Source organism: Arsenicicoccus sp. UBA2120, from assembly GCF_002330965.1.
Lineage (GTDB): Bacteria > Actinomycetota > Actinomycetes > Actinomycetales > Dermatophilaceae > Arsenicicoccus > Arsenicicoccus bolidensis.
The window spans coordinates 1-43,289 of sequence record NZ_DCYC01000103.1; the positions used below are offsets into that span (position 1 = coordinate 1).

General features: G+C 73.0%; 46 protein-coding genes and 3 pseudogenes. 20 read left to right on the forward strand and 29 right to left on the reverse strand.

The genetic code is table 11. The annotated features are described in order from the left end of the window. Positions 1–110: 110 nt before the first annotated feature. The 3 genes from B2P18_RS17540 to B2P18_RS17550 all read right to left on the reverse strand — a co-directional run bounded on the left by B2P18_RS17540 (position 111) and on the right by B2P18_RS17550 (position 2,471). Positions 111–1,355 (reverse strand): MFS transporter, encoded by a 1,245-nt coding sequence (locus tag B2P18_RS17540; RefSeq protein ID WP_286961760.1) that lies wholly within the window; start codon positions 1,353–1,355, stop codon positions 111–113. Continuing rightward, positions 1,355–1,570, reverse strand: coding sequence for a CopG family transcriptional regulator (locus B2P18_RS17545; RefSeq protein WP_019287396.1), 216 nt, complete (start codon positions 1,568–1,570; stop codon positions 1,355–1,357). The genes B2P18_RS17540 and B2P18_RS17545 overlap by 1 nt, the downstream gene beginning before the upstream one ends. Before the next feature lie 157 nt (positions 1,571–1,727). Continuing rightward, complete coding sequence (locus tag B2P18_RS17550) at positions 1,728–2,471, reverse strand: TetR/AcrR family transcriptional regulator (RefSeq protein ID WP_019287395.1); 744 nt, start codon at positions 2,469–2,471, stop codon at positions 1,728–1,730. 77 nt (positions 2,472–2,548) lie between these two features. Here B2P18_RS17550 and B2P18_RS17555 point away from each other — a divergent pair, with 77 nt between their 5' ends. Genes B2P18_RS17555 through B2P18_RS17565 form a run of 3 tightly spaced genes read left to right on the forward strand, consistent with a single transcriptional unit; the run spans position 2,549 to position 5,033 of the window. Further along, positions 2,549–3,307, forward strand: a complete 759-nt coding sequence (locus tag B2P18_RS17555) for an ABC transporter ATP-binding protein (protein WP_286961761.1) — start codon at positions 2,549–2,551, stop codon at positions 3,305–3,307. Further along, positions 3,304–4,080 carry an ABC transporter permease gene (locus tag B2P18_RS17560; RefSeq protein WP_029210241.1) on the forward strand — a complete coding sequence of 259 codons (777 nt, stop codon included), beginning with the start codon at positions 3,304–3,306 and terminating at the stop codon, positions 4,078–4,080. The genes B2P18_RS17555 and B2P18_RS17560 overlap by 4 nt, the downstream gene beginning before the upstream one ends. A gap of 41 nt (positions 4,081–4,121) precedes the next feature. After that, positions 4,122–5,033, forward strand: coding sequence for an alpha/beta hydrolase fold domain-containing protein (locus tag B2P18_RS17565; RefSeq protein ID WP_286960747.1), 912 nt, complete (start codon positions 4,122–4,124; stop codon positions 5,031–5,033). Positions 5,034–5,061: 28 nt separating this feature from the next. Here the strand turns inward: B2P18_RS17565 and B2P18_RS17570 are convergent, their stop codons facing one another. From B2P18_RS17570 to B2P18_RS17605, 9 genes and pseudogenes are all read right to left on the reverse strand, one after another. Next, positions 5,062–6,066: a cyclase family protein gene (locus B2P18_RS17570; RefSeq protein ID WP_286960746.1), complete on the reverse strand. Its 1,005-nt coding sequence runs from the start codon at positions 6,064–6,066 to the stop codon at positions 5,062–5,064. Further along, a complete protein-coding gene (locus B2P18_RS17575) occupies positions 6,063–7,235 on the reverse strand; it encodes an alpha/beta hydrolase family protein (RefSeq protein WP_019287391.1) in 1,173 nt (390 codons plus the stop codon). The genes B2P18_RS17570 and B2P18_RS17575 overlap by 4 nt, the downstream gene beginning before the upstream one ends. A gap of 58 nt (positions 7,236–7,293) precedes the next feature. After that, positions 7,294–8,295: a fumarylacetoacetate hydrolase family protein gene (locus B2P18_RS17580; RefSeq protein WP_286961762.1), complete on the reverse strand. Its 1,002-nt coding sequence runs from the start codon at positions 8,293–8,295 to the stop codon at positions 7,294–7,296. Positions 8,296–8,299: 4 nt separating this feature from the next. After that, entirely contained in the window at positions 8,300–9,238 is a 939-nt protein-coding gene (locus tag B2P18_RS17585) for a VOC family protein (protein WP_286960743.1), read from the reverse strand. A 46-nt stretch (positions 9,239–9,284) separates the two neighbouring features. Continuing rightward, on the reverse strand, positions 9,285–10,100 hold the full coding sequence (locus tag B2P18_RS17590) for an FAD-dependent monooxygenase (RefSeq protein WP_313536232.1): 816 nt from the start codon (positions 10,098–10,100) through the stop codon (positions 9,285–9,287). A gap of 124 nt (positions 10,101–10,224) precedes the next feature. Further along, positions 10,225–10,413, reverse strand: a pseudogene (locus B2P18_RS18805) (FAD-dependent oxidoreductase); the annotation flags it as partial. A gap of 151 nt (positions 10,414–10,564) precedes the next feature. Next, a complete protein-coding gene (locus B2P18_RS17595; protein WP_286960741.1) occupies positions 10,565–11,440 on the reverse strand; it encodes a helix-turn-helix transcriptional regulator in 876 nt (291 codons plus the stop codon). Between the two features lie 332 nt (positions 11,441–11,772). Continuing rightward, positions 11,773–12,639, reverse strand: a complete 867-nt coding sequence (locus B2P18_RS17600) for a serine hydrolase (protein WP_286961763.1) — start codon at positions 12,637–12,639, stop codon at positions 11,773–11,775. Then, positions 12,639–13,613 carry a LysR family transcriptional regulator gene (locus tag B2P18_RS17605; RefSeq protein ID WP_286961764.1) on the reverse strand — a complete coding sequence of 325 codons (975 nt, stop codon included), beginning with the start codon at positions 13,611–13,613 and terminating at the stop codon, positions 12,639–12,641. The genes B2P18_RS17600 and B2P18_RS17605 overlap by 1 nt, the downstream gene beginning before the upstream one ends. Before the next feature lie 127 nt (positions 13,614–13,740). On the opposite strand from B2P18_RS17605, the gene B2P18_RS17610 reads away from it, so the two are divergent. From B2P18_RS17610 to B2P18_RS17620, 3 genes are read left to right on the forward strand one after another with little or no spacing between them, the layout of a single operon-like run. Continuing rightward, positions 13,741–14,799, forward strand: a complete 1,059-nt coding sequence (locus B2P18_RS17610; RefSeq protein ID WP_286961765.1) for a penicillin-binding transpeptidase domain-containing protein — start codon at positions 13,741–13,743, stop codon at positions 14,797–14,799. Positions 14,800–14,813: 14 nt separating this feature from the next. Next, positions 14,814–15,458, forward strand: coding sequence for a transglycosylase domain-containing protein (locus B2P18_RS17615; RefSeq protein WP_286961766.1), 645 nt, complete (start codon positions 14,814–14,816; stop codon positions 15,456–15,458). Next, on the forward strand, positions 15,455–16,051 hold the full coding sequence (locus B2P18_RS17620) for a ClpP family protease (protein ID WP_286960732.1): 597 nt from the start codon (positions 15,455–15,457) through the stop codon (positions 16,049–16,051). The genes B2P18_RS17615 and B2P18_RS17620 overlap by 4 nt, the downstream gene beginning before the upstream one ends. Here the strand turns inward: B2P18_RS17620 and B2P18_RS17625 are convergent, their stop codons facing one another. The 6 genes from B2P18_RS17625 to B2P18_RS17650 all read right to left on the reverse strand — a co-directional run bounded on the left by B2P18_RS17625 (position 16,052) and on the right by B2P18_RS17650 (position 21,249). After that, a complete protein-coding gene (locus B2P18_RS17625) occupies positions 16,052–16,357 on the reverse strand; it encodes a helix-turn-helix domain-containing protein (RefSeq protein WP_286960731.1) in 306 nt (101 codons plus the stop codon). Further along, positions 16,354–18,225, reverse strand: coding sequence for an FtsX-like permease family protein (locus B2P18_RS17630; protein ID WP_286961767.1), 1,872 nt, complete (start codon positions 18,223–18,225; stop codon positions 16,354–16,356). Before B2P18_RS17630 ends, B2P18_RS17625 begins: the two co-directional genes overlap by 4 nt. After that, positions 18,222–19,001 (reverse strand): ABC transporter ATP-binding protein, encoded by a 780-nt coding sequence (locus B2P18_RS17635; protein WP_286961769.1) that lies wholly within the window; start codon positions 18,999–19,001, stop codon positions 18,222–18,224. Before B2P18_RS17635 ends, B2P18_RS17630 begins: the two co-directional genes overlap by 4 nt. 129 nt (positions 19,002–19,130) lie before the next feature. Next, positions 19,131–19,796 (reverse strand): response regulator, encoded by a 666-nt coding sequence (locus B2P18_RS17640; protein WP_286960728.1) that lies wholly within the window; start codon positions 19,794–19,796, stop codon positions 19,131–19,133. Beyond that, positions 19,793–21,058 carry a sensor histidine kinase gene (locus B2P18_RS17645; protein WP_286961770.1) on the reverse strand — a complete coding sequence of 422 codons (1,266 nt, stop codon included), beginning with the start codon at positions 21,056–21,058 and terminating at the stop codon, positions 19,793–19,795. Before B2P18_RS17645 ends, B2P18_RS17640 begins: the two co-directional genes overlap by 4 nt. Positions 21,059–21,087: 29 nt before the next feature. Further along, positions 21,088–21,249, reverse strand: coding sequence for a PGPGW domain-containing protein (locus B2P18_RS17650; protein WP_286960726.1), 162 nt, complete (start codon positions 21,247–21,249; stop codon positions 21,088–21,090). Positions 21,250–21,457: 208 nt separating this feature from the next. On the opposite strand from B2P18_RS17650, the gene B2P18_RS17655 reads away from it, so the two are divergent. Continuing rightward, positions 21,458–22,330, forward strand: a complete 873-nt coding sequence (locus B2P18_RS17655; protein ID WP_286961773.1) for an alpha/beta hydrolase — start codon at positions 21,458–21,460, stop codon at positions 22,328–22,330. Positions 22,331–22,538: 208 nt separating this feature from the next. Here the strand turns inward: B2P18_RS17655 and B2P18_RS17660 are convergent, their stop codons facing one another. Then, entirely contained in the window at positions 22,539–22,931 is a 393-nt protein-coding gene (locus B2P18_RS17660) for a hypothetical protein (protein WP_286961775.1), read from the reverse strand. Between the two features lie 251 nt (positions 22,932–23,182). On the opposite strand from B2P18_RS17660, the gene B2P18_RS17665 reads away from it, so the two are divergent. After that, positions 23,183–23,908 (forward strand): SDR family NAD(P)-dependent oxidoreductase, encoded by a 726-nt coding sequence (locus B2P18_RS17665; RefSeq protein ID WP_286961776.1) that lies wholly within the window; start codon positions 23,183–23,185, stop codon positions 23,906–23,908. Positions 23,909–24,039: 131 nt separating this feature from the next. On the opposite strand, the gene B2P18_RS17670 is transcribed toward B2P18_RS17665, so the two are convergent. Both B2P18_RS17670 and B2P18_RS17675 read right to left on the reverse strand, forming a co-directional pair. Next, a complete protein-coding gene (locus B2P18_RS17670) occupies positions 24,040–24,603 on the reverse strand; it encodes a nitroreductase family protein (RefSeq protein WP_286961777.1) in 564 nt (187 codons plus the stop codon). A gap of 20 nt (positions 24,604–24,623) precedes the next feature. Continuing rightward, complete coding sequence (locus B2P18_RS17675; RefSeq protein ID WP_286961778.1) at positions 24,624–25,406, reverse strand: carboxymuconolactone decarboxylase family protein; 783 nt, start codon at positions 25,404–25,406, stop codon at positions 24,624–24,626. 261 nt (positions 25,407–25,667) lie between these two features. Between B2P18_RS17675 and B2P18_RS17680 the strand changes: the two genes are divergently transcribed. Beyond that, on the forward strand, positions 25,668–27,227 hold the full coding sequence (locus B2P18_RS17680) for a hypothetical protein (protein ID WP_286961779.1): 1,560 nt from the start codon (positions 25,668–25,670) through the stop codon (positions 27,225–27,227). Between the two features lie 298 nt (positions 27,228–27,525). Here the strand turns inward: B2P18_RS17680 and B2P18_RS17685 are convergent, their stop codons facing one another. After that, positions 27,526–29,151, reverse strand: a complete 1,626-nt coding sequence (locus B2P18_RS17685; RefSeq protein WP_286961781.1) for an HNH endonuclease signature motif containing protein — start codon at positions 29,149–29,151, stop codon at positions 27,526–27,528. A 472-nt stretch (positions 29,152–29,623) separates the two neighbouring features. On the opposite strand from B2P18_RS17685, the gene B2P18_RS17690 reads away from it, so the two are divergent. From B2P18_RS17690 to B2P18_RS17700, 3 genes are all read left to right on the forward strand, one after another. Then, the gene (locus tag B2P18_RS17690; protein ID WP_286961783.1) at positions 29,624–30,850 is read left to right on the forward strand and encodes a multidrug effflux MFS transporter; all 1,227 of its coding nucleotides are present in this window, start codon (positions 29,624–29,626) and stop codon (positions 30,848–30,850) included. Between the two features lie 74 nt (positions 30,851–30,924). After that, complete coding sequence (locus tag B2P18_RS17695; protein WP_286961784.1) at positions 30,925–31,536, forward strand: maleylpyruvate isomerase family mycothiol-dependent enzyme; 612 nt, start codon at positions 30,925–30,927, stop codon at positions 31,534–31,536. 147 nt (positions 31,537–31,683) lie between these two features. After that, the gene (locus B2P18_RS17700) at positions 31,684–32,025 is read left to right on the forward strand and encodes a DUF2200 domain-containing protein (protein WP_029212921.1); all 342 of its coding nucleotides are present in this window, start codon (positions 31,684–31,686) and stop codon (positions 32,023–32,025) included. Positions 32,026–32,229: 204 nt separating this feature from the next. Here the strand turns inward: B2P18_RS17700 and B2P18_RS17705 are convergent, their stop codons facing one another. Together B2P18_RS17705 and B2P18_RS17710 are read right to left on the reverse strand one after the other, a co-directional pair. Continuing rightward, positions 32,230–32,490 carry a hypothetical protein gene (locus tag B2P18_RS17705; protein WP_286958882.1) on the reverse strand — a complete coding sequence of 87 codons (261 nt, stop codon included), beginning with the start codon at positions 32,488–32,490 and terminating at the stop codon, positions 32,230–32,232. A gap of 32 nt (positions 32,491–32,522) precedes the next feature. Further along, positions 32,523–33,134, reverse strand: a complete 612-nt coding sequence (locus B2P18_RS17710) for a nitroreductase/quinone reductase family protein (RefSeq protein ID WP_286961785.1) — start codon at positions 33,132–33,134, stop codon at positions 32,523–32,525. A gap of 38 nt (positions 33,135–33,172) precedes the next feature. On the opposite strand from B2P18_RS17710, the gene B2P18_RS17715 reads away from it, so the two are divergent. From B2P18_RS17715 to B2P18_RS17730, 4 genes are read left to right on the forward strand one after another with little or no spacing between them, the layout of a single operon-like run. Further along, complete coding sequence (locus tag B2P18_RS17715) at positions 33,173–33,826, forward strand: TetR/AcrR family transcriptional regulator (protein ID WP_019287362.1); 654 nt, start codon at positions 33,173–33,175, stop codon at positions 33,824–33,826. A gap of 4 nt (positions 33,827–33,830) precedes the next feature. After that, positions 33,831–34,652, forward strand: a complete 822-nt coding sequence (locus B2P18_RS17720) for a PhzF family phenazine biosynthesis protein (RefSeq protein WP_286961786.1) — start codon at positions 33,831–33,833, stop codon at positions 34,650–34,652. Further along, a complete protein-coding gene (locus tag B2P18_RS17725) occupies positions 34,649–35,215 on the forward strand; it encodes a putative immunity protein (protein WP_286958887.1) in 567 nt (188 codons plus the stop codon). Before B2P18_RS17720 ends, B2P18_RS17725 begins: the two co-directional genes overlap by 4 nt. A gap of 26 nt (positions 35,216–35,241) precedes the next feature. Continuing rightward, on the forward strand, positions 35,242–35,721 hold the full coding sequence (locus tag B2P18_RS17730) for a putative immunity protein (RefSeq protein ID WP_286958888.1): 480 nt from the start codon (positions 35,242–35,244) through the stop codon (positions 35,719–35,721). A 71-nt stretch (positions 35,722–35,792) separates the two neighbouring features. Here B2P18_RS17730 and B2P18_RS17735 read toward each other — a convergent pair. Further along, positions 35,793–37,199: pseudogene (locus tag B2P18_RS17735) on the reverse strand (MFS transporter); the annotation flags it as partial. Between B2P18_RS17735 and B2P18_RS17740 the strand changes: the two are divergent. Beyond that, the gene (locus tag B2P18_RS17740) at positions 37,198–38,151 is read left to right on the forward strand and encodes a LysR family transcriptional regulator (RefSeq protein ID WP_286961787.1); all 954 of its coding nucleotides are present in this window, start codon (positions 37,198–37,200) and stop codon (positions 38,149–38,151) included. The pseudogene B2P18_RS17735 and the gene B2P18_RS17740 overlap by 2 nt on opposite strands. A gap of 349 nt (positions 38,152–38,500) precedes the next feature. Beyond that, positions 38,501–38,950, forward strand: a complete 450-nt coding sequence (locus tag B2P18_RS17745; protein WP_286961788.1) for an NUDIX hydrolase — start codon at positions 38,501–38,503, stop codon at positions 38,948–38,950. Between the two features lie 514 nt (positions 38,951–39,464). On the opposite strand, the gene B2P18_RS17750 is transcribed toward B2P18_RS17745, so the two are convergent. Then, complete coding sequence (locus tag B2P18_RS17750; protein ID WP_286961789.1) at positions 39,465–40,331, reverse strand: LysR substrate-binding domain-containing protein; 867 nt, start codon at positions 40,329–40,331, stop codon at positions 39,465–39,467. Between the two features lie 79 nt (positions 40,332–40,410). On the opposite strand from B2P18_RS17750, the gene B2P18_RS17755 reads away from it, so the two are divergent. Beyond that, positions 40,411–41,325, forward strand: a complete 915-nt coding sequence (locus B2P18_RS17755) for an EamA family transporter (RefSeq protein ID WP_019287352.1) — start codon at positions 40,411–40,413, stop codon at positions 41,323–41,325. Beyond that, complete coding sequence (locus B2P18_RS17760) at positions 41,322–41,957, forward strand: NAD(P)-dependent oxidoreductase (protein WP_286961790.1); 636 nt, start codon at positions 41,322–41,324, stop codon at positions 41,955–41,957. The genes B2P18_RS17755 and B2P18_RS17760 overlap by 4 nt, the downstream gene beginning before the upstream one ends. 14 nt (positions 41,958–41,971) lie before the next feature. Here the strand turns inward: B2P18_RS17760 and B2P18_RS17765 are convergent, their stop codons facing one another. The 3 genes and pseudogenes from B2P18_RS17765 to B2P18_RS17775 form a co-directional block, all read right to left on the reverse strand. Continuing rightward, positions 41,972–42,484: a DinB family protein gene (locus tag B2P18_RS17765; RefSeq protein ID WP_286961792.1), complete on the reverse strand. Its 513-nt coding sequence runs from the start codon at positions 42,482–42,484 to the stop codon at positions 41,972–41,974. A 42-nt stretch (positions 42,485–42,526) separates the two neighbouring features. Beyond that, the gene (locus B2P18_RS17770; protein WP_029212932.1) at positions 42,527–43,075 is read right to left on the reverse strand and encodes a YciI family protein; all 549 of its coding nucleotides are present in this window, start codon (positions 43,073–43,075) and stop codon (positions 42,527–42,529) included. A 22-nt stretch (positions 43,076–43,097) separates the two neighbouring features. Then, positions 43,098–43,289, reverse strand: a pseudogene (locus tag B2P18_RS17775) (hypothetical protein); the annotation flags it as partial.

Here is a 43,289-nt window from a genome sequence, read left to right on the forward strand (position 1 = left end):
ACGGATCAGTCAGGAGAGCCACTTTTGTGAGCTCCCAGCGCACGGATGCCAGGCGCCTGGGCCCGCACGCGACGAACGAGCCGAGCAGACCGGCCCGGCCGGTGTCGTGCCTAGGCCGGCGTCGCGCTGCTCGCCGGCTCGGCCCGCCGCAGTGCCGGCACCCACGTGAGGGCGGCGCCGCAGGCGTGCAGGCTCGCCGCGAGGAGGATCGCGGTCCGCACGCCCCAGTGCTGGGCGACCGGGCCGGCCACGAGGGCGCCAACCGACGCCGCCGCTCCCCAGCCGATCAGCCGTGCCGCGCTCGAGACGCGGGACAGGAGCTCGTCGGGGATCACCTGCTGCCGCCAGGTCACGACCGAGGTGTACTGCAGCGTGTGGATCCCCACGTAGGACAGCAGGATCGGCACCGCGAGCGCGAACCGGTCGACCGACGCGAGCACGAGGGCCAGCAGCGTCACCACGGGGAGCAGGCGCCGCGTCAGCCGGATGGCGCCGAGCGCGCCCATGGCCCGGGCCAGCACCAAGGACGACAGGAGCGCGCCGAGCCCCCATGCGGCATACAGGAGTCCGAACCTCCACCCCGACGTCCCGATGCCGAGCACCCGGTCGCACCACACCACCGTCACGGCGAGGATGCTTGCGGCACCGGCGGATCCGAAGACCGCGACGATCGTCATGGGCCGCAGCAGAGGATGGCGGGCCAGGTAGGCCAGCCCTTCCCCCACGTCGCGGCCGAGCTGCCGCACTCCCACCCGGCCACCGGGCCGTGACGGTGACAGCGCGCGCGAGATGCCCCGGATCAGCAGGGCGCTCGCGGCAAAGCTGGCGGCGTCGACGATGAGCAGGGTGCCGGGCTCGACCACGGCGAGCAGCAGACCGACGACCGCTGGACCGGCCGCGTCGAAGACCGACACGGTGCCGTAGACCTTGGCGTTCGCCTCCGGCAGCCGCGCCCGCCCCACCAGCGTCGGCAGGGCACCCCAGTTGGCGCCGTCGAAGATCGTTGCGGCAGAAGCGGACAGGAAGGCCGCCACGAGCAGGTGCGCGATCGACAGGTGCCCGAGCAGGTGGGCGACGACGATCGAGCCGATGGCGAGCGCCGCCACGACGTCGGCGCCGACCATGAGCGCGCGCCGGTCGAGCCGGTCCCCGAGGGCCCCTCCGAGCAGCCCGAAGAACACGAAGGGCAGCGTGTCCATCGCGGTCACCACGCCCGTCCAGGTCGCCGACCCGGTGAGGCGATAGACGAGCACCGGCAGGGCGACGTAGGTGATCGCCGAGCCCAGCATGGACACCGCGCGGGACGCCCAGTAGCGGACGAAGTCCGGGTCCCGCCAGAGGCTCTCGGAGGTCATCAGGCGTACGCCGGGCGTCCGGCCCCGGGGCCGGAGCCCCCCGCGGAGGAGCCCGAGTCGGACCCGGTGTGCCAGGACAGGTGCTCGCGCAGCGCGGCCTCCACGAGCCGGCTCAGGCTGACGCCGTCGTCGATCGCGTGGTGCTTGACCTCACGCACCAGCTCGGGGGGCAGGTAGACGTTGAACTGGCTCTTCGTCGTACGGCTCGCTGTCATGCTAGCAACCTACCAGCGCCCTCGATCGCGTCGCGCCGCCCCCGGCTCCACCGTCACCGGCTCCGTGCAGGCGACGACCCTGCACCGGCAGATCGGGGCCACTCCTCGTGGTCATGACCACCAGAAGCAGCCCCGATCTCGGGTCGCCCCAGACCGGTCAACGCGGGAGCTGCTGGGCCACCCCGTCGAGCAGCGCCTCGAGCGCGAACGTGAGCGAGCCCGTGGGGTCGCCGGCATTGGCCGCCGCCGAGCCCACCCGGTCGGCCACCGGGACCCGCAGGTCACCCATGGCCTCCGCGAGCGCGGGGCCCATGCGCTCCCACCACTGCTCGTCGGTCAGGCCGCTGGCCGCGCGCGTGCGCTGCATGCCGATCTGCCAGCGGGCAGCACCCGCGGCGAGATTCGTGATCGAGGAGAGCAGCCGATCCATGGCGACGTCGCTCAGCCCGATCCCGTCCAGGGCCGCCAGCTCCTGGTCGTACTTCACGAGGACCCCGGGCCCCAGCACGGGACGCGCGGGCGTGACGTCGACCGACCACGGGTGGGCCAGCGCGTGCTCGTAGGTGCGACGAGCGATGTGTCGCGCCGCCTCGCGCCAGTCGCCGACGTCGGCGGGCGCGCGCTGCCCGGCATACGTCCGCGCCGCCAGGCGGTCGACCATCAGCTCCACGAGCTCGGCCCGTCCGGGCACGTAGCCGTAGAGCGTCATCGCCCCCACGCCCAGCCGGTCGGCGACGCTGCGCATCGTGACGGCGTCGAGGCCGCTCTCGTCCGCGATCGCCAGGGCCGCGTCGGTGATCGCCGGCACCGAGGTCGCGCCCCGCCCCGGGGGCTGGTCGGACGCCCACAGGAGCGCGAGCAGGGCTGTGGGGTCTCCGGGGCGGGTGGCCTTCCTGGGCATGGGGAACATCCTGGCAGCCCATGGTGTTCGTACGTTGTACGATAAACGTACAACGTACGAAGGAGTGGTCGGCAGCCATGGATCCCACCATCTGCACGCAGGACCTGACCAGGACGTATGACGGAACCGCCGTGGTCGACGGCGTGACCCTCACGGTCCGGCGAGGGCGCGTGTGCGCCCTCCTCGGCCACAACGGCGCCGGCAAGACGACGCTGGTGCGCATGCTCAGCACCCTCACCAGGCCGACGTCGGGCATCGCCAGCATCGCCGGGCACGACGTGGTGACCCAGCCGGACGCCGTCCGCCGGCACACGGCCCTGGTCGGACAGGCCGCCTCGGTCGACGAAAGACTCAGCGGCAGGGACAACCTCGTGCTCTTCGCCCGGCTCCGCGGCCGGGACAAGGCGTCGGCGACCGCCCGCGCCGGCGAGCTGCTCGAGCGGTTCGGCCTGAGCGACGCGGCGGGCCGGCCGGTGCGGACCTACTCCGGCGGGATGCGTCGCAAGCTCGACCTCGCGGCGGCCCTGGTGGACGACCCCACCGTGCTCTTCGTCGACGAGCCCAGCACCGGCCTCGACCCGCGGGCCCGGCGCGACCTGTGGCACGACCTGCGCGCCCTCGCCGACGCGGGCACGACGATCCTGCTCACGACGCAGCACCTCGAGGAGGCCGACGCCCTCGCCGACGACGTCGTCATCCTGCGCCAGGGGCGGGTCGTCGCGGCCGGCACCATCGGCGAGATCCGGCGCCTGGCGGGCGAACCCAGGATGGAGCTGCGCGAACCGAGCCTCGAGGACGTCTATCTCACCCTCACCGCGACGGAGGTGACGGCATGACCAGCCTCGTCCACGAGTCCACCCTGCTGGCCGGGCGCACCGCCCGCCACTGGCGCGCCCAGCCCGGGGCCTTCCTCCTGACCGCCGCCTTCCCGCTGCTGGTCCTGCTGCTCATGACCGGGCTGCTCGGGGGCGCCATCGCCGGCGGAACCCGCTCCTACCTGCAGCTCGCGGTGCCCGGGATCCTTGCGGTCACGATGCTCTTCGGCCTGGAGACGACCATGATCGCGGTGGCCGGCGACGCGGCGACGTCCGTCACGGATCGGTTGCGCTCCTTGCCGATCCGCGCCCTGTCGGTGCTCGGCGGACGCGGCCTGGCGGACGTGGCGGCCTCGGTGATCGGTCTCGCGCTCGTGGTCCTCGGCGGGCTCGCGCTGGGCTGGCGCCCCGGATCCTTCGCCGGCCTGGCCGTCGCGGCGGTCCTGCTGCTGTGGCTGCGCATCGGCCTGCTCTGGGTCGGGATCTACGGTGGGCTCACGGCCCGTGGCCCCGAGTCGGTCGCCGCCGTGCAGATCCTCGTGTGGCCGATCAGCATGCTGTCGACCGCGTACGTCGACCCGACCACCATGCCGACCTGGCTGGGGCTGGTCGCCGAGCTCAACCCCCTGTCGGCCACCGTCACGGCGGTGCGCGAGCTGTGCGGCGCCTCCACGATCGTCGGCTCGACCTGGGCCACGGAGCACGCCATGGTGCTCGCGGTGGTGTGGCCGGCGCTGCTCACGGCGGCCTTCCTGCCCCTGTACGTCCGCACCTATCGCCGCCTGGGGGACTGAGATCGCGTCGCGGCGCAGGAGGTTCGGCATACGGTGAGGACATGCCGTCGCTGATGTCCCGGACCGTCGTGCCGCTCCTCCTGCGCGCGATGCGCGCCAACCGGCCGTTCCTCACCGAGCAGGGCGCCCGGCGGCGCCTGGCGGAGGTGACCACCCGGCCTCAGGCCTATGGCCCACCGCGCCTGCTGCGCAAGGACGTTCGCATCGACGTGGAGCGGGTCGACGGCTGGCCGGTCTACACGATCCGTCCGCGGTCCGGCGAGCCGGTGGGCGGCGTCGTCTACGCCCACGGCGGCGGGTGGTACGGCGAGATCGCCCGCCAGCACTGGGAGCTCACCGCGCAGGTGGCCGCCGAGGCGCAGGTGGCGGTGACCGTGCCGATCTATCCGCTCGTGCCCTACGGGACCGCGGCGCAGGTGGTGCCGGGCTTCGCCGACCTGGTCCTGCGCAGCCAGGAGCGCTGGGGCACCACCGCGCTCGCGGGCGACTCCGCCGGTGGCCAGATCGCGCTGTCGGCGGCGATACTGCTGCGGGACGGGGATGCTCGGATCCTGCCGCGGACGCTCCTGATCGCCCCCGCCCTGGACCTGTCGCTGACGAACCCCGAGATCGACGCGGTGCTCCCCCGCGACCCCTGGCTCGGTCGCGAGGGCACGCGCGTCCACATCGACCTATGGCGCGACGGGCTGCCCCTCGACGACCCGCTGGTCAGCCCGATCGCGGCGGACCTCGCGGGGCTGGGCCCGATCAGCCTGTATGTCGGCACCCGGGACATCCTGTGGCCCGACGCACGGGTGCTGGTCGCCCGGGCGCGCGAGGCGGGCGTCGAGGTCGACCTCCACGAGCGGGAGGGGCTCGTGCACGTCTATCCCCTCACCCCGAGCCCGGAGGGCCGGGCTGCGCGCACGTCGATCGTGTCCACGCTGGCCCGGGCGGTGGCGACCGGAGCGTGACCCCGAGCGCCACCCGGCGACCCCTCCGTCAGCGCAGCGCGATGGGGTTGACCGGGGCGCCGACGGCCCCCGTCACCGGCAACGGCGCTGCCACCAGCAGGAACTCGTAGACGCCGTCTGCCGCGCACGCCTGCGCCAGCGCGTCGAGGTCCCACATCTCGCCGACGAACAGCCCCAGGTTGGGGATCACCACCTGGTGCAGCGGCTGGAAGGACGGCACGTCGAACTCGTTGGGACGCACCTCGAAGCCCCACGTGTCGGTGGCGACGGCCGCGACCTCGCGCCGGCGGATCCACGGCGCGGTGCCGAAGGACAGCCCGGGCGCAGCGCCCCCGGCGTAGTCGCCCCAGCCCTCGCGGCGGGCGCGGGACAGCTGGCCCGTCCGCACCAGCACGAGGTCGCCGCGCCCCACCTGGGAGGTCTCGCCCTGCGCGGCGATCGTCGCCTCCAGGTGGTCCGCCGTGATCGCGAACCCGTCGGGCAGCTCGCCCTGCTCGCCCTCGTCGCCCTCGTCGCCCGGCTCGAGGGCGCGACCCACGTCGAGCAGCACGCCCCGCCCGACGATGCGGTCGGCCGCCGTCTCGATCCCGGTGACCTGGTCGCCGAGCGAGGTCACGACCTCACCGGCCCGGCGGCCGTTCCAGGCGCGACCGTGGTCGAAGATGTGCCCGAGCCCGTCCCACTGCGTCGAGCACTGCAGCGGCATGGCCACCACGTCGTCGGCCCCGCCGATGCCGTGGGGGAAGCCCTGCACCCCCGCCTCGGCGTCGGTCCCGGTGTCGAGCATTGTGTGGACCGGGTTGGTGCGGCGGCGCCAGCCCTTCTGCGGTCCGTCCATGTCGAAGCGCTGCGCGAGGGAGTAGGTCGCGCCCGTGCGGACGAGTCCCGCAGCCCGGCGGCGGGCGTCGTCGTCGATGTGGTTGAGCGTGCCGTGCACGTCGTCCTCGCCCCACCGGCCCCAGTTGGAGCAGGCGGCGACGGCGGCCGCGACGGCGCCCTCGGGGTCGGACCGGTCCCACGTCACGGCGCTCATGCGGAGACCTGCCGGCGGTAGCGGCCCTCGCCGATCTCGTCGAAGGTCTCCTCGATCCAGTCGGCCGTGAAGTCGACGACAAGGGGGAAGTTGTCGAGCCCGATGTGCTCGGCGCCGCCCTCGGCGCGGCTGAAGATGCGCAGCTCGCGCTTGGGGGACGTCGTGGCCTGCTCGTAGGACCGGTGCGCGTAGCGGAGGGGGATCTGCCGGTCCTCCTCGCCGTGGGTGATGAGGAAGGGCACGTCGATCCGCTCGACGACGCCGTCGAGGTTGATGTCGTCGGCGAACTCGATGAACGCGTCGAGGTCCTCGTGGCCCCACACCCACAGGACGTGCTTCCAGTAGTGCGGGACGGGGTTCTCGCCCTCGCGCTCGAGGCGGCGCCGCTGCACCGCGCCCCAGTCGTGGTTGGCGCCCCACGCGACGGCGAGGCAGAAGCGCTTCTCGAACGCCGCCGCCCGCGGCACGTAGTAGCCGCCGAGCGACCATCCGGCGATGCCGATGCGGTCGGGGTCGACGTCGCCCCGCTCCAGCAGGTGGTCGACGCACGCGCCGGCCCAGGCCTCGCTGTCGATGCGCGCGGTGAGGCCCTGCAGCCGGAGCGCCTCACCGGCCCCGGGCTGGTCGACCTGCAGGCAGGAGATGCCCCGCGCCTTGAGCTCGGCGGGGAACCCGGAGGTGTAGATGTGCTCCTTGGTGGAGTCCAGCCCGTTGACCATGACGATGCACGGGGCGCCGGGTCCCGCCGAGGTGAAGTAGGCCGGGATCGTGGTGCCCTCGTAGGGGATCCGGACCGCCGTGGTGTCCGGGTCCATCCGCTCGAAGGCCTTGGTCATGAGGTCGAGCAGGTGACGGTAGGTCACGTTGCGCTCCTCGCCCGCCTCCTGCATCCGCTCGGCCTGGCACAGGTAGACGGCGGCGCGGAGGTACTTGCGGCCGGCCGCCTCGCGCCAGCCCCGCTCCTCGTCCCGCTCGGCCGCTCGCTCCAGGTCCGAGGCGACGGCCGCCCAGGCCTCGAGGAACTCGCGGGTCCCCACGTCCGAGCCCTGCGCGGCGATGTCCCGGATCGGGCGGCAGGCGCGGTCCACCTCGTCGATCAGGCCGCCCGAGTTGAGCGTGGCGACGACGCCCAGGTTCCAGACATAGTTGCCGGGGAAGTACTCGAACATCACGAATCTCCTTCAGGGGTGGACGGGGTGGTGACCGGCCGTATGCCGTTCGCCGCTCTCACAGCACGCTCCCGCGGCCGAACCGCTGCTCGCGGCGGCGCTCCCGCTCGGACTGCGGGACGATCCGCGCGGCGGGGATCGCAGGGGTCTCGTGCCCCCGGGCGATGCGGCTGGTCAACGTGCCGAGACCCTCGACGGTGAGCCGCACCTCGTCGCCGGGCCGCAGCGGTCGGGGCTCCTGGCGTCCTCGGCGACCCCACAGCTCGGCCAGGCAGCCGCCGTTGCCGACCGTGCCGGAGCCGAGCACGTCGCCCGGCACCACGACCGAGTCGCGGCTGGCGTAGGCGACCAGCGAGCCGAAGGTCCACCCCACGTGGTCCAGCAGGTCCTCGCCGACCACCTCGCCGTTGATCTCCACCGTGCAGGCGAGGTCGAGGAAGCCGTCCCCGTCGCGTCGGTGCGCCAGCTCGTCCGCCGTGACGATCCACGGCCCGAGGGTCGACGCGAAGTCCTTGCCCTTGCAGGGCCCCAGGCCGACCTTCATCTCGCGGGACTGCAGGTCCCGGGCGGACCAGTCCGCAAAGATCGTGTAGCCGAAGATGACGGACTCGCCCTCGTCCGGGGTGAGGTCGCTGCCCCTCGTCCCCACGACCGCCGCCACCTCGAGCTCGAGGTCCAGCGCCTGGCTGCCGCCCGGCACCGCCACCTCGTCGCCGTCGCCGAGGATGCGGTGCGGGTTGGTGAAGTAGAACGTGGGCGCGGCATACCACTCCGGCGGCACCCCGCCCTGGCCGTCGACGCTGCGCCGGACCCCGACCACATGCTCCTCGAAGGCCACGAAGTCGCGGATCGTGCTAGGGCGCAAGGGGACCTGGAGCCGCACCTCGGACGGGGGCACCGGCGGCGCCTGCCGCAGCGTTTCCTCGCCGACCGCGAGGGCGTCCTCCAGGCCCATCGCGACGAGCTGCTCGACGGACAGGTCCGGCAGCGGGTGCGCGCCGTCGTCGGTGAGCACGGCGGCGCCGGCGCGGCCGGCATACGTGATCGTGGCGAACCTCATGCGCTCACACCGGGGGCGCGACGAAGGAGCCGCGGTCGACGTCGTTGAAGGACCGCTGGGCGACGAACTCGTTCATCGCGTTGGCCGTGCCCCACTGGTCGGTCACGGTCGGGTCGGAGAAGTCGTAGAGCATGGGGTGCCAGGTGTCCTCGTCGACGATGTCGAGCTCGGTGGTGTACTCCACCGTGTTGCCGTGGGGGTCGAGGAAGTAGCTGAAGGTGTTGTTGCCGGCGAGGTGCCGCCCCGGCCCCCAGATCTTCTCGACGCCGGCGCGCAGCAGCCGGCCCGTGCCGCGCATGTACTCGTCGATGCCGCGCATCTCGAAGGACGCGTGGTGCAGCGCGACGTGCGGCCCCCGGGCGATCGCGAAGCTGTGGTGCCAGTCGTTGATGCGCAGGAACCACATCATCGTGCCCATCCGGGGGTGCATGAGCATGTCCGAGACGCGGAAGCCGAGGTGCTGCTCGTAGAAGCGCACGGTCTCCTCGGGGTTCGGCGAGTTGACCACGACGTGCGAGAGGCGCACCGGGATGGCCTCGCCCTCCTCGACGGCGCGGTGCTCGCGCGTCTGCACGTCGGCGCTGACCTCGACCGTGCGCCCGTCGTTGTCGAAGAACCGGAAGCCGTAGCCCCCGCCCGGGGTCTGCTGCGCGCCGGGCTCGCTGACCAGCCGGACGCCCCGCGAGCCCAGCCGGGCCGCGAGCGCGTCGACGTCCGCCGGGCTCCCCGACCCGAAGGACACGAGGTCCAGCCGCTTGTCCTCGCTGCGGCGCAGGCGGACGGCGTACTGCTCGGGAGAGCCCTCGGCGGCGAGGTAGGCGACGTCCCCGTCGGTGTGCTGCTGTGTGAGTCCCCAGGTGCCGGTGAAGAACTCGCGCTGCCGCTCGAGGTCGGGGACGGCGAGGTCCACGTGGCGCAGGTGGGTGAGCAGACGGTCGGTCATCGGGTCTCCTGGGCGGGTCTGGGTGTCGTATGCCGGTCGCCCGGCGTCATGGCCGGTTGGTGAGCTCGGCGAAGACGCGGTCCATCAGCCCCGGCACGTCGCCCTGCTCGTGGGCCAGCAGCCAGTCCCCCAGCTGCACGGAGGCGTCGACGACCATGCGGGCGCGGGGGCGACGCCGCTCGGCGAAGGCGTCCAGGAGCTGCGGCGTGAGCGCGTCCGCCCCCGTGAGCATCTCGGCGAGCACGGCGGCGTCCTCGAGGGCCATCGCGGCGCCCTGGGCGAGGGTGGGCGGGCAGCTGTGCGCAGCGTCGCCGACCAGGACCACGCGGCCCCGGTGCCAGGCACCGTCCACGACGTGGGTCTCGAACTTGGTGTAGTTGATGCGGCTCGGGTCGGTCATCGTCGCCCTGATGTCGTCCCAGGGGCCGTGGTAGGCGCCCGACAGGTCGACCATGTGCTGCAGCTGCAGCTCCGGGGTCAGCTCGGGGCGGGGCCGGTAGTCCTCGACCAGGTAGGCGTAGAGCGTGTCCTCGCCGGTCGGGCAGTAGCCGGCGATGTAGCTGGGCCCGCCGTAGAACAGGTCGGTGCGGGTCACCGACGCCGGCCGGGGCGCGAACACCCGCCAGATCCCCATGCCGGTGGGGCGGGGCGTCACGTCGATGCCGATCGCCGCGCGGGTCTGGCTGCGGATGCCGTCGGCACCGACCACGAGGTCGTAGCGGTCCGTCGTGCCGTCCGTGAAGGTGACGGTGACGCCCTCGTCGTCCTGCACGAGATCCGTGAACCCCAGCCCGTAGTCGAGCTGCACGCCCGCGTCCCGGGCCGCGCCGACGACGATGCGGGCCAGGTCGGGGCGATACACCGCAGGTGCCGGGCAGGTCGGGTCCTCCGGTGCGGGCGTCGGGGATCTCGGCGACGACCTGCCCCTGCGGACCGGGCGCGCGGATCCCGACGCCGTCGAAGCTGTAGCCGTGCTCGCGGACCTGCTCCCACACGCCGAGGTCGTCGAGCACGCGGAGGGCGTTGCCCTGCAACGTGATCCCGGAGCCGAGCGCCTGGACGCCGTCCTTGGTGTCGATCACGCGGACCGAGACACCGGCCTGCGCGAGGAAGGTGGCGGTGGTGACCCCGGCGACGCCGGCGCCGATGACGAGGACCTTGTGCACAGCGGCCACGACTGCTCCTTTGCTCGACGGGTTGCCGGTCGTCGAACACTGTCCCCCGCGGTCGCCGGGCGGGGAAGGCCAGTCTGGTGATGCCAGGTATGGACGGGGTCTATGGACCGGGTCTATGGACGGGGTCTATCCACCGGCCTGCGCCCGAGGTCTAGGCGCGGCCCGGACGCGGCTCGGTGAGCGAGCCGGCCGCCGGGGTGGACCAGCTCGCGAGCAGCGCGAGCGCCTCGGCGGTCGGCGAGTCCGGCGGCGCGGTGTAGACGTTGAGCCGCTGCCCGGCGTCGCCCGGCAGCTCGAAGGACTCGAAGTCGAGGGTCAGGTCCCCGACGAGCGGGTGGTGCAGGCGCTTGCTCCCGCTGCGGTGGTAGCGCACGTCGTGCGAGGCCCACCGCTGCCTGAATCGCTCGCTGCGCGTGGACAGCTCGCCGATCAGGTCCTGCAGGTCCTTGTCGTAGGGGTCGCGCCCGGCCTCGACCCGCAGGAAGGCGACCGAGTCGTCCAGCACCTTGTCGTAGTCCGTGAAGAACTCCGCCGCAGCGGGATTCAGGAACGCGAACCGCGCGCTGTTGGGGTGGTCGCTCTCGTCATACAGGGGGCTGTAGAGCGCCCGTCCGATCGCGTTGGCGGCGAGCACGTCGAACCGCCCGTTGCGCAGGTAGGCCGGCGCCGGCATGAGGTCGAGCATCCGCTGGATGGTGGGGCGCACCCGCGTGCGGCTGGTCGTGCGCCGAGAGGGCTTGCGGGTGCTGGCCGTTCGCACGAGGCGATAGAGGTGGTCGCGCTCGGCCTCGTCGAGCTGCAGGGCGTGCGCGACGCCCTCGAGGACGCTCTCCGACACGGATCCGACGTTGCCCCGCTCGAGGCGCGTGTAGTACTCGACGCTGATCCCCGCGAGCAGCGCCACCTCCTCGCGTCGTAGGCCCGTCACGCGCCGGTTGGCGCCGTAGATCGGCAGCCCCGCCTGGTCGGGCGTGAGCCGGGCCCGCCGGGTGGCGAGGAAGTCGCGGATGTCGTCCTTGGGATTCACGTCCTCCACCGTAGGTCGCCGCGTCGACCGCCAGGGAGGCCCTGGCGATACCCGTCTCGACCCGCCCTCCCGGGGCGACACCGCCGCGCAGTGGCCGTGCGTCGGCAGCGCCGTGCTCGAGCTCCCGGCCACGCTGGTGGCGCGCTGGGCGCCCGGCGGGTCCGTGGTCGAGGACCTCACCGACGGCCGCTGCCGGCCCGTCGTCGGCGCCTGGTCCTGGGCCGGGGTGGCCGGCCTCTACGTCACCTTCGACACCCAGCTGTATGACGTCCAGCCCCCAGAGCTGGCCGCCGCCCTGCGCCAGGTCGCCGCGCGGTTCGGCGGGGCGCACCTCACCGACGCAGGTGGAGCACCGCCGCCCGCGCCACCTCGCCGATCACCGCGTCGACGCGGTGGTGGATCTGCAGGCTCCGGGAAAAGGTGAGGACCGACGCGGCGTACGCCCGCCCGTCCGGATAGGTGACGTAGCCGACCTCGTGGCGCACGGCGAGCAGGGTCCCCGTCTTGCCTCGCACGTCGAGGTCCGCAGCCGGGAAGCCCGAGGCGAGGCGGTTGCGGACCAGCTGGGCCCCCATGAGGTCGACGACCTCGCGGTCGGCCTGCGACCCGCCGGCCGCGCGGCCATGCATCTCGGCCAGGAAGTGCGTGAGCGCCGCGGTCGTGCCGCTGCTGACGCGTGCGGGGTCGAGCGGGTCCAGGGTCCGCGGATCCGTCCGCAGCAGCGCCGCGTCGTCGAGCCGCTCGCGACGGCGCTGGTCCTCGAGGAGCTCGAAGATCCGTCGCATCGGCGCGCGCAGCCGCAGGTCCGGGAGGCCCAGCCGGGCGAGGGTCTCCTGCACCCGCTCAGCGCCGACGAAGTCCCAGATCGCGTCCGCGGCGCCGTTGTCGCTCAAGGACATCGCGTAGTACGCAGCGTCGCGGGCACTCATCGTGATGGGGTCGCGGAGGCGGCCGGTGCCGACCGGTCCGATCGTGCGGTGGGCCGGGTCGAGGACGAGCGCCGTCGAGGCGTCGAGCTCCCCCTCGTGGTGCAGCGTCAGCAGCACCCAGACGAGGGGCAGCTTCGCGACCGACGCGAGGGGGCGGGGCGTCGACGCGTCCACGTCGACGCCGGCCCCGGTCGTGAGGTCCACAGCGGTGACCGACCCGTCGACCTGCACGGCGTCGAACGCGCTCCGGACCTGCTGCTCGATGGTCATCAGATCCCCCACTGCCCGCGCTCGACGACGGTGGTGGTGTCCGCCAGGGAGTCCTGACCGGCCAGGTCCGCCCACCACCGGGCCACCTCGTCGGTCGCGACCGGGTGCAACCACGGTGCCCCGCACCGCAACACGCTCGTCCGGACCATCTGATCACCGCTCAGCGGGCACCAGATCACCCCAGCGTCGTCGGCCGTCAGCCGCGTCGTGATCAGGTGCAGCGTGCCGAGACGGGCCCGGGTCGTGGCGGTGGCGTGGTCGAGCGAGACGTCGACGCTCTCCGCGGGCAGCCCGAAGCGGTCCAGCAGCTCGAGCAGCCGCTCGCCGTGCTGGGTCGCCACGTCCTCGGGGTCGAGGGCGACGGGCAGGTCACGCAGGTCACTCGGGTGGGCCACGGCGTCGACGTGCCTCAGCCCGGTCACGCCGAGTCGCGCCACGCTGGGGCTCGGCGACGGGTCGGCGGAGGGCAAGCCGGGCGCCCGCGGGCCGGAGGGAGTCGGGCGGGTGAGCGGCGAGCCGGACGCGGGGGATCCGGGTGGCAGCACCGCCGCGTCGACCCCACCGCTGTCGAGGGCCCGCGCCCGGTCTGGGGCCGGCGCGATGACCGGGTCGACGGGGGCGCCCACCCTCCCGGCGAGATCCTCGAGCGCCGGCACCAGCAGGTCTGAGGGAATCCCCGGCGGCAGTGCCACGCGAAGCCGGTCGGGCTGCCCCGGCGTGGCGCCGACGACCTCTCGGAGCTCGTCGAGCGCCTCCAGGATGGCGTGCGCCCGAGGCACGAGGGCGGTGCCCTCCGGGGTCAGCCGCACCGAGCGCGAGGTCCGGCGAAAGAGCGTGACCTGGAGCTCGTCCTCGAGGCGGCGGATGGCCTGGCTCAGCGGGGGCTGAGCGATGCCCAGGCGGTCGGCGGCGCGCGAGAAGTGCAGCTCGTCCGCGACGGTCACGAAGTACCGCAGGTGCCGCACCAGGTCCACGGATCCAGACTACTCGGCTATCAATAACGATTGATAGGCCTATTGGACCTGATGCCCTGACACCTGGTGCGCTGATGACCTGACCACCACCCGGCTCGACGACGAGCCGGCAACCCAGGGGGACGTCATGACGAGGCTCGACCACCGATCGGCCGCGACCAGGGCGGCCGGCCTCGCGCTGTGTGCCCTGACAGCCTCCGTGGCAGCCCTCTCCGCGTGCTCGACGGTCCTGCCGTCGGAGCAGGACCGAGCCCGCGACGCCGTGGAGCGCTTCGCCGCGGGGATGGCGACCGGCCAGGTCGAGACGGAGAGCCTCACCCGCGACAGCCGGGACCGGGCCGCCAGCGAGACGCCGCTGATCCTGGCCGGCCTCGGCGACCGCCGCCCCGGCGTCGCCGTCGTGAGCGTCGAGAGGCCCGTCGGCGACGGCGTCACGCGCCTGGATGCGCAGGTGCGATACACGTGGCAGATCCGGGCCGGGGTCACCCCCGAGACCACGACACCGTGCTCCCAGCGGGCCACCGTCGACGGACGCAGCTTCAAGAACTACGACGACTACCCGGCCGACCGTCTCGGCGACATCAGCCTGCGCACGGCGTTCGCCAGCTCGTGCAACACCAGCCTGATCTCGTTGCGGGACAAGGCGACCCAGCAGAGCCTCGCCGATGCCGCGGTCGCCCTGGGCCTGGGGACCGATCCGGCACTGGGCGTGCCCGCGTCGCTCGGGTCCGTGCCCCGCGAGGCGGTCGGCACCGAGCACGCCGCCTCCCTCATCGGTCAGGGCAAGGTGCAGACCACCCCGCTCGGCATGGCCACCGTGGTCGCGAGCGTCGCCGCCGGCCGCGTCGTGCGGCCCCGCCTGGTCCTGGATGCGCCGGACCCCGCGGGCGACGCACCGCGGCACCCCCTGACCGAGACGGAGGCGTCCGCGCTGCGAGACCTGATGCGCCGCACCACGACCGAGGGCAGCGGCCGGCTCCTCGCGGACGTCCCCGGCGCGCCTGTGCTGTCCAAGACGGGGACGGCGGAGTACGGCAGCGAGGCACCACCGCGCACGCACGCCTGGATGGTGGCGGTCCAGGGCGACCTGGCCGTCGCCGTCTTCGTCGAGGACGGGGCGGGAGGCGCGCACACTGCGGGCCCGGTCCTGGAGCGGTTCCTGGTCGACGTGGGCGCGGCACGATGAGGCAGGGGCGGGTCATGACGGCGCTGACGGTGACGCGGCTCCTGGCGGCGGTCGTGACCACCTCCCTCGTGATGGGGGTGCTGGCAGCGGGTCTCGTCATACCGCCCCTGGCCGGGCTGGGCACCGCGGCGAGGTCGGGCACCGAGCTCTACGACGCCCTCCCCTCCGAGCTCACGTCCGTCGTCCCCGACCAGCAGTCCCAGCTACTAGCCGCCGACGGCCGGACCGTGATCGCCACGCTCTACAACGAGAACCGCATCGTCGTGCCGCTCACCGCCGTCGCCCCGGCGATGCGTCACGCGCAGGTGGCGATCGAGGACCACCGCTTCTACGAGCACGGAGGCGTCGACCTCGAGGGCATCGGCTCGGCCGTGGCCGGGGCCGCGATGGGCGGAACGGCCCGGGGTGCGTCCACCCTCACGCAGCAGTACGTCAAGGTCACCCTCGAGACCGCGGCCCGGCGTCGCGGGGACCAGGCCGCCGCCCGGGCTGCCACGGAGGTCAGCGCGGCCCGCAAGGTCCAGGAGCTGAAGTACGCCGTCGCCACGCGACGGGCGGTCGGTCTCGCGGGTCCCGGTCTGGTCGGTGCTGGTGCCGTCGGTGCTGGTGCCGTGGGCGCTGGTGCCGCCAGCGCCCGGCAGGCAGGTGAGCGGCGATGAGCAGCTACACGATTCCCTACGTCACCACCCGCACCAACCAGGGCGAGCGCACCGTCGACATCTACTCCCGGCTGCTGGGCGAGCGGATCATCTATCTCGGCACCGGGATCGACGACGGCGTCGCCAACGCCGTCATCGCGCAGCTGATCCACCTCGAGTCCGACAGCCCGGACCGACCGGTGGACCTCTACATCAACTCCCCCGGCGGCTCGATCCCGGCGATGCTCGCGATCTACGACGCGATGCAGTACGTCCGGCCGGCGGTGCACACCACGTGCGTCGGCCAGGCCGCGTCGACGGCGGCCGTGCTCCTCGCGGGCGGCGCCGCCGGGCACCGCTCGATCCTCCCCCACGGCCGCGTCGTGATCCACGCGCCGGCCGGCGAGGGACGTGGCGCGGTGCCCGACCTCATCCTCGAGGCGGACGAGATCGCCCGCGTGCGAACGATGCTCGAGGAGATCCTCGCCCTGCACACCGGGCGGTCGCGCGAGCAGATCCGCGAGGACACCGAGCGGGACCTCATCCTGACGGCGCAGGGCGCGCTGGACTACGGCGTGGTGGACGCCCTCGTCATGGCGCGGACGCCCGACTGATCAGGCCGCGAGGCAGAACGGGCCGGCAGACGGCGCGCGGCTCATGGTGCTCGCCGCGCGGGACGCCACCTCGCCGACCGTGAGGTCGAGCGCCCCGGCGACCGCGCCCAGCACCTCCGAGGACGGGTCCTTGCGGCCCCGCTCGATCTCGGAGAGGTACTGCGGCGCGATGCCGGCTCGCTCGGCCAGGTCGACGATGCGCTGACCCTGGTCGTGACGTTCGTCGCGGATGACGCCACCGACCGCCTCGCGCCACAGCGGCTCGACGGCGGGACGCCTGCGCAGGAAGCGGATCACGGTCCTCATGCCACCACGATACGTCCGCCCCGGACGCCGGGGCGGGTGGCGAGGAGCACCGAGGGCAGCACCGTGACCATCGGCACCAGGAGGACGACCAGGCTGATCAGGCCGTATGCCGGGAGATCCACCGGTGGCAGCACCGCGCCCAGGAGGCCGGCGCTGACGCCGAGCACGGCGGGGAGGACCGCCGCCGTGCCGATCGCCCAGGCGGTGACCCCCGTGATCGCGGCCTCGATCGCCGACATGGCCAGCAGCTGACGCCGGGTCGTGCCGGTGCGTCCCAGCAGGGTGAGCTCGTCGCGTCGGCGGGCCGTGGTCATGACCAGCGTGTTCGCCGCCGCCAGCACGACGAAGCCCAGCAGCGCGAGCAGGAGCGCCGTGGAGAGACGCTGGGCGCCGCCGCCGTCGGCGGCACGACCGGCATAGGTCTCGGGCGTGACGGCGCCGACCGCCTCGGTGACGGGCCGCTCCGAGCCGGGTGCGACCCGCAGCAGGACGGCGTCGACCGACGGGGTGAGGTCGTTGGCGCGGGCGGTGGCCGGCCCGACGAGGTAGTCGCCGAGGCCCAGCCCGCGATCGTGCACCGCCACGACCGTGGCCGAGGTGGTGGGTGCCGACGGGTCGTCGCCATACCGGACGGCGACCGTGCTGCCGAGCCCACCCACCTCGAGCGCGGCGTCGCGGCTGACCGAGACGGTGCCGGGCCGGTCGAGGCCGGTCAGCGATCCCGCGACGACGCCGGGGTCGACCAGCCCGTCGACGACGCGGATCCGGACCGGTTCCCAGGACAGGGCCTCGAGCGCGGGGACGTCCTCGTCGGAGTCCGTGCGGACGGAGGCCTGCACCGACGCCGACGTGGCGGTCGCCGTGACTCCCGGGACGGCTCGGAGCGCGGCCGACGAGCCAGTCGGGTCCACGGGCACGACGAGGTCGCCGCGCAGGCCGTCGGCGAGCTGGGTCGTGGCGGCCCGGGCGATCGTGCTGTCGACCGTGGTCTGCGCGGTGCCCGCCGTCAGGGCGAGGGCCAGGGGGACGACGGCCGTGGTCAGGCGCCGCGCGAAGCCCCGTGTGTTGGCGAGCGCGAGCCACGCGGCGGCGCCGCGCAGCGACGGGATCCGCCCGAAGGTCCACCCCACCAGCACCGGGCCGGCGAGGGCAGCCGCCCCGACGAGCAGGAAGGCGGACGTGCCCGCGCTCGCGCTGCCGATGGCGCCCGGCACGACCGCGGGGCTCGCCGCCGAGACGAGCCCGGCGACGGCGAGGACCAGCGCGCCGGTGCGGCGACCCCGGCTCAGGCCCCGTGGCTCGGCGGCGCTCTCGCGGACGGCGTCGCTGGGGGCGGCGCGCAGGGTCTCGCGGGTCGCGAGCCGTGCGGCGGCCCACGCGACGGGGAGCAGCGCGAGGACGGCACCGACCACCGGCAGCGCGCCGAGGGTCAGCGCGGAACCGGGAGGCAGGACGCCGCCGGCGACGAGCAGGGGCGCGAGGAGCCCGCTCGCCGCCAGCCCGACGACCGCGCCGAGCGGCGCCGCGACGAGCACGACCAGCAGCACCTCCCCTGCGACGAGGCGCCGCACCTGCCGCCGGGTGGCGCCGACGGCCCGCAGCAGCGCGAAGTCACGCTGCCGGCCGCCCTGGGCCAAGGACACGGTGGAGGCCACCACGAGCACCACGACGAGGGACACGGTGCCGGCGAAGGACGCGGCGAGCGCGGTCAGCAGGCCCGCCGGCGTCCCGCCCGCCAGCCCGGTCTGGATCAGCACCCCCGCCACCGCCAGGAGCGCGGCGGCCAGGCCCAGGGTGATGGCGGTGCCCGCGAGCGCTCCCCGGTGCGCCCAGGCGCCGGACCGGGCGAGCCGCCCGAGCCCGCTCATCGCCCGAGTCCCAGGGCGACAGAGCTGATCTCGTCGACCGTGGGTGCCCCGAGATCGTCCGCGACGACGCCGTCGGCGAGGAACACGACGCGGTCCGACACCGCCGCGACCCGGGGGTCGTGCGTCACGAGGACGACCGTCTGCCCCAGCCGCGCCGCCGTGCGGCGGAAGACGTCGAGCACGTCCGAGGCGGTGCGCGAGTCCAGCGCTCCGGTCGGCTCGTCGGCGAAGACGACGGTGGGACGGGTCACCAGCGCTCGGGCGGTCGCCACGCGCTGGGCCTGCCCGCCGGACAGCTCGCCGGGGCGTCGGTCCAGCAGCCCGTCGAGACCGATCGCCGCGACCAGGTCGGCGCGCCATACGGGATCGAGCTCGCGACCACCGAGGACCAGGGGCAGCGAGATGTTGTCGGCGACGCTGAGGTGGCCGATCAGGTTGTAGCTCTGAAAGACGAACCCGACCTGGTCGCGCCGGAAGCGTGTGAGGGCGTCGTCGGAGAAGGCGCTGATGTCGTGCTCGCCGATCACGACCCGGCCGCGCGTGGGCGAGTCCAGCCCCGCCGCGCAGTGCAGGAGCGTCGACTTGCCGGACCCGGACGGGCCCATGACCGACACGAACGACCCCGCCGTCAGCGACAGCGAGACGCCGCGCAGGGCAGGGACGGTGCCCGGCCCCCGGGCATAGGACTTGTGGACGTCGAGGAGCTGGACGGTGGGACGGGGACCGGGGTGCGGGGTGACCCGCGGATCGGTGCCGGTCGTGGGTGAGATCGTCATGCCTACGACGCTAGGGAGCGCGGGGACCCCTCATCGAGCCGCCGCCGATGCAGATCGACGGTTGCATCCTTCGACGGAACCGCCTGCGCCGCACCGGCTCGGCGGCGTCGCTGTGGCATCGGTCGGGCGTCAGTCGGGCACCTCGACGACGCGGTTCTGATAGGCCCAGACCGCCGCCTGCAGGCGCGACCGCACCCCCAGCTTGGGCATCATGCGCGCCAGGTGCGACTTGATCGTGGAGACCTCGAGCACCAGCTCCTCCGCGATCTCCTCGTTGGACAGCCCGCGGGCGAGCAGGAGCAGGATGTCGAGCTCGCGTGGGGTGAGGACGTCGGGAGTGCGAGCGAGGTATGCCGGACGAACCTCGCGCCGCCGCACGACTTCTCGCAGCACCCGCTTGGTGAGGGCCTCGTCGATGGTGCCGTTGCCCGCGGCGACCGCGCGGACCGCGGCGACCAGCACCTCGGGCTCCGCGTCCTTGAGCATGAAGCCCGAGGCACCAGCGTCGAGCGCGCCGAAGAGGTACTCGTCCACGTCGAAGGTCGTCAGCACCAGCACCGCGACGGGGTCGGTCACGCCCGGGCCGCACAGCTCGCGGGTCGCCGCGATGCCGTCCTGCCCCGGCATACGGACGTCCATGCACACGACGTCGGGGCGCAGCGCGCGAGCCGCCGCCACCGCCTCCGACCCGTCACCGACCGCCGCCACGACCTCGAGGTCCGGCTCGGCGCCAAGCAGCGTGGTCAGGCCGGCGCGGACCAGGGCCTGGTCGTCGGCCACGACGACGCGGATCATGCGATCTCCTCCTGGCGGGGGACGGTCAGGACGACGCGCCAGCCGCCGTCCGGGGTGGCGCCGTGCCGCAGCCGGGCGCCGGTCAGCTCGGCACGCTCCTGCATCCCGACCAGCCCGAAGCCACCCGTCGAGGCCCGCGGGGCGTCGGGTCGGCGGGTCGACGGGTCGTTGTCGACCGTGAGGGTGAGGCATCGCGGATCGCGGTCGTCGACGGTGACCCTCCTGAACGCCCCGGGCGCGTGCCTCGCGGCGTTGGCCAGCGACTCCTGGACCATCCGGTAGGCCGCGAGCTGGGCCAGCGGACCGATGCCCGAGCCGAGCTGCGGCGAGCGCTGCAGGACGGCCAGCTGCAGGTCAGGCCCGGTGTGGCTCAGCTCCTCGACGAGGGGCGCGATGCCGGCCAACGTCTCGGGGCGGGTGCGGGTGCCAGCTGCGTCAGTGCTCTCAGGCTGGCCGTTGTCGGAGTGGGCGTCGGTGCCGGTGTCCGTCGCGCTGTCGCGCAGCAGGCCGACGAGGCTGCGCAGGTCACGGAGCAACGCCGTGCTCTGCTCCCGCACCTGGCGCACCGCGACCTTGGCGCCCGCCGGGTCCGTGTCGATCTGGCCGGGGATCGCCGCGGTCATGACGGCGATGCCCGACAGGTGGTGCGCGGCAATGTCGTGCAGCTCGCGGGCCATGGCGGTGCGCTCGTCGGCGACGGCCGCCTGCACCCGCGCCTCGTGCTCGCGCGCCAGCGCCTGGACCTGCCCCTCCCGCGCCTCGCGGATCTCGCGACGGCCGTTGGCCCAGGCGGCGACCAGCAGCGGCATACCGATCGCGCCGATCCCCTGCGCGAGGGCCACACCGACGGTCTCGCCCGTCAGCGCCGTCCCCGCCGCGACCACGACCACCGTAGCCGCGAACGCCGGCCACGCCCCCCGGATCGGGCGCCGCGTCCCCACGGCGTAGGCCGCGACCAGCACGGCCATCGACGTCACCCCCGTCGCGTCCCCGAGCCCCGCGACCGCTGCCAGGGGCACGGCGGCTGCGCAGGCGAGCAGCACCGCTGTGGGGGCCGTATGCCGCAGGAGCAGCGCGAGGCACTGAGCCGTGACCAGCGCCAGGCCGAGCCGCCAGGCGAGGTGGGGCGGTGCGGGCGCCCCGATCCCTCCCTCGGGGTCGAGCGCCTGCAGCCGTGGTGCGAGCACGAGCGCCCCGGCCGCCACGAGCCAGCAGCACGCCGGGACGAGCGCCCGCCTGGTACTGCCGCTGGGTCTCGACACGAGGGCAACGTACGCGACGGACCTGACCGTCAGCGTCGGCGGCGAGGGCTGATCAGCAGGCGGGCGAGCGCACCGGCCGCCAGCAGCACCACCCCCAGCCAGAGCACCAGCAACCCCGGCCCGGGGAACGGCACCATGACGATGCCGACGACCAGGAGCACGGCTCCGGCGACCAGCAAGACCGTGTCCATGCGGCGAAGTATCCACCGTCGGCACGTCACGCTGCGGCACGTGATGACCGGTCACGCTCCGGGAGGGAAGGGGGAGCGATGCGATCTCCGTAACGTCAGGAGCGTTGCTCACACCCGTCAACGCTCCTGACGATGCGCCGACGACACACGATCCCCCACGCTCACACGCAGTGACCCCGGCTGACGCGCACCGTCATACGCTGAGGCCATGCGCACCACCACCGGACTCACGGCCCTCGGCGTCGGCACGGTCGTCGGTCTGGGGGTCGGCGCGCTGCTCGCCGCCCGGCAGATCAGCGGGCCCCAGCGGCCGGCGCTCGACTACGGGTTCACGCCGTTCGAGGTCGGGGCTGACTCCGAGGACGTGACGTTCACGGCGACGGACGGCATACGACTCGCAGGGTGGTGGCTCGACCGGCCGGACTCGGAGCAGGTCGTCATCGTCTGCCACGGCCATCGCGGCAACAAGGCCGACATGCTCGGGCTCGGGCCGGGGCTGTGGCGGGCGGGCTTCACGGTGCTGATGTTCGACTTCCGCGGCAACGGGGCGTCGGCCGACGGACCGCAGTCGCTGGCGCACTACGAGCAGCGCGACCTCGAGGCCGCCATCGACCTGGTGGCCGAGCGGCGACCCGACGCGGAGATCGACGTCGTCGGGTTCTCGATGGGCGCCGCCGTCGCGATCCTCGTCGCGGCGCGGGACCCACGCGTGGCGCGCGTCATCGCCGACTCGTCCTTCGCCGACGTGCGTGGGGTGGTCGCGGCGGCGGCGCGCGGGCTGCGGCTGCCGCCGATGCCGCTGGTGGACCTGGTGGATCGCGCGACGCACCTGCGCTACGGCTACCGGTTCCACGAGGTCGAGCCCGTCGAGGTCGTCGCGGCGATCGCCCCGCGACCGCTGCTCCTCGTCCACGGCACCGACGACTCCGTCATCCCCGTCGAGCACGCCCACCGTCTCGCGGAGGCGGCCGGCGAGGGCTGCGAGCTGCGGATCGTGGAGGGAACCGAGCACTGCGGGGCCTACTTCGCGGATCGGCCCGGCTACATCGCCCGCGCCGCCGAGTTCCTCCGGCGCCCCTGACCCGAGCGCGGGCCCTCAGGCGCCCGCGCCCGCAGGCTGCCGACACAGCGGTCACAGATACGACGCCTGGGCGCCGCTGGTGTCGTGTTTGCGACCACTCTGCGGGAGGGTGCTGACGGCTGCAGCTCGAGGCGGACCCACTGGTGCTGGCCGCCGTCCTCGAACCAGCTCCACGCGTCGAGTGCCGCAGTCCCCCCCGACCGCGATGTCAGTGGCGGCTGCCGCGCACCTGACCCGCCCCGATCCACAGGATGGCGGCGGACGCGAGGAAGGGGACGATGGTCTGCAGCGTCACCCCGCCCTGGCCAACGCTGCCGATGATCGCCCCCACCAGAACCAGGCCCCCAGTCCCCAGCAGGAACCAGCCCGTGCGACGGGAGTCAGCGGGGGACGGGCCGGCAGAGCCGTCTCGCCCCTGCGTCCACGGCTTGAAGACCGCCAGCATCACGGCTGACAGCCCCCAGACCAGCACGATCCCGGCGCCGAGGATCACGCGGTTGGTCGAGGGCGCGTCCCGCCACGCGTCCGCCATGAACCCCGTCACCACGAGGCACATGACGACGATCAGGCCGACCCGCACCCGCCAGTCCACCTTGTGCATGATCCGTCTCCCCCGTCGTCCCGGTCCTGCCGGGCACCGTGTCTGTCCCCCGACGGCATCATCCCTGACTGGCCCCATCGCGGGCAGCGGTTCGACCCAGGTCGACGGTCGATCGGTCCAGCGGTGACAGGGCGGCCCCCGGCCACGACTGACGCCGCCTGGACGGTCAGGCCTCACGTTCCTCCCCCGGCGCACGTCTACGGCGTGTCGGTCACCCGGTCGACCTGCCCCAGCTAGAAGGACGAATCACTATGCCCACCGCACTTGTCACCGGAGCCACTCGGGGCATCGGATACGCCACCGCCAGACTGCTCGCTCGGCAGGGGTTCACCGTCCTCGTCGCAGCCCGAGACGCCGCTGCCGGAACCGATGCCGCACGCGCCATCGGTCACGGTGCCCGGTCCGTCCAGCTCGACGTCACCTCCCCCGCTTCCGTCCGCGTCGCGGCCGACCTGGTCCAGATCGAACACGGCCACCTCGACATCCTCGTCAACAACGCCGGCATCCTCCCCGAGTTCGAGACCACGTCCCCTGGGGAGGCGGTCGACGCCGAGATGTTTCGAACTACGTTCGCCACCAACCTCTTCGGCGCGGTCCAGGTACTGGAGGCGTTCCTGCCCCTCCTTCGCCGTGCTCGAGTGGGACGCATTGTCAACGTCAGCTCGTCGATGGGTTCCATGGCGCACCAGACCGACCCGAGCTCGCCCTACTACGAGACGTTGATGCCGGCCTACCAGGCCAGCAAGGCGGCGCTGAACTCCCTCACCATCTCTCTGGCCAGACGCCTGGCGGACACCCCGATCACGGTGACATCGGTATGCCCGGGCTTCGTGCAGACCGAATTGACCCCGATCAACCGCGACCATGCCCCCAGAACTCCCGAGCAGGCCGCGGAGGTCATCGTCCGCGCGGCGACGCTGCCCGCGTCGGCGGCATCCGGCACTTTCATCGACGCGCAGGGAGTCGTCCCCTGGTGACGCCAGGCGAGAGCCGTACGTTTGCCAGCCGCTTCCAGAACGGTCACAGATGCGACGTCTGGGCACCGCTGGTGTCGGGTTTGCGACCACTCTGCGTGAGCGGGCGGCGGGCGGCATACGGCTGGGTCTGCTCAGTCCGTATGCCGACCGCCGGCGGCTCCCGTCCACCGGGCACGGCGGCGCTGGTCCGACCCGGACGTGCGCCGCGCGTGCGGTGCGGCCCGCCCGATCGCCGTCATCGTTATCACCTGCCAGTGCGGCGGCACCGCGAGGAGCGACGTGACGGCCCCGCGGTCGAACGCCGCGAACTGCCGGCAGGCGAGCCCGAGGGAGTGCGCCTGGATCGTCATGTGCGCCACCGCCTGCCCGAGGTCGTACGCCGCGAACTCGCTGTAGTCCCAGTCGGTCTCCTCCACGTGGGTGTGGCAGAGGTCGACGACGAGCAGCCCAGCCGCAGCGGCCCAGGGCCGTGAGCTGCCCGCGAGCAGGGGCACGAGGGCGGCGTGCTCGGGGCTGTCGCGCACCGCGAGGTGGAACGCCCACGGCTGGGAGTTGCCGGCCGAGGGAGCCCACCGCGCGGCGTCCACCAACGCCTCGACCTCGTCGTCGCCGAGCACGTGGGCCGGGTCGAAGTCGCGCGGGCTCCACCGCTGCCGCAGCACGGGCAGCACCAGGTCGTGCGGGTGCGGCGTCATACGCCCATCATGCGCCGGGGTCAGGCGTCGTCGGCCGGGTCCAGCTCCTGCAGGTGCTCGCCGAGGATGCGGATGGCGTTCACGGCGCACGGGAACCCCATGTAGGGGAATCCCTGGACCAGGGCCGCGATCACGCGCTCGGGATCGTTGCCGGCGCGCAGCACCCCGCGCACGTGCGAGCGCAGCTGCGGCTCGAGACCCATCGCCGCCAGCGCGACCAGGACCAGCAGCTCGCGGGTGGCCAGGTCGAGACCGCCCCTCGTGTAGAAGTCGCCGAACATCGAGCCGGTCAGCAGCTCCGTCACCGTCTCGCCGTAGCCCGCGGGAAGCATGGACAACGACGCGGCCATGCGGTCGCCATACAGCCGGTGCTGGAGCTCCCGGCCGCGCTCGATGCGGTCCTCGTCGGTCACCTGCGCCTGGTCCGGCAGCGGCAGCTCGATGCCCTGCGCCTGCATCACCTCGTCGATGACGGCGACGGCGTTGAGCGTGCGCGGGAAGCCGACCAGCGAGGCGAGCTGGTAGACGGCCTCGCGCAGCTCGACCGGGGTGACGCCCACGCGCAGGGCGGCCGCAGAGTGCGCCTTGAGCTGCGGCAGCGTCTGGATGGTCGCCAGGACCGTCACCGTCACGAGCTTCCGGGTGCGGTCGTCGAGCTCACCGATCGCGAACACGTCGCCGAAGATCAGCGTCCGCAGGATCCGTCCCAGCTCGGGGTCCAGGTCGGGGGCGCTGGTGTCGCGCTCGCCGAACAACCGGGCAAAGACCTCTTCGGAGCGTGCGAGGCGGGTGTCGTCGGACATGGAGATCCTCTCCTCAACCGGTGTCGTCGTCCCCGGCATCATTTCGCTGCAGGGTCGATCACGCGCCCTGGAGACCTGATCCCTCCACCATGGCCGAGGCGTCCGCCACGATCACCGTCGGCTCGCGTGCAGCTGGTCGACGATCAGGCGATGGGGGATTGCTAGGCCAGCCGGTGCCGCGGGAGCGCGACAGGGGCCTTGTCGACTCCACGCAGGGGTGAAAGCATCCAGCGAACTCGACGCCGAGCCAAGGAGACTCCCATGTCGCACCGCCGCACCCTCGAGAATCGCGCCGCCGCAGCCCTGTCCGTGGCCGCGCTGGGCGCCACCGCCCTGGCGCCATACGCGCAGGCCACCCCCGTCGACCACGCCGCTCCCGCCGCCTCCCGGCCCACGACCGACGCGGTCCTGACCGCACGCTGCCTCGACCGCACCGTCCCCCTCACCGTCGAGGAGAAGCGCCTCGCCGCTCGCCTGCCCGACCCCGCTGCCCCCTCCCACCTGAGCCGTATGACGTTCGCGCAGGACATGATCGTCGGTGGCGGTCTCGAGCGCGTGGCTCCCCAGGTCGTCGACCGCCTCTGCCGCAACCGCGACGCCCGGGCCGCGCGGAGGCTGGCCGAGCAGGAGGGCCGCGCGCTGTGGCAGGCGGCCGTGAGGCGCGTGCAGTCCACGGGCACCGTGCGGGGCAGCCTGCCGCGCAGCGACGACCGGCCCCTCTACTGGGCACGCCTGCAGGTCACGGCGGCGCTGCGGCAGTGGAAGCCCCGCGGCGGCATCACCGCGGCCGAGCGCGAGCAGGTCATCGAGACCTTCGAGAAGGCCTCGCGCGGCATGACCGACATCTCCTACCCCGCCGGGCCGCGCGTGGCGCGCGTCCTCGCCAGCGGCTTCGACCCCTACACCCTCGACGGAGGTGATGCCGGTGACGCCCCGGGGGCGGCCGGCAACAACATCCGCCACGGGAACCCATCAGGCGCAACGGCGCTCGCCATCGACGGCACCACCCGCGTCGGCAAGGACGGACGGCGTCAGGTCGTCCACGCCTATGTCCTGCCGGTCAACTACACGGAGTTCGAGTCCGGCTGGATCGAGGACACCGTCGGCCCGCACATGAAGCCCGGGCCCCGCGCCCTGACCTCGTCGTTCACCATCAGCCAGGGCCGCGAGGGCCGCTTCGACCTCGAGGTGTGGAACGGCCGCTACCACGGCGTCTCCGCCGGCAACGACGGCAGCTGGCCCTGCCGCCCCATCAACGGCGTCCCGCAGCTCGCGATCAACAACCCCGGCTGCAACACCCAGCCGCCGACGCGCTGGGGCAACCCCCGCGTCTTCGACCTGTTCGACCCGCCGCAGTGGACGACGTCGTCGCTGCCCATCCAGCGCATGATCGAGGGCGGCACCGGCACCAACCTGACGCCTCCGCCCGGTGCGCCGTGGACCGCCGGCCAGGGCTTCCCGGTCATCCGCAACACGAGCTTCACGCAGTTCCCCCGCTGCGACTCCCCCGAGCGCGTCACCCTCAACGCGTCGCCGGACGGCGGGATGCAGCCCTCCCAGCCGGGCACCCCTCCCTCGGAGGGTTCGTGCGCGTATGCCGGGGGCGGCGGCAACTACCTCTCGAACGAGTCCGGCTATCGCAACACCCTGCTCCGCGACCGGCTGGGCCGCGACATCCCCGCCGGGCACATCCACACGCCGATCATGCAGCACTTCGAGGAGGGCAACCGGTTCGCGCCGAGCGACCCGACCTTTGACGCGTGGCGTCGCGTGATCGTCGCGCAGACCGCGGCCCTCATCGGCGTCGCCGCCGCGCGCTGACCTGCGCTGACCAGGGCTTGCGGCGGCCCTCGTCCGCCTCGCCGCCCTGGACGAGCCGCCGCTGCGCTTCGCCGCTGGCGCGGACGCCCTGGAGACGTTCGAGGCCAAGGCGAAGTCGCTCCTCGAGCAGGCGGACGCCCATCGCGACCTGTCGGCCAGCCTGGCGCACGACGACGCCTGACCACGCGCCGAGGCGCCGCTGACCCGTCGGTGACGTGCGTCTGCCCGGGCAGCCTGGCGGGGCTGTCCGGGTGGACGTGTCTGTGGAGGGGTCGGCTGGGGGTCGCTGCGTGGCGGGTCAGGCGGTGAGGGCGTGCTGGCCGGGCGGTCTCGGGGGCGGGTCTCCTGCCGGGTGCCCGGGTGGGCGTGACGGTTGCCCGCCTGGCGGTGGCTGGCCGTGTCCGTCGTCGGGGGGTTCGCGTCCTGCGCTGGGAGCGCCCGCGCCGGATCCGGCGCCTGCACCTGACCGTGCGCCCGCACTTGACTCTGAGCCCGCGCTCCCGCCTGCGCCTGATCCGGCGCCGGCGGCGACGTGGTCGTCAGCGTCGGGCCCGGTGCTGCTGTGGGTGTCGGGGTCGGGTGGTGGGGTGGGGTGCCAGCCGGTCCAGGTGTGGGTGATGTCCCACTGGACGCGGGACCCGTCGGCGGTGACTCGCCCGGTGATGTGGTGGGCGTGGATGAACCGGTGGTGGTGCCCGCACACCAGGGCCAGGTTGGCCAGGTCGGTCGGGCCGCCGTCGGCCCAGTGCACGATGTGGTGGGCCTGGCACCACGACGCGGGCGCGTCACAGCCGGGGAAGCTGCACCCCCCGTCACGGACCTCCAGTGCGCGACGCTGCCGGGCGGTGGCCAGGCGAGTGGTGCGCCCCACATCCAAGGGCCGACCGGCCGGGTCCAGCCAGACCGGGGTCACGTCAGCGCCGCAGGTCAGCTCCCGCGCGGCGCGGGGCCCCAGGATCGTGCCCAGGTCATCGACGCACGCGGCCGGGACCGGACACCCGCACGGCCCCCCGCCACCGGTGCTCGTGGGGCGCCAGAGCCCGAACGCGTCCTTGGCGCGGTGCTCGCACGGCTCCAGCAACGCGTCCGGGGTCAGCACCAACGACGCCCGCGCGGTCGCGCCCATCGGCCCCCGCACCCCTGAGGACGCCGCGATCCCGACGATGGTCAGCAACGCGTCCAGACGTCGTTGCGCCGCGGTCCGCTCGTCCCGCACCACCGTCCCGTCCGGCAACGTCGAGGTCTGCGGCGCGGAGAACGCCGTCAACGCGGCCTGCAACCGGACCTTGTCCACGTCCCCCACCACCCCGCGAAAGGCCCACAACCCGTCCCCGGTCGCCGAGAACGTGCTCACCCCCCGGCGGGACTGCTCGTGCCGGGCCGCGCGCTCCTGGTCGGCGACCGTGGCGTACCGGGCCAGCATCATCAACCGGAACCCGTCCAGCTCCGCGCGCGCGTCCACCCGGGCGGCCAGGTCCGCGACCCCCGCCGCGACCTGCTCGTGCCAGACCGGGTCCGTGGCCCCGACCAGCTCGGCGTGCACCCGCGCCGCGTGCACCGCGTCGGTCGGGGTGACCCGCCCGGACAGCAACCCCGCCCGCAGCGCCGCCAGCCCCGGCGTGTCGCAGGCCATCAGCGCGCGACGCATCAGGAACGACTCGGTCCGGGTCACGCCCGCCCCGTGGTCGGTCAACCACGCCGCGGTCGACGCCGACCCCGACTCACGGACGGTCCCGCGGCTGGTGGCCTGGTCCGCGCACGACAGCACCAGGCCCCGCGCCGCGGTCAGCAGCGCCCCGGCGTGGGCGGCGACCTCGGCCAGGTCGTCGGTCTGCACGTGCCCCATCCCGTCCACCAGGGTGCGCACCACCTCGACCAGGCCCGGCAGGGCCTGGGACGCGGCGCTCACCTCGAGGTAGGACATGCCCTGATTCTATCGAACGCGTGTTGGGAACAACAGATCCAGTCACCTGGCTGCGCGGACTTTCACCCCCCGCACGCGGGCGACCCCGCACCGCACCCCCGCCCGTCGAACCCCGTTGACCCACAGTCACATTCACGCCACGCCGTCTCGCGCCGCCGAACCCGTCTCCCGTCACCGCGCCCGTCTCACCCTGCAGCACGAGACACCCTCGCCAGCCCGAGCACACCCCAACCACCCCGCCGCCACGTCTCGCGTCGCCACACCCGTCTCACCCTGCAGCACGAGACACCCTCGCCACCCTGAGCGCCACCGCCAGCGTGAGCGCGCAGGAGCCCGCGGGTCCGAGCCGCCTCGCGGCGACCACGCCGTGACGGTGGGCTTCCGGCATACGGCCCGATCGGTGGACGACGACGAGCCACCCGGCCGATCCGCCTCACGCTGGAGGGACGACCTCGACAGGACGGACCCCCTCGTGCCCCAGGAACGACGACGCGTCACCGTGCCGCTGCTGCTCATCTTCGGAGCGCTGGCGGGGCTCTCGCCGCTCGCGACCGACATGTACCTCGCGGCCTTCCCGCAGATGTCGCGCGATCTGGCGGCGCCCGCCTCGATGATCCAGCTGACGCTGTCGGCGTTCATGGTGGGGCTGGGGGTGGGGCAGCTCGTCATCGGGCCGCTCTCGGACCAGATCGGCCGCAGGAGACCGCTGCTCGTCGGTTCGCTGGTCTGCTTCCTCGCCAGCCTCGGCTGCACGCTCGCGCCGACGGTCGAGCTCCTGGTCGCGTGCCGCTTCGTCATGGGGTTCAGCGGCGCGGCCGGGGTCGTCATCGCGCGCTCGATGATCTCCGACCTGAGCGAGGGCGACGAGACCACCCGCTTCATGAACTACATGATGATGATCACGGGGGTGTCGCCGGTGCTCGCGCCGTCCCTCGGCGGCGTCGTGCTGGCGCTGGGCGACTGGCGGCTGGTCTTCACGGTGATCACGGTCGCGACGGCGGTGCTGGCGCTGGCCGTGTTCTTCGTCGTCCCGGAGTCGCTGCCGCCCGCGGCCCGGCACTCGGGAGGTGTGCGCCAGGTCTTCACGGGGATCGCGACGATGGTCCGCCGCCCTCGATACCTCGGCTTCGCGCTGGCCGGTGTCGCCTCCTTCGGCACGCTGTTCGCCTACGTCTCCGGCTCGACCTATGTCCTGCAGAATCGCCTGGGGCTCAGCGAGACCCAGTACGTCATCGCCTTCGCCGTCAACGCCGCCGGCATGCTGCTGGCGACCGCTCTGGCCAACGCCCTGCTGCGCAGGTTCACCTCGGCCCAGATCGTCCTGTGCGCCCAGGCCGTGGTGGCGCTGTCCGCCCTGGCGCTGCTCGCCCTGTCCGTCACCGGCGTGAGCCTGGTCCCCGTGCTGGTCCTGCTCTTCGTGTGCGTCGCGGGTCAGGGGCTGATCTTTGGCAACACGTCCGCTCTCGCCCTGGACGCCGGGCGCGACCACGCCGGCACGAGCTCGGCGCTGATGGGGGCGGCGCAGTTCGCCGTCGGCGGCTTCGTCTCCCCGCTCGTGGGGCTCGGCGGCGACGAGGCCGTGCTGCCCATGGCTCTGTGCATGGCCGTCTGCGCCCTGCTCTCGCTCCTGATCTTTGCGGCCACCCACCGAGGGACGAGCGCACCGATCCGTATGACGCCCGCCGCCGCCTCGCGGTGACCCCGCCTGCCGGCGGCGGACGGCATACGGCCGGGGCCCTTGTCGCCGCCGGGCGAGGGCGTCAGGCTGGGTCCATGACCGACACCTGGGCCCTGGTCCACGCCGAGCGCCACGCGCTGATCGACGACCTGGCCACGCTGGATCCGATTGCGTGGGAGACGGATTCGGCGGCGGAGGGGTGGACCATCCACGACGTGGCGGCGCACCTCGTCGACAACGCCAAGGCCACGCCGCTCGGACTCGTGATGGCAATGGTGCGGGCGAGGTTCGACTTCGACCGGCAGAACGCCGACGGCATCGCCGCGGAGCGTGGCGCCACGCCCTCGCAGACGCTCGAACGGTTGCGGCACGTCGCCGACCGCACGAGCGGGCCGCCCGTCGCGCTGGCCAGCCGCCTCGTCGAGGAGATCGCGCACGGCGAGGACATCCGACAGCCACTCGGCATCGCTCGCGGCTATCCGCCCGAAGCCGTCTGCGCCGCCATCGGCTACCAGGTCAAGACGCCCGAGTCCTTCGGCGGCGCAAAGAAGCTCGCCGGCCGCGTGCGCCTCGTGGCGAACGACGCCGACCTCGCCGTGGGCCGGGGGCCAGAGGTGCACGGACCTGCGCTCGAGCTGCTGATGGTCACGAGCGGTCGCCGCTGGCGTGAGGACTCGCTCTCCGGCCCGGGGGTACCGCTGATCTGACCCGCGTCAGCTGTTGAACCGCGTCAGCCGTCGGAGCGGGCGCCGTTCCCCACCGCATCGTCAACGGGTGGAGAAGGCCACCGACAGCGGTGGTGTTCTCCACCCGATCGCGCCGGTGCGTGGAGGGAACGGATACTCTCCGGGACCATGAGCCGCATCTTCACCACCAGCGTCGCGTCGGTCTACCCCCACTACGTCACGAAGGTGGAGAAGAAGGGGCGGACCAAGGCCGAGCTCGACCAGGTCATCCGGTGGCTGACGGGGTTCGACGATGCCGAGCTGGCCCAGCACCTGGAGTCGGGCACGACCTTCGAGGACTTCTTCGCCGACGCCCGCCTCAACCCCAGCACGTCGCTGATCAAGGGAGTGGTGTGCGGCGTCCGGGTCGAGGACGTCGAGGACCCGCTCATGCGGCAGATCCGCTACCTCGACAAGCTCGTCGACGAGCTGGCCAAGGGCAAGGCGATGGACAAGGTCCTGCGCGCCTGAGCCCGGCGCCGCTACTGGTCGAGGTTGAGCGCAGGGGTGAGACCAGCCCGCGACGGCGACAGCCCGACCGCTCACTCACCCGCAGTCGTCGCACCGTCCCGAGCTCGGCAGCTGCACGAAGTGCACGGGGCAGATCGATGCCGACTCGTCTCGCCGAGCACTGTTAGGCCCTCTGAACTGGGCGTTCGACAGGTCCACCCCTGATCATCCGCCCTCCCACTTCTCCGCCTCGTCCGGCGCGAACTCGTCTTTGAACTCCAGGTATCCGGCGGCGATCTTCATCACTCGACGACCCTGCCCGTCCACGCACCAGATGTATCCCCCCGACTGGGGCGAGACATAGCTGACGACCCCCAGGCGGTCGAGGTTCTCCTCGATGATTCGTACGTCCGTGTGGGACCACCTGTCGTTCCACACGAGCACCTGCTGACGCGTGTAGGTCTTGACCCTCTGCTCCTCCGACACGTCCGCTCCTCAGCTCGTCGGGACTCCTGCTCCTACTCTGCCCTGTAGACCGGCGCCGAGAGCCCGGCTAGCTCGACGCGGACCGACAGGAGCTCGGCCCCCAGGAATCGCACCATCGCGGCGTTGAGCCATCGCACGGGGTTCCAGCCGGCCATCCAGCGCTGACGGGCCAGGGGGTCGTCGGTGGGCTCGAGGTGGGCGATGCCGTCGACCCAGCGGCACCGCCCCGCCTCCCTCAGCCGCAGCCGCACGCGTGGGTCGGCCGCGATGTTGCGGACGTACCCGGCGCGGTGACCGTGCTCGGCCACGAGCCACACCCGGCCTCCGTCGCGCGCGACGCCCACCGGGGTCGCGCGCGCCTCCCCCGACCGCCGCCCCCGGGTCTCGAGGAGCGTGACGCCGAGCGGGTTGAGACCGAGCCGCAGCAGGCCCCGCACCAGCGGGTTGACGACCCAGCGCTGCAGCCGTCGCACGGCCGCGACCTTGAGGCCGGGGCGCAGGAGGGTCAGGACGACGTTGACCACGCCGAGGAGGGTGACGCCGACGGGCAAGGCCACGCCCGGCCAGGCGCGACGGTCCACGGCATAGATCGCCCAGGTCAGGGCGATGACGATGATCGTTCCGCTCAGGATGGCCCGCGTCATACGACCGTATGGATTCATACAACCGTATGATACGGGGCGTGGAGAGGGCGTCAACCAGGACCGAACGGCTGGCCGAGGTGATGGTCGAGCTCGTCGCCGAGGGTGGCCTCGAGGCCCTCAGCGTCCGCGCCGTCGCCCAGCGCGGCGACGTGTCGATCGGGACCGTGCAGTACCACTTCCCGTCCAAGGAGGCGATGCTCGAGCAGGCCTTCCGGCGGGTGGTGGGTCGGGTCTCGCAGCGAGCGCTGGCGACCCAGGAGCAGGACCCCGTCTCGCGCCTCGTCGCCACGCTGCACCAGCTGCTCCCCCTCGATGACGAGCGGCTCGTCGAGGCACGGGTGGTCATGGCCTTCTCCGCGGCGGCTGCCGTCCACCCCGGCCTGGCCGCCGTGCAGGAGGAGGTGCTGCGGGACGTCCTGGCCGCACTCGCGCGATGCTTCGCCCAGGACCGCGGCGCGACCACGACGAACGCCCACGACCAGACCAGGGCACGGGTCGCCCTCGCGACGACCGACGGCCTGGCCCTGCACGCGATCAGCGCACCCGGGACGCTGAGCCGCCGTGAGCTGAACGCCTGCGTCGACGAGCTGGTGAGCGGCCTGGTCAGCGGGCCGGTCAGCGGGCCGACCCCCGCGCCGCTCGGCGACGAGACCGGCCGGACAGGACGTGGCGACGCTCCCGGAGGACAATGACCGCATGATGCGACGGTTCCTCGAGGTCGACGTGTTCAGCTCCGGCCGGCTCACCGGCAACCCGCTCGCCGTGGTCGCCGACGCGGACGAGCTCACCACCGAGCAGATGCAGCGCCTCGCTGCGTGGACGAACTTCTCGGAGACGACCTACCTGCTGGCACCGACGGATCCGGAGGCCGACTACCGCATCCGGATCTTCACCCCCCGGCAGGAGTACCCCTTTGCCGGGCACCCGACGATCGGCTCGGCCCGCGCCTGGCTGGAGCTCGGCGGCGTCCCCAGGACGCCAGGTCGACTGATCCAGGAGTGTGCGGCGGGGCTGGTGCCGGTGCAGCTGGAGGAGGACCGGCTCGCCTTCGCGACGCCGCCGCGGACGCGCACGGGGCCGCTGCCCGACGACGACGTGGCACGGATGGCAACGATGCTCGCGATCGACCCGGCCGAGATCGTCGCCCACGCCTGGGGCGTCAACGGACCCGAGTGGCGGCTGGTCCAGCTGCGCGACGCCGACGCGGTCCGCGCCCTGCGCCCCTCCGCGGATCGCGGCGGGCTGCACATCGGGGTCGTCGGACTCGAGGCCCCTGGAGGCGAGTGCGCCTACGAGGTGAGGGGTTTCGGGCCGACATACGAGGACCCGGTCACCGGCAGCCTCAACGGCGCGCTCGCGCAGTGGCTCCGCGAGCGCGGGGAGGTGCCGGAGTCGTATGTCGTCGCACAGGGCAGCCAGATCGGTCGCCGCGGACGGGTGCACGTGCACGACGACGGCGAGGACATCTGGATCGGCGGCGACACGATCGTCGTCGTCGACGGCCGGCTGGCGATGTGACGTCCTCTCGCACACCGGACTTCGAGCTCACGACGGCCGAGCTGCGAGAGGTGACCAGGTTCGCGGCGACGGCAGCCGAGCGGGCCTTGCCGATCCACGAGGCAGACCGGCCGCACGACCCGCGTCCGCGCGAGGCGCTCGACGCAGCATGGGAGTTCGCGAACGGCGCTCCTCGCTCCAGGGCGCAACGAGTGACCGGCCCGGCCGCCCACCGCTCCGCCAAAAGCGCCGGATCGGCGTCCGCAGCGCACGCGGCGATGGCCGCGGGCGATGCCGCCGCCTCTGCCTACCTCCACCCCCTCGCCGACGCCGCCCAGGTGGGGCACATCCTGCGAGCCCCGGCCCACGCCATCTGCGCGTTCCAGCAGCGTGGGGGCACGGCCTGCGACGTCGGCGGCGAACCCGTCACCGTCGAGTCGGTCGTGCGGTCCGCCACTCCCCTGCTCGTCGCGGTGCTGCGTCGTTATCCCCGGACTGGTGAGGGGAGCAGCCCCGCCGCGCGGGTCGTGCACGAGCTGGACGCCGCGCTGCGCGAACACGTTGAGGACGGTGAGAGCCCTTGATCCTCCCCCGAGTTCGCGACCCGAGCATGGTGACGACGCGCCGCGGCGGCACCCTCACCGACGAGGACCACCAGCTCCTCGCCCTGTGGGCGGCGACCTGCGCCGAGCGCGTCCTGCCCCTGTTCGAGCACGAACGGCCCGACGACCGGCGACCGCGTGAGGCCATCGAGGCGGCGCGGCGATGGGCTCGCGGCGAGGTGCCGATGATGCAGGCCCGCGCCGTCGGAGGCCACGCCATGGGGGCCGCCCGCCCGCTCACCGGCGCAGCCCGCTTCGCCGCGTATGCCGCCGGTCAGGCCGCCTGCGTCGGTCACGTCGCCGAGCACGACCTGGGGGCGGCGGCCTACGCCATCAAGGCGATTCGCGCCGCGGAGCCGCACGACCCGGACGCCGCGCGCGCCGAGCGGGACTGGCAGCGTGACCAGCTCCCGCCACAGGTGCGGCAGCTCGTCCTCGACGACCAGGCCCGCCGCGACGAGATCTGCTGGTCGGTGTTCTCGGGCTGAGCCGCCGGACCGAGAGGCCCGGCTGAGCTGCCCAGGCGCCCGACCGTATGCCGCCCCGCCTGCCTCAGTGGGCGACGCCAGGCGCCTCGGCCGCCTCGACCGCGGTGCGGCCGGCGCGACCCACGGCCCAAACGGACAGCCACGCCGACCACCAGGGAGAGCACGCCCACCGCGACGATGGCGACCCCGAGTCCGCCGAAGGCCCCCGCCAGGACGAGGACGAGGATCGGGCAGACGAAGTTGCCGAGGAAGCTCGCCGAGGTCCACAGGCCCGTGCCCCGCCCGTGCTGCCCGTGGGTGAGCGGGGTGAGCGTCCAGGTCAGAAGGCTGGGCAGGAGCAGGCCGTTGCCGAAGCCCGTGACCACGGCCGCGGGCACGAGCAGCGCCACCGACGGCGCCAGCCCCATGCCCAGCAGACCCAGCCCGGACAGGACGAAGGCCAGGGGCACCGTGAAGGCGTGCCCGCGACCAGCGATGCGGGTGAAGGTGAACGACCCGGCCGCCGTCCCGACCGACGCGATGGCGCTGACCAGCCCGATCATCGGCGGCGACGTCACGCCGACCTCGACGAGGCGATAGGACAGCTGCACGATCAGCACGTAGAAGACCAGCCCGCCGAGGAAGCTCACCGCGACCGGCGCCAGGAGCAGGCTCCACCGCACCGGCGGGAGCACCTCGTCGCCCTCCGGCACGTGGGTGGTGTTGAACAGGAACACCGCGCAGAGCACGGCCAGGACCAGGCCCACGGCATATAGCCCGAACGGGACCCGCCAGCTGGAGGCGCCCAGCGCGCCACCCAGCCCGAAGAGCACGGTGGCGGCGATCGTCGTCGTCATCACCTGATAGCCGAAGTAGCGCACGCGCTGCGCGCCGTGGAAGTAGTCGGCGAGCAGCGTCGTGCACGCGGTCATGATCACGGCCTCGCACAGGCCGACGAGGACCCGGCTGGCGACGATGAGAGGCAGCGTGGGCAGCCACAGCGGGGCGGTGCCGGCGACGGCATACAGCACCAGGGCGCCGACGAGGAGGCGCTTGCGGCCGACCCGGTCGACGACCCGGCCGGCGATCAGCGCGGTGAGCCCGACCATGAGCGCGGGGACGGTGACGACCATGGGGGCGAGCGCCTCGACGCCCGGGGTGCCGGCGAAGGCCTCCTGGATGCGGGGCAGGTTGGGCGCCATGAGCACGGCCGCGAGCACGGACATGCAGGCACAGGCCAGGAGGATGGCACCCTCGAGGGGCCCGGCGGGCCGGCCGGTGCGTGGGTTGACCACGACGGCGGGGCTGGGGGTGGCGGGCGGTGCGGACATGCTGGCTCCATTGCTCAGGCGACGAGTGGGGCAACCCTGGCGGGGAACCCGACGGGGCGGAAGCGCGACCCGGCTGGCCCTGGTATCGCGGCGGTCGATACCAGCCGAAGGGTGGACTTCCGCCGACCCCCGGCGCGGAGGACGGCCCCCGGCGGACAATGCCCACATGAAGGATGTCGACCTCAACCTGCTGCCCTCGCTGCAGGCGCTGCTCGAGCTGCGCAACGTGTCGCGGGCCGCCGAGAGGATGCATCTGAGCCAGTCGTCGATGAGCGCGTCGCTCGGCCGGCTGCGGCGCCACTTCAACGACGAGCTGCTCGTGCGCGCCGGCCGCGGCTACGAGCTGACGCAGTTCGCGGAGGCGCTGGCCCCGCGGGTGGACCGGGCCATGGCCGACGTCCAGGAGGCGCTGCAGCTGCACGCGGGCTTCGCCCCCTCCACGAGCGACCGGACGTTCGTCATCGCGGCGTCGGACTACGTGGCGTCCGTGCTGCTGCGCCACCTGCGAGCCCGGATGACGCAGGAGGCCCCCGGGATCCGCGTCGACGTGGTGCCGACCTCGCGCCCCATCAGCACGCCGCACGTCTTCAACCAGGTCGATCTCGTCATCGGCCCGATGGGCTTCGCGCTGCCGGGGGACAGCCGCGCGCTGTTCCGCGACGACTTCGTGGTGCTGCTCGACCCCGCGCACCCGCTGCTGGCGGCCGACCGGCTCACCGTCGCCGACGTCGCCGCGGCGCCCCAGGCCATCGGCGAGTTCGGCGGCAGCATCATCCCCCCGCCGATGCGCTTCTTCGCCGAGGTCGACCAGGCTCCTCGCGTGGCGGCGCGGATCTCGGGGTTCCAGGCGCTGCCGTCCATCGTCGAGGGCACCGACCTCGTGGCGCTGGTGCCCCGTCGGCTCGCCGCCCGGGCCGTGCGCGACGGCCGGCTCGTGGCGATCGCCGTCGCAGACGAGCTCGAGATCCCGCTGGTGGAGGGCATGTTCTGGCATCCCCTGCAGTCCGCGGACCCCGGCAACACCTGGCTCCGCGACGTCGTCCGGCGAGCGGCCGACGCCATGGAGGACCCCACGCTCGACCTGCACCCGGTGCGGATCGAGGCAGGCACGCAGGTATGACGGATCCGCCCGCCCTGCTCCATCGCCGTCAGGGGTGGCGGACGGACCGGTCCAGCGCGGCGTAGCCGGCGGGCTCCCAGGTCGGCTTGCCCGCCAGGTCACAGGCCGGGTCGCCCGCGAACAGGTCGCCGAAGTCCAGCACCCCGGCCAGAGCGGGTTGCCCGGGCGGATTGCCCCCCGTCAGTCGCCTCTCGACGGTTCCCTGACCGCATCTCGCGACATCGGGGCCACTCCGGGTGGTGATAGCCACCAAAAGCAGCCCCAATCACGGGCGTGACGCTCGTCCGGTCAGCGGGTCCCCCGCAACTCGCACGCACAACGCCCCCATCTGCGGCCACCACCCGCGGCAATGAGTCGTTGTGCAGGCGAGTTCCGGGCCCTGGGTAGCCTGGCCACATGTCCCACGCGCCTGACCGGATCGCCGCTGCCGCCCTGGTCCCGCGACGGCAGCGTCCTGCTCGGTCACCGGCACCCCCAGCGCCGCTGGTACCCCGACTGCTGGGATCTCGTCGGCGGCCATATCGAGCATGGTGAGACCCCGGCCGAGGCGGTGGTGCGCGAATGTCTGGAGGAGCTCGGCATCACCATCCACGACCCGGCGCCGGTGAGGATCACGATCGACGACCCGACGCTCGACATGCACGCCTTCCTGGTGACCGGCTGGTCGGGCGAACCGGCCAACCTGGCGCCCGACGAGCACGACGCCCTGGGGTGGTTCACGGCCTCCGAGCTGTCGGACCTGTCCCTGGCCCACCCAGCCCTGCTGCCCCTCCTGCTCGGGCTGCTCGTCGACCAGTGAGCCTCGACCAGACCGGCGTGAGCGCTCCAGCTGAGCAACCCGCGCAGATCCCCGCCGCGAGGATCCCTTCCCTTCACGGCCTCTCGCGACATCGGGGTCACTCCTGGTGGTCATAACCACCCAAAGCAGCCCCGATCCCGGCCGTGCACCTCGTCTGCTCGTGGACCACGGCGCAACTCACATGCACAACGCCCCCATCCATGGCCGCCACCTGCGGCAATGGGTCGTTGTGCATGCGAGTTCCCGATCCTGAGCCCGCTGTGGCCTCTCCGCCCACCTGCCCGCAGGGCGACCCGTCCGGCCCGGGCGCAGCCGCCGTCAGCTCGCGACGGTTGGGGCGGACGCCGCGGTCACGCTCGTCGGTGAGAGCCACCGCGCACGGCTACGCGATCGCCACCCCTTCGAAGCGGTGAGATCTCACCACCCTGTTTGTCGACGTACGACCAGGTGCCGGTGCGGAGGAAGAGCGACGTGACCTGAGGAGGGCCGATGCGGCGCGCTGTCGCTATCCGAGTCATCCGCTCACGATTCTCACGAAGGCCCGAGCCGCCGGCGTGGGGTTGAAGCCACTCCAGGCGAGGTACTCGACGCGGGTCGGTCCGTCGGTCACGGGGACGGTGACCACGTCGATGCCGACGGGGACGACGGCGGCCGACAGGAGGGCGACAGCCAGGCCCCGCTCGACCAGCCCGCACATGAGGTCGATCGCCATGGCCTCGAAGGCGACCTCGCGCTGGAGGCCGGCTGCTCGAATGGCGAGGTCGGACTGGGCCCGACCTCCCGTGCCTGACGGGAAGTCCACGAACGGGTCATCGACAAGGTCGCGAAGCCGCAGACGTCGGCGGCCCGCCAGTCGGTGCGAGCCTGGCAGGACGGCGACCAGCCGCTCGCGGGACAGCTCACGCGTGACCACCCCGTCGTGCCTCACAGCATCGGGCAGCCCGAGGAAGGCGACGTCCAGCCGTCCGGCGGCGATCTCGGTGACGAAGTCGTCGCTGCCCCCGGCATGCAGACGGATCCTCACGGCCGGGTGGATGGCATTAAACGCGGCCAGCACCGCAGGTATGTCGACCGCCGCGACCGTGGGGATGACCCCGATCGTCAGGGCGCCGCGGACCTGCCCGTCTGCCGCCGCGGCGTCCACGACCGCGCGGTCGGCGGCACGCAGGCTCGCCCGGGCAGCGACGATGAAAGCCTCCCCCGCTGCAGTGACCTCGACCCTGCGCGAGGTCCGCGCGAACAGGCTCACGCCGAGCTCTTGCTCGAGCGCCTTGACCTGGTGGCTGAGGGCCGACTGCACGACGAAGCACCTCTCGGCGGCGCGTGTGAAGCTGCGCTCCTCGGCGACGGCCACGACATACCGCATCTGCTGCAGCTCCATCCATCCATCATCCCTGCTCATCACTGGCATGACAACCATGTGTTGGACTCATGGATGGGCAGACCCGCACGCTGGGGACATGCCCACGACGACCCGATCCGCCACACCCACCCGTGCCGCGCCCGTCAACGTCGGTTGGATCGCGCTGACCGCCCTCGCGCCTGCGGTGTGGGGCACGACATACATCGTCACGACCCACCTGCTACCCGCGGGACACCCGTTGTTCGCCGGGCTCGTGCGCACCCTCCCTCCGGGACTCGTCGCCCTCGCACTGGCGCGCCACCTGCCCCGTGGGTCGTGGTGGTGGAAGAGCTTTGTGCTCGGCGGACTGAACATGGCGGCGTTCTTCCCTTTGCTGTTCGTCACAGCCCAGCGCCTGCCTGGTGGTGTCGCGGCCACGCTCGGAGCGATCCAGCCGATCGTCGTTGCGCTGCTCGCCGTGGTGTTCCTGCACGAGGTCCTGTCGGCTCGGCGCGTTGGGTGGGGTCTGGTCGGGATGATCGGCGTCAGCCTCGTCGTCCTCGGACCAGCCGCCTCGCTGGACCCGATCGGCGTCTTCGCGGGCATGGGTGGAGCAGCGTCGATGGCGACCGGCGTCGTCCTGACGAAGAAGTGGGGACGCCCGGACGATGTCTCGGCCCTGGGGCTCGCCGGGTGGCAGCTCACCGCCGCCGGCATCCTGCTGCTCCTGCCTGCCCTACTCATCGACGGCGTCCCACCAGACATCGACGCGCCTGCCCTGGCCGGGTACGCCTGGCTCGGGATCGTGGGCGCGCTGCTGAGCTACAGCATCTGGTTCGCCGGCATCCGGCACCTGCCTGTCACACCCACCGCCCTCCTGGGGCTCCTGTCGCCCCTCGTGGCCGCTCTGCTGGGCGCTGTGGTCGGCGGAGAGTCCCTGACCCCGACCCAGCTCATCGGCTTCGCCGTCGCTCTCACCGCTCTCGTGCTCGGCCAGCTTCCCTCTCCCGCACCACGAAAGGACATGTCATGAGAATCGCCGTCTTCGGTGCCACCGGCATGGCCGGCTCCGCCATCGTCGACGAGGCGTCGTCGCGGGCGCACGACGTCGTGGCCGTGGCCCGCCGAGCGCCGTCCGGGGCGCTGCGCTCCCACGCAGTGCTGCCTCTCGACGTCGCTGACAACTCGGCGCTCATACCAGTGCTGCACGGTGTCGACGCGGCCGTGCTGGCGATCCGGTTCCCACCGGGCGACGAACATCGACTCGCACCGGCTACTGCCCGGTTCCTGGACGCCGCATCTCGGGCGGCCACTTCGGTCCTCGTGGTCGGCGGGTCAGCCCCGTTGTGGTCACCCAGGGCGGCCCACACCCGGGTCATCGACGATCCGGCATACGTTCCGCCGGAATGGCGGGACGTCGCGCAGGCCAGCCTTGACCAGCTCGAGAGCTGTCGGCAGCACCCGTATGACGGGTGGGCCTATCTCAGCCCACCGGCCGTCTTCGAGCGAGGCGACCGCAGCGGCGCGTACCAGCGCGGAACGACGACCCTGCTGCAGGATGCGCACGGCAGGTCACGCATCACTGCACCGGACCTTGCCATCGCCGTCCTTGACGAGCTCGAGAACCCGCGCGGCGAAAAGCACTTCACGGTCGCGTCCGCCTAGTCTGGACCACTCGTTCAGTGTCGTGCTGCGAGGATCTGCTCGCGGAGGATCTCCGCGTGACCGACGTGCTGCGCGGTCTCGCGGATGCAGTGCGTCAGGATCCAACCCAGGGTCATCGGCCCGAACCGGTGACCCGTGATGACCTCGTCCAGCGCGCGCCTTGAGATCGCTTGCCGGGAGCGGGCGCACGCCTCCGCGTGGGCGTGTCGGACCGACTCCACCGAGTCCCGGTCCTGCAGCAGGAAGCTCTCGGCCGGTGTGGCGGGGAGGCCGAGCTCGGCGCGCGTGGACCCCAGGAGCAGCTCGGTGAACCAGATCGTCTCCACGAGCGTGAGGTGCTTGACCAGCCCGAGGACGGTGGTCGGCGAGGGGACCAGCGATCGCCGTGCCTCCTCGTCGGTCAGACCGTCGAGCACCGCCGTGGCGGCCGCCCGGTGCTCGTCGAGGAAGGTCGTCAGCATGGTCCGCTGATCGGCCTGGCCGACGCCGAACGACGGCGGCAGATCGGGACGCGCGGCGTCGGGCATGACGCCACCGTACGCGGATCCGCCGGCACCGCACAGGGCCTGCTAGCCCCGTCGACCGCCGAACGCCCAGCCGTGCACCTCGATCCCGACGTGGACACCGCCACCCAGCACCCCGCGGGCCTCGGCCCGGTCCTTGGCCGCCAGCAGCGCCACCACGCCGAGCTCCTGGCGACCGTCGTCGGAGAGCAGCGGCCCGTAGGCCACGAGATCGCCACCAGGAGCGGCGAGCTCGCTGACGGGACGCGGCGCTCGCGCGAATCCCAGCACCAGGTAGAGGTTCTCGCTGCGGTGGTCACCGACATACGACCGCATCGTCCGCCCGAGCACGTTGTGCCAGCGCCTCACCAGCACGTCGCGAGAGGCGCCCGCCTGGTAGCCGGGCTCCTCGAAGGCGAAGGCCCACGCCGCGGCGGCATCGGGGAGGTCCACGATGTGCACGCTGCCGCTCAACGTGCCCTCCTGGTCGAAGGTCGGACCGCGGGCGACGAAGCGGCCGTCGAACCGGTCCATGTAGGACCAGTGCTCCTCGACCATGCTCACGCGAAGCTGCTCGGCGCCGACCCGGTCGCGATGGAAGCAGAAGAAGTCCATGCGTCCCAGCCTGCCCCTGAGGTCAAGCGGCAGTGGGACGGCGGCGCGGGATCAGGGCGAGCAGGACGCCGACCACGATCCAGGCCGCGAGCACGACCCACGCGCGGGTCGCCCCCGCACCGTCGAAGTACGCCGCAGACCGTACCGCCGTCGCCGCCGCGCCGACGGGGAGGTACTGACCGATCTGGCCCCACTGAACCGCCCCGGGTTCAGT

Bases quoted from the DNA above. Each gene is read 5' to 3' on its own strand.
- B2P18_RS17630 (WP_286961767.1), bottom strand. From the start codon at position 18,225: ATGAGCGGGCTCGGGCGGCTCGCCCGGTCCGGCGCCTGGGCGCACCGG.
- B2P18_RS17660 (WP_286961775.1), bottom strand. From the start codon at position 22,931: ATGCACAAGGTGGACTGGCGGGTGCGGGTCGGCCTGATCGTCGTCATG.
- B2P18_RS17640 (WP_286960728.1), bottom strand. From the start codon at position 19,796: ATGATCCGCGTCGTCGTGGCCGACGACCAGGCCCTGGTCCGCGCCGGC.
- B2P18_RS17555 (WP_286961761.1), top strand. From the start codon at position 2,549: ATGGATCCCACCATCTGCACGCAGGACCTGACCAGGACGTATGACGGA.
- B2P18_RS17720 (WP_286961786.1), top strand. From the start codon at position 33,831: ATGATGCGACGGTTCCTCGAGGTCGACGTGTTCAGCTCCGGCCGGCTC.
- B2P18_RS17580 (WP_286961762.1), bottom strand. From the start codon at position 8,295: ATGAGGTTCGCCACGATCACGTATGCCGGCCGCGCCGGCGCCGCCGTG.
- B2P18_RS17625 (WP_286960731.1), bottom strand. From the start codon at position 16,357: ATGAGGACCGTGATCCGCTTCCTGCGCAGGCGTCCCGCCGTCGAGCCG.
- B2P18_RS17750 (WP_286961789.1), bottom strand. From the start codon at position 40,331: ATGGAGCTGCAGCAGATGCGGTATGTCGTGGCCGTCGCCGAGGAGCGC.
- B2P18_RS17545 (WP_019287396.1), bottom strand. From the start codon at position 1,570: ATGACAGCGAGCCGTACGACGAAGAGCCAGTTCAACGTCTACCTGCCC.
- B2P18_RS17745 (WP_286961788.1), top strand. From the start codon at position 38,501: ATGAGTCGTTGTGCAGGCGAGTTCCGGGCCCTGGGTAGCCTGGCCACA.
- B2P18_RS17600 (WP_286961763.1), bottom strand. From the start codon at position 12,639: ATGACCATCGAGCAGCAGGTCCGGAGCGCGTTCGACGCCGTGCAGGTC.
- B2P18_RS17620 (WP_286960732.1), top strand. From the start codon at position 15,455: ATGAGCAGCTACACGATTCCCTACGTCACCACCCGCACCAACCAGGGC.
- B2P18_RS17615 (WP_286961766.1), top strand. From the start codon at position 14,814: ATGACGGCGCTGACGGTGACGCGGCTCCTGGCGGCGGTCGTGACCACC.
- B2P18_RS17680 (WP_286961779.1), top strand. From the start codon at position 25,668: ATGTCGCACCGCCGCACCCTCGAGAATCGCGCCGCCGCAGCCCTGTCC.
- B2P18_RS17710 (WP_286961785.1), bottom strand. From the start codon at position 33,134: ATGACGCGGGCCATCCTGAGCGGAACGATCATCGTCATCGCCCTGACC.
- B2P18_RS17570 (WP_286960746.1), bottom strand. From the start codon at position 6,066: ATGAGCGCCGTGACGTGGGACCGGTCCGACCCCGAGGGCGCCGTCGCG.
- B2P18_RS17700 (WP_029212921.1), top strand. From the start codon at position 31,684: ATGAGCCGCATCTTCACCACCAGCGTCGCGTCGGTCTACCCCCACTAC.
- B2P18_RS17540 (WP_286961760.1), bottom strand. From the start codon at position 1,355: ATGACCTCCGAGAGCCTCTGGCGGGACCCGGACTTCGTCCGCTACTGG.
- B2P18_RS17730 (WP_286958888.1), top strand. From the start codon at position 35,242: ATGGTGACGACGCGCCGCGGCGGCACCCTCACCGACGAGGACCACCAG.
- B2P18_RS17635 (WP_286961769.1), bottom strand. From the start codon at position 19,001: ATGACGATCTCACCCACGACCGGCACCGATCCGCGGGTCACCCCGCAC.
- B2P18_RS17765 (WP_286961792.1), bottom strand. From the start codon at position 42,484: ATGCCCGACGCCGCGCGTCCCGATCTGCCGCCGTCGTTCGGCGTCGGC.
- B2P18_RS17740 (WP_286961787.1), top strand. From the start codon at position 37,198: ATGAAGGATGTCGACCTCAACCTGCTGCCCTCGCTGCAGGCGCTGCTC.
- B2P18_RS17610 (WP_286961765.1), top strand. From the start codon at position 13,741: ATGACGAGGCTCGACCACCGATCGGCCGCGACCAGGGCGGCCGGCCTC.
- B2P18_RS17755 (WP_019287352.1), top strand. From the start codon at position 40,411: ATGCCCACGACGACCCGATCCGCCACACCCACCCGTGCCGCGCCCGTC.
- B2P18_RS17675 (WP_286961778.1), bottom strand. From the start codon at position 25,406: ATGTCCGACGACACCCGCCTCGCACGCTCCGAAGAGGTCTTTGCCCGG.
- B2P18_RS17685 (WP_286961781.1), bottom strand. From the start codon at position 29,151: ATGTCCTACCTCGAGGTGAGCGCCGCGTCCCAGGCCCTGCCGGGCCTG.
- B2P18_RS17655 (WP_286961773.1), top strand. From the start codon at position 21,458: ATGCGCACCACCACCGGACTCACGGCCCTCGGCGTCGGCACGGTCGTC.
- B2P18_RS17670 (WP_286961777.1), bottom strand. From the start codon at position 24,603: ATGACGCCGCACCCGCACGACCTGGTGCTGCCCGTGCTGCGGCAGCGG.
- B2P18_RS17550 (WP_019287395.1), bottom strand. From the start codon at position 2,471: ATGCCCAGGAAGGCCACCCGCCCCGGAGACCCCACAGCCCTGCTCGCG.
- B2P18_RS17760 (WP_286961790.1), top strand. From the start codon at position 41,322: ATGAGAATCGCCGTCTTCGGTGCCACCGGCATGGCCGGCTCCGCCATC.
- B2P18_RS17770 (WP_029212932.1), bottom strand. From the start codon at position 43,075: ATGGACTTCTTCTGCTTCCATCGCGACCGGGTCGGCGCCGAGCAGCTT.
- B2P18_RS17560 (WP_029210241.1), top strand. From the start codon at position 3,304: ATGACCAGCCTCGTCCACGAGTCCACCCTGCTGGCCGGGCGCACCGCC.
- B2P18_RS17650 (WP_286960726.1), bottom strand. From the start codon at position 21,249: ATGGACACGGTCTTGCTGGTCGCCGGAGCCGTGCTCCTGGTCGTCGGC.
- B2P18_RS17575 (WP_019287391.1), bottom strand. From the start codon at position 7,235: ATGTTCGAGTACTTCCCCGGCAACTATGTCTGGAACCTGGGCGTCGTC.
- B2P18_RS17665 (WP_286961776.1), top strand. From the start codon at position 23,183: ATGCCCACCGCACTTGTCACCGGAGCCACTCGGGGCATCGGATACGCC.
- B2P18_RS17695 (WP_286961784.1), top strand. From the start codon at position 30,925: ATGACCGACACCTGGGCCCTGGTCCACGCCGAGCGCCACGCGCTGATC.
- B2P18_RS17585 (WP_286960743.1), bottom strand. From the start codon at position 9,238: ATGACCGACCGTCTGCTCACCCACCTGCGCCACGTGGACCTCGCCGTC.
- B2P18_RS17565 (WP_286960747.1), top strand. From the start codon at position 4,122: ATGCCGTCGCTGATGTCCCGGACCGTCGTGCCGCTCCTCCTGCGCGCG.